The sequence below is a fragment of the Foetidibacter luteolus genome, assembly GCF_009650435.1.
In the GTDB taxonomy this organism is placed as follows: domain Bacteria; phylum Bacteroidota; class Bacteroidia; order Chitinophagales; family Chitinophagaceae; genus Foetidibacter; species Foetidibacter luteolus.
In genome coordinates this window covers 1-57,671 of record NZ_VVIP01000080.1, presented here as the reverse complement: position 1 = coordinate 57,671, position 57,671 = coordinate 1, and the positions used below count along the sequence as shown (strand labels likewise).

The 57,671-nt window shown below is 45.6% G+C and carries 39 protein-coding genes (1 of these 39 running past the window's edge); 26 read left to right on the top strand and 13 right to left on the bottom strand.

Annotated features, from left to right (window positions below):
- Positions 1–1,316 carry the final stretch of a VCBS repeat-containing protein gene (locus F0364_RS25225; protein WP_235921266.1) on the top strand. 2,104 nt of this gene lie to the left of the window's left edge, so 1,316 of the gene's 3,420 nt are visible here — the last part of the coding sequence; the start codon falls outside the window, past its left edge; it ends in the stop codon at positions 1,314–1,316.
- A gap of 234 nt (positions 1,317–1,550) precedes the next feature.
- Entirely contained in the window at positions 1,551–4,721 is a 3,171-nt protein-coding gene (locus tag F0364_RS25220; protein ID WP_235921263.1) for a VCBS repeat-containing protein, read from the top strand.
- Positions 4,722–4,741: 20 nt separating this feature from the next.
- Here F0364_RS25220 and F0364_RS25215 read toward each other — a convergent pair whose 3' ends face one another.
- The 3 genes from F0364_RS25215 to F0364_RS25205 form a co-directional block, all read right to left on the bottom strand.
- A complete protein-coding gene (locus F0364_RS25215; RefSeq protein ID WP_153800596.1) occupies positions 4,742–5,680 on the bottom strand; it encodes a GyrI-like domain-containing protein in 939 nt (312 codons plus the stop codon).
- A 90-nt stretch (positions 5,681–5,770) separates the two neighbouring features.
- Positions 5,771–5,917 carry a hypothetical protein gene (locus F0364_RS25210; protein WP_153800595.1) on the bottom strand — a complete coding sequence of 49 codons (147 nt, stop codon included), beginning with the start codon at positions 5,915–5,917 and terminating at the stop codon, positions 5,771–5,773.
- A gap of 174 nt (positions 5,918–6,091) precedes the next feature.
- Positions 6,092–7,957: a M61 family metallopeptidase gene (locus F0364_RS25205; RefSeq protein WP_153800594.1), complete on the bottom strand. Its 1,866-nt coding sequence runs from the start codon at positions 7,955–7,957 to the stop codon at positions 6,092–6,094.
- Between the two features lie 388 nt (positions 7,958–8,345).
- Here F0364_RS25205 and F0364_RS25200 point away from each other — a divergent pair, with 388 nt between their 5' ends.
- The 5 genes from F0364_RS25200 to F0364_RS25180 all read left to right on the top strand — a co-directional run bounded on the left by F0364_RS25200 (position 8,346) and on the right by F0364_RS25180 (position 11,763).
- Positions 8,346–8,639: a nucleotidyltransferase family protein gene (locus F0364_RS25200; protein ID WP_153800593.1), complete on the top strand. Its 294-nt coding sequence runs from the start codon at positions 8,346–8,348 to the stop codon at positions 8,637–8,639.
- Positions 8,640–8,999: 360 nt separating this feature from the next.
- Positions 9,000–9,479: a hypothetical protein gene (locus F0364_RS25195; RefSeq protein ID WP_153800592.1), complete on the top strand. Its 480-nt coding sequence runs from the start codon at positions 9,000–9,002 to the stop codon at positions 9,477–9,479.
- Between the two features lie 41 nt (positions 9,480–9,520).
- Positions 9,521–9,967: a nucleoside deaminase gene (locus F0364_RS25190; RefSeq protein ID WP_153800591.1), complete on the top strand. Its 447-nt coding sequence runs from the start codon at positions 9,521–9,523 to the stop codon at positions 9,965–9,967.
- Positions 9,968–10,423: 456 nt separating this feature from the next.
- Positions 10,424–11,029: a superoxide dismutase gene (locus F0364_RS25185; protein ID WP_153800590.1), complete on the top strand. Its 606-nt coding sequence runs from the start codon at positions 10,424–10,426 to the stop codon at positions 11,027–11,029.
- 113 nt (positions 11,030–11,142) lie between these two features.
- A complete protein-coding gene (locus tag F0364_RS25180) occupies positions 11,143–11,763 on the top strand; it encodes a hypothetical protein (protein WP_153800589.1) in 621 nt (206 codons plus the stop codon).
- 6 nt (positions 11,764–11,769) lie between these two features.
- Here the strand turns inward: F0364_RS25180 and yidD are convergent, their stop codons facing one another.
- The 3 genes from yidD to rpmH form a co-directional block, all read right to left on the bottom strand.
- Positions 11,770–12,027 (bottom strand): membrane protein insertion efficiency factor YidD, encoded by a 258-nt coding sequence (gene yidD, locus F0364_RS25175; RefSeq protein WP_207632876.1) that lies wholly within the window; start codon positions 12,025–12,027, stop codon positions 11,770–11,772.
- Positions 12,002–12,406 (bottom strand): ribonuclease P protein component, encoded by a 405-nt coding sequence (locus F0364_RS25170; protein ID WP_153800588.1) that lies wholly within the window; start codon positions 12,404–12,406, stop codon positions 12,002–12,004. The genes yidD and F0364_RS25170 overlap by 26 nt, the downstream gene beginning before the upstream one ends.
- 73 nt (positions 12,407–12,479) lie before the next feature.
- Positions 12,480–12,635, bottom strand: a complete 156-nt coding sequence (rpmH, locus tag F0364_RS25165; protein ID WP_153800587.1) for a 50S ribosomal protein L34 — start codon at positions 12,633–12,635, stop codon at positions 12,480–12,482.
- A 192-nt stretch (positions 12,636–12,827) separates the two neighbouring features.
- Between rpmH and F0364_RS25160 the strand changes: the two genes are divergently transcribed.
- Positions 12,828–13,940: a family 20 glycosylhydrolase gene (locus tag F0364_RS25160; RefSeq protein WP_153800586.1), complete on the top strand. Its 1,113-nt coding sequence runs from the start codon at positions 12,828–12,830 to the stop codon at positions 13,938–13,940.
- A gap of 491 nt (positions 13,941–14,431) precedes the next feature.
- Here F0364_RS25160 and F0364_RS25155 read toward each other — a convergent pair whose 3' ends face one another.
- A complete protein-coding gene (locus F0364_RS25155) occupies positions 14,432–15,544 on the bottom strand; it encodes a PQQ-dependent sugar dehydrogenase (RefSeq protein WP_153800585.1) in 1,113 nt (370 codons plus the stop codon).
- 105 nt (positions 15,545–15,649) lie between these two features.
- On the bottom strand, positions 15,650–15,976 hold the full coding sequence (locus F0364_RS25150) for a hypothetical protein (RefSeq protein ID WP_153800584.1): 327 nt from the start codon (positions 15,974–15,976) through the stop codon (positions 15,650–15,652).
- A 374-nt stretch (positions 15,977–16,350) separates the two neighbouring features.
- On the opposite strand from F0364_RS25150, the gene F0364_RS25145 reads away from it, so the two are divergent.
- The 18 genes from F0364_RS25145 (at position 16,351) to F0364_RS25060 (ending at position 51,873) form a co-directional block, all read left to right on the top strand.
- Positions 16,351–16,779, top strand: coding sequence for a CBS domain-containing protein (locus tag F0364_RS25145; RefSeq protein ID WP_153800583.1), 429 nt, complete (start codon positions 16,351–16,353; stop codon positions 16,777–16,779).
- A 98-nt stretch (positions 16,780–16,877) separates the two neighbouring features.
- Entirely contained in the window at positions 16,878–17,303 is a 426-nt protein-coding gene (locus F0364_RS25140) for an NADH-quinone oxidoreductase subunit A (protein ID WP_153800582.1), read from the top strand.
- A gap of 331 nt (positions 17,304–17,634) precedes the next feature.
- A complete protein-coding gene (locus tag F0364_RS25135) occupies positions 17,635–18,273 on the top strand; it encodes an NADH-quinone oxidoreductase subunit B (RefSeq protein ID WP_153800581.1) in 639 nt (212 codons plus the stop codon).
- 106 nt (positions 18,274–18,379) lie between these two features.
- Positions 18,380–20,128 (top strand): NADH-quinone oxidoreductase subunit C/D, encoded by a 1,749-nt coding sequence (gene nuoC, locus F0364_RS25130; RefSeq protein WP_153800580.1) that lies wholly within the window; start codon positions 18,380–18,382, stop codon positions 20,126–20,128.
- A 466-nt stretch (positions 20,129–20,594) separates the two neighbouring features.
- Positions 20,595–21,098: an NADH-quinone oxidoreductase subunit NuoE gene (gene nuoE / locus F0364_RS25125; protein WP_153800579.1), complete on the top strand. Its 504-nt coding sequence runs from the start codon at positions 20,595–20,597 to the stop codon at positions 21,096–21,098.
- 95 nt (positions 21,099–21,193) lie between these two features.
- Positions 21,194–22,501, top strand: a complete 1,308-nt coding sequence (gene nuoF / locus F0364_RS25120) for an NADH-quinone oxidoreductase subunit NuoF (RefSeq protein ID WP_153800578.1) — start codon at positions 21,194–21,196, stop codon at positions 22,499–22,501.
- 299 nt (positions 22,502–22,800) lie between these two features.
- Complete coding sequence (nuoG, locus tag F0364_RS25115) at positions 22,801–25,497, top strand: NADH-quinone oxidoreductase subunit NuoG (RefSeq protein WP_235921262.1); 2,697 nt, start codon at positions 22,801–22,803, stop codon at positions 25,495–25,497.
- 152 nt (positions 25,498–25,649) lie between these two features.
- A complete protein-coding gene (gene nuoH / locus F0364_RS25110; RefSeq protein ID WP_235921260.1) occupies positions 25,650–26,597 on the top strand; it encodes an NADH-quinone oxidoreductase subunit NuoH in 948 nt (315 codons plus the stop codon).
- Between the two features lie 86 nt (positions 26,598–26,683).
- A complete protein-coding gene (gene nuoI, locus F0364_RS25105; protein WP_153800576.1) occupies positions 26,684–27,199 on the top strand; it encodes an NADH-quinone oxidoreductase subunit NuoI in 516 nt (171 codons plus the stop codon).
- Between the two features lie 134 nt (positions 27,200–27,333).
- Positions 27,334–27,936, top strand: a complete 603-nt coding sequence (gene nuoJ, locus F0364_RS25100) for an NADH-quinone oxidoreductase subunit J (protein WP_153800575.1) — start codon at positions 27,334–27,336, stop codon at positions 27,934–27,936.
- A 10-nt stretch (positions 27,937–27,946) separates the two neighbouring features.
- On the top strand, positions 27,947–28,276 hold the full coding sequence (gene nuoK / locus F0364_RS25095; RefSeq protein WP_153800574.1) for an NADH-quinone oxidoreductase subunit NuoK: 330 nt from the start codon (positions 27,947–27,949) through the stop codon (positions 28,274–28,276).
- A gap of 15 nt (positions 28,277–28,291) precedes the next feature.
- A complete protein-coding gene (gene nuoL / locus F0364_RS25090) occupies positions 28,292–30,160 on the top strand; it encodes an NADH-quinone oxidoreductase subunit L (protein WP_153800573.1) in 1,869 nt (622 codons plus the stop codon).
- 11 nt (positions 30,161–30,171) lie between these two features.
- Entirely contained in the window at positions 30,172–31,617 is a 1,446-nt protein-coding gene (locus tag F0364_RS25085) for a complex I subunit 4 family protein (RefSeq protein ID WP_235921258.1), read from the top strand.
- Positions 31,618–31,698: 81 nt separating this feature from the next.
- On the top strand, positions 31,699–33,159 hold the full coding sequence (locus F0364_RS25080; RefSeq protein ID WP_153800572.1) for an NADH-quinone oxidoreductase subunit N: 1,461 nt from the start codon (positions 31,699–31,701) through the stop codon (positions 33,157–33,159).
- A gap of 738 nt (positions 33,160–33,897) precedes the next feature.
- Positions 33,898–34,959: a right-handed parallel beta-helix repeat-containing protein gene (locus F0364_RS25075; RefSeq protein ID WP_153800571.1), complete on the top strand. Its 1,062-nt coding sequence runs from the start codon at positions 33,898–33,900 to the stop codon at positions 34,957–34,959.
- 280 nt (positions 34,960–35,239) lie between these two features.
- A complete protein-coding gene (locus tag F0364_RS25070) occupies positions 35,240–45,712 on the top strand; it encodes a CARDB domain-containing protein (protein ID WP_207632875.1) in 10,473 nt (3,490 codons plus the stop codon).
- A 759-nt stretch (positions 45,713–46,471) separates the two neighbouring features.
- Positions 46,472–49,570, top strand: coding sequence for a SusC/RagA family TonB-linked outer membrane protein (locus F0364_RS25065; protein WP_153800569.1), 3,099 nt, complete (start codon positions 46,472–46,474; stop codon positions 49,568–49,570).
- Positions 49,571–50,145: 575 nt separating this feature from the next.
- Positions 50,146–51,873, top strand: a complete 1,728-nt coding sequence (locus F0364_RS25060; RefSeq protein WP_153800568.1) for a RagB/SusD family nutrient uptake outer membrane protein — start codon at positions 50,146–50,148, stop codon at positions 51,871–51,873.
- A 565-nt stretch (positions 51,874–52,438) separates the two neighbouring features.
- Here F0364_RS25060 and F0364_RS25055 read toward each other — a convergent pair.
- The 5 genes from F0364_RS25055 to F0364_RS25035 form a co-directional block, all read right to left on the bottom strand.
- Complete coding sequence (locus F0364_RS25055; protein ID WP_153800567.1) at positions 52,439–53,491, bottom strand: hypothetical protein; 1,053 nt, start codon at positions 53,489–53,491, stop codon at positions 52,439–52,441.
- A complete protein-coding gene (locus F0364_RS25050) occupies positions 53,488–54,363 on the bottom strand; it encodes a DUF6602 domain-containing protein (protein WP_153800566.1) in 876 nt (291 codons plus the stop codon). Before F0364_RS25050 ends, F0364_RS25055 begins: the two co-directional genes overlap by 4 nt.
- Before the next feature lie 247 nt (positions 54,364–54,610).
- The gene (locus tag F0364_RS25045) at positions 54,611–55,396 is read right to left on the bottom strand and encodes a hypothetical protein (RefSeq protein WP_153800565.1); all 786 of its coding nucleotides are present in this window, start codon (positions 55,394–55,396) and stop codon (positions 54,611–54,613) included.
- Positions 55,397–55,647: 251 nt separating this feature from the next.
- On the bottom strand, positions 55,648–55,896 hold the full coding sequence (locus tag F0364_RS25040) for a hypothetical protein (RefSeq protein WP_153800564.1): 249 nt from the start codon (positions 55,894–55,896) through the stop codon (positions 55,648–55,650).
- A gap of 16 nt (positions 55,897–55,912) precedes the next feature.
- Positions 55,913–56,791 carry a trypsin-like peptidase domain-containing protein gene (locus F0364_RS25035; protein ID WP_153800563.1) on the bottom strand — a complete coding sequence of 293 codons (879 nt, stop codon included), beginning with the start codon at positions 56,789–56,791 and terminating at the stop codon, positions 55,913–55,915.
- Positions 56,792–57,671: the final 880 nt, after the last annotated feature.

Here is a 57,671-nt window from a genome sequence, read left to right as displayed (position 1 = left end):
TTGGAGGGGTGCTGTACCTACAAACTGCACAAGGGGAATTTTTGAAAAATAGCCAGTCGGTTTTTGACAGGTTTGCTTCTTTTGAAGATGTAGCTCTTTTGTTTTTTGATGCGGATAAAGACGGGGATAAGGATCTTTTAATTGGATCTGGCGGTAACAATGTAGCTATCGGCAGCATGCAATTGCAACACAGGTTATATAAAAATGATGGTAAGGGAAATTTTGACCTGGATACGAAAGCTTTTCCGCAAAATAATGACAATGTCGCCGTAATAAAGGCTTGGGACTTTGATAACGATGGCGACCTTGATTTATTTGTGGGTGCAAGAAATGTTCCCCAGCAGTATGGTATTAATCCTAAAAGCCATATATATATAAACGACGGCTTTGGCCACTTTAGTGATATGCCGTCTAAACTTTTGGATGGTATAGATTATGTAGGTATGGTTAGAGATGCAGAATGGGCTGATATAACCGGCGATGGGCAGTTGGATTTATTGGTGGTTGGAGACTGGATGCCCCCTAAGATTTATACTTATAAAAACGGGCAGTTTAAGCAGGTGGCGTCTACACTTAGTAATATGTTTGGCTGGTGGAGTGTGTTAAAAACTGCAGATTTTGATGGCGACGGAGACCTGGATTTGGTGCTTGGAAATATTGGTGAAAATTTTTACTTGCATGCAGGTGAGACCACACCTGTTAAACTATGGATTAATGATTTTGATAATAATGGCACCAAAGATCTTGTGTTGACTCAAACACTAAAGGGAAAAGATGTATCGGTGTTTTTAAAACGGGAACTTACCGAACAGTTACCGTCTTTGAAAAAAGAAAACCTGAGAAATGCGGAATTCGCCAAAAAAGCAATTGGGGACTTGTTTCCAAAAGAGCATGTGGATAAAAGCATAGTGAAAAAATGGAATTATTCAAGCTCATGTATTGCTATTAATAATGGAAAGGGAGAATTTACTGTAAAGAGACTGCCCGATATGGCCCAGCTTTCTTCAATTAACGCTGTTGTTTGTAAAGATTTAAATGAGGATGGCTTCGTTGATATAATCCTTGCAGGTAACGATTTTGGGTTCTTACCACAGTTTTGCAGGGTTGATGCGGGATATGGCCAGGTTTTTTTGAATGATGGAAAAGGTAATTTTTATTACCAGGATTTTGCAAAGTCCGGTCTTCAAATTAGCGGGGAAGTAAGGGATATAGCCGAAATAAAAACGAAGAACAAAAATTACCTGCTGTTTCTCCGCAACAATGATTATCCGGTTTTTTTCCAGTTGAGTTCTTTTGTACAAAAAACAAATAAATAATTTGCAGTTATGAGCGGTATTGTTTCAATCGTAGCTGCTGTTTCCGGATGCAACATGAGGCATGTTAAAAGCCAAAGGATATGTATAACTTATTTGCTCCTTGGATGGCTCCTGGTTGGATGCAAATCTGATGTGCAGGGGCCTCCATTGTTTCAGGTAGTAAATAGTGAACAAAGTGGCTTAAACTTCACCAATAAGTTATCTCCTACTGATAGTTTTAACGTTTTTCACTACATGTACTTCTACAACGGGGCTGGGGTAGCTGCAGGAGACTTTAACAATGACGGCTTGATTGATTTGTTTTTTGCTTCAAGCCAACAAGAGAACAAATTGTTTTTGAATACCGGGGAGTTGCATTTTAAGGATGTAACAAAGCAGGCTAAAATTCCTAATGATGGGGGATGGAGCACGGGCGTTTCAGTCGTGGATATTAATAATGATGGTCTTCTGGACATATACATTTGCCGGGTTGGTAACTATGAAGTTTTAAAAAGTAATAACCAGTTTTTAATCTGTAAAGGGATCGGTAAAGATGGCATTCCTTACTATCAGGATTCTGCAAAAGCGTATGGCCTTGATTTTTCAGGGTTTAGTACCCAGGCAGCTTTTTTTGATTACGATATGGATGGGGACCTGGATATGTACTTACTGAATCATTCCATACATCAAAACGGAACTTTCGGTCCGCGGCAGACATTAATTAAAAAAACCAACCCGTTATCCGGAGATCGTATATATAGAAATGATAATGGCAAGTTTACTGATGCAACCGTTCAAACAGGTATTAACAGCTCTGTGATTGGCTATGGATTGGGTATTGCTGTTTCTGACATAAATCTTGATGGTTATCCGGACATATATATTGGCAACGATTTCCATGAGAACGATTACCTCTACATTAACCAACGCAACGGAACTTTTAAGGAAGAGCTCAATACCCTTACCATGCATACAAGCATGTACTCTATGGGCGTGGATATTGCCGATGTAAATAATGACGCATTTCCTGAAGTGATTACCATGGATATGCTACCCCGTGACCCTTACATTTTGAAAAGATCTGAGGGTGATGACCAGTATGATATTTACTATTATAAAATTCAGAATGGATACGGTTTTCAATACACAAAGAATAATCTGCAGCTAAACCGGAGGAATGGAATGTTTAGTGAAACAGGTTTGTATTCGGGTATATCAGCAACAGACTGGAGTTGGGCCGCCCTTTGGTTTGATTTTGATAACGATGGACTAAAAGACCTGTTCATTTCTAATGGTATTCCCAAGCGATTAAATGACATTGATTATATTAACTATATTTCCAGCAATGAAATGCAGGATAAAATCAAAGCTAATAACCTGGATAAGAAGGACATGGCTTTGATTGATAAGTTTCCACAAATAAAAATTCCCGACCAGTTTTTTAAAAATAGCGGGAACATGATTTTTAATGATGCAGATAAAAAGATTAGCGGCATACAACCTACCTATTCTAATGGAGCTGTATATGCGGATTTTGATAATGATGGAGACCTTGATATAGTTACAAATAATATAGATGATCCGGCCGTACTCTACGAAAATAAGTCCGCTGTAAAAAAAGATTATTCTTTTATAGAGGTAAAGCTGCAAGGGGATACTTCCAATATTAATGCTATTGGGGCGAAAGTAATTGTGTTTGCTGCCGATAGTACAATACGCACATATGAAAAATTTCCGGTTCATGGTTTCTTGTCCAGTATGGAAACCCCTCTGCATATCGGATTAGGTAATACCAAAGTTGATTCGATGCTTTTGGTTTGGCCTGATAATACTTATGAACATATTAACTGGCAAAAAGATACTGGTTCGATAACGAAAATGGCATACAAGGCTGGCTTTCCTGCATTTGATTATTCCGTTGTTACAAAAAAAATTAAAACAGGGTTAAAACCAGTCGTAGATGTTACCAACCAGGTAAACTTGCTGTATAGGCATGAAGAAAATCCTTTTGTAGAGTTTGATAGGGAACCTCTTATTCCTCATATGGTGTCCAGGGAGGGGCCTGCAGTTGCTACCGGAGACATGAATGGGGATGGTAGGGAAGACGTGTTTTTTGGTGCAGCCAAAAGATTAAAACCGGCTGTATTCATGCAAACTGTTAGCGGGCAGTTTCAAAAATCTTCACAACCTGATTTGGATAAAGACAGTTTGTATGAAGATGTAGATGCTGCCTGGGCAGATGTAAATAATGACGGTTTTACGGACTTGATTGTAGCAAGTGGCGGTAATGAGTATTACGGTCGGGATATCAACATGCAGCCTCGTGTTTACCTGAATAATGCCAACGGCCTGCTTACACGTCTTCCTAATGCGTTTGATAATATTTTTCTTACGGCGGCAAGTGTATCTCCGTACGACTTCAATGGCGATGGATACATAGACTTATTTATAGGTTCTAGGGCCGTACCTTTCAACTATGGGGCCATGCCACGTTCGTACTTATTGCAAAACGATGGCACAGGGAAGTTTAAAGATGTTACTGCACAGTATTCTAAAGATTTGCAAAAACCAGGATTTGTAAGCAACAGCCTTTGGTACGATATTGATAGGGATGGTGATAAAGACCTCTTACTGGCACTTGAATGGGATGGTATTTGTGCTTTTGTGAATCATGGGGGACAGTTTGTTAAACAGTATCTTACAGATAAAAAAGGGTGGTGGAATTTTGTTCTACCTTATGATATTGATAATGACGGAGATGTTGACCTTATTGCTGGTAACCTTGGCCTGAATAACCGTTTCAAGGTTTCTCCTGAAAAGCCTTTGAGGATGTATTACAATGATTTTGACAACAATGGTATAAAGGAACAGGTACTTACTTATTATCTTAATGACCGGGAAATTCCATTTGCCAATAAGGACGAGTTGCAAAAAAGAATGCCTGGGCTAAAGAAAAAGTTTTTATATGCTGAGGATTTTGCAAAAGCAACTCTTTACGACATTTTTCCTGAAGAAAAATTAAAGGCCGCATCTGTTTTTTCCGCAGATTACTTTTCCAACACCGTATTTATTAACCACGGAAATCTCAAATTTTCGGCCGTTCCTATGCCTTGGCAGGCCCAGCTTTCACCATTCAGGGATGCTGCTATCGTAAACGCGAATGGTGACTCACTTCCGGATGTATTTCTTGTTGGGAACTTTTATGAAAATAACATACAAATGGGCAGGTACGATGCTGACTTTGGAACTATACTTGTGAACAAAGGTGGTGGAAGATTTGATGCGGAATCACTTAATGGTCTTGTAATAAAAGGCCAGTCAAGGCATATTCGGACAATTGATATCGCTGGTAAACAATCTTTTATTATTGCAAGGAATAATGATAGTGCAATGGTAATTCAGTTGCACGATAAAGGTAAAAAATAGCCATTGGCATAGTATCTCCATTATACAATCGGCGCATAAATGCGGGTGATCCATTTTGAAGAATCAGGTTGCAGGCTCCTGTTTGTTTCAAGTGATTCAAACGGTATAACAGGCTGGGTTAATTGGTAGTCCTGCATAAAAATGCTCAATTGTTTATAAGCTTTCTGAATTTCGTTCTGACCACCTTTTACCTCAAGAATAAGTGTCTTGTCCTTTATGTTTGCCAATCTACTTGGAAATATTGTAGCATTACCTGGCAATTCTTTGTTTAATGGGATAGCAACAATTGTTTCATATCCTTGTTTGCTGCTTCTTACATTCATCATAGGATGATTGGTAATCTGTGCATCATTCGCTTTAGCATAGGTTTCTAAAAGGCTTATCATTCCATAGATAGTTTTTGTATCAGGATAATTAGTTGTTATCTTTTTTGTTGCTGCAAGGGTTGAATCTTTCAGGGTAGTGTATTCGATCGTATAACCATAAACGTTTTTTGTATTCTCCGTAAATACTTGCAAACTCAGAAACACTTTACTAAACTCTTTCTTCAACTTTTTTGCTTCGTTAAATTGAGACCATCTTTTAAAAGGGTTATTGCTACCTTTTACCGAGCACTTCCATTGAAGTTTAATAGTATGGTCAGGTAATGGAAGAATGTTAATAGACGATGAATATTTCACGGATCCTGTACTAATAATTACCGGGGCAGCATTGTAGAGTTTTCCCGAAACATTGTAGGTATAATTCCCATGGGTTATACAATTGTTATACACTAGTGAAGAACCTGGCAACCATTCTTGCCATACTTTGGTTTCGCTAATATGCCTGAATACTGCCGGGGCACTGCATTTAATGTTGCGTGCTTCAACAACTAAAATTTCTGACGGAATAAAAACGTACACACACACCACTACCGCAATCACCCCCACCCCCAATATTCCTGCAATCCATTTCTTCATATAGCCATTAATTATAAGCAGGCAAATTTGCAGATATTAAGGCATAAAAAAATGAGTGGCTGCAAATCTTAAGAGATTTTAAGGTAACCCTTATTGGTCAAGGCACCTCACCATCAGGTAAAAGGTGGTAAATACAAAACCCAGTAATAAAATGCCAACTGTTATAGCCCTTTTCTTACTAAAGTTCTCCTGGTGGGTATCGTAAGTGTCGCCCAGTTTTTTCACAATTGTCTTCATAAAATATACTGTTAGGTATATCAAAATCATCCCAAAAAAATGCCAAACCCCGTACCGGTAATAACAACAGACTTTCGGTTGTATTTGTGTGGAAATCGTGCAACAGACGTAACCAAAACAAAAAAGCCGTGGAGGCCGCAGCCAAACACAGCTTTTTAATCCTTAAACAAAAACCTACATTTTTAGCCAGGCGTTCCTAACCAGTAACTGTTCGGCGGTAGGGTTCGGCGTAAACGTTAATACATTTTGCTTAATTACAGGCACTTTGGTCATTGGCGCTTTAAGTATAACCTGTTCTTCTTTATCGCCATTCTTGCGGACAACGGTAATAGCCAGTTCATCACCGGCTTTGGCTGTGGCGTATAGTTGCTGCACTGTGTTGCCAAAGGTCGAAAATCCAGCCTCTTTACCATTCAGTGCAACAATTTCATCATTTGGGTGGTAGCCAAGCGTTCTGCCCACAATATTCATCCCGGTAGTGTCCTGTATCTTCAGCCTGGCCGTAGCAGGGTTAAAGCCCATACCCACATTGCCCATGCTAAAGGCGCTGTCTTTGGTTTCCATTTCAGCTTTGTAATCTACACCAACCAGTTGCAGCACCTCCTGTAGCGGCAAAGGCCTATTGCCGGCCACATAGGTATCCAGGAACTGCCTTATTTCAGGATAAGTAAACTTTTCAATATCATCGAAAAAAGCACTGTCTTTAAAGCCCTTGTTAATGCCGTATTTGCCGGACAGGTCTCGCACAAGGTTCATAATGCCGTACTTGCCTTGCGACAATTGCAGCAGTTTAATATCCAGGCAAAGGTTAATCAGTGCCCCTTTTTGGTATACGTTGCCAAACTGCCGCTTGTGTTTGCCCAGTACCTCGCTGCTCATAACTGTAAAAGGCAGTGTATCGTTATAAGCCTTGCGGGAATTGGTTATTTTTTTGCTGAATGAGTTCAGCAGGTCTTCATGCGAAAAAATGCCATACTTACCCTGCACCATTTGGGCATGGTATTCTGTAGAGCCCTCATAAAACCACAGGTGCTCACTCATTTTGGGTGCATTAAAATCAAAGTATTGAATCTCGTCAGAGTGTATGGTCAAAGGTGTTATGATATGAAAAAATTCATGGGCCGAAGCGTCTTTAAAAAATGGCAGTACTTTTTCTGGCTCGGCTTCAACAAAATAGTAAAGAGAAGAGTAGGAGTGTTCCAGTGCACCCTGGCCGCCGGAGTAACCCGGTTTATCGTCAAAGTACATAATAAAGGCATATTTGTCAACCGGAAGTTTGCCTCCAAAATATTTACCCTGTGCCTGTAGCAGCGTGTCCAGCTTTTGTGCAAGAAATTTAGAATTCAGTTTTTTATTCGGCGAGTACACCGATATCAGTACATCCGTATTAGCCACTTTAATAACAGTGGTGTCCGGTATGCTGTACATCACCGGGTTGTCAACAATCCTGTTATAAGTTTCGGTAACAAACCTGTCGCTCACAGGGCTGTTGTCAACATCGGTAAGCGCCGTGCTGCCATATATGTTGGCGGGGTGCAAAACAGTTACTTCATAAGGCACCTGTTTCATATCGTCAAAATAACCCAAAAAGCAATGGTTGTTTATTACATAGTTGGTGTCTTTCTGAATGTTGCTGCCCGCCGGTTCAAAAATCACCTGTTTGGTAACGCTGTCATCAAAAGAGTCGTTTACAAAATAGCTAAGTTTATACAGTTGGTTAGCGTTGCTTATCGTCCAGCTATTAACATCGCTTTTGTTCACGGCCAGTTCCTTGCCTTTTTTATCAAAAGCCTTAAACTGTTCAATGTAACGGCCATAGTCGTCTTCAGAGTAAGTGCCGGGTATTATTTTAGGCAGGTGGTAAGTAATGTTGGCTGTGGTAATTGATGGCGTAAGCAGTTCCACAAAAACTTTGTCATCCTTTACGTTGGTTAAGTTAATAGTAAACCTGTAAGGTTTCTGTTTGTTTGCTGTACGGGCTTGTACCTGGCACAGTAAAGCAAAAACCGCCAAGAGGGCCATACATGTTTTCTTAAGCATAAACTTTTTTTGATTTCTTATAATTGGCTATAGCCGCGCATATTACTTAATAAAAATCTTATAAAATTAATAAATGTACCAGCCGCGGTTATTAATTGATTAGTGGTATATAAGCAGGGCGCCTGCCGAAGGCACCGGGCTATCCGCTATTACTCCGCCACAAAGCCCCGGCTGCCAAGGCCTCAGCGGGGTAACCGCTTCTATCCCTGGCGCGATGGTGCAGCAGCGTAGTTTTCCTTCAATTTTCCTGTATGGCAGTAACAGGATGCAAAACCGGCTCCGGCAATGCTTTAATGGCATCAGCATAACAATATGTTACACATTTATCCTATTGGCTATGTAAACGCCCAGGTAGCTGCATATTGCAGCTATCTTTTATATTTGTATTATGTCTCAGGCCACACATATCAAAGACGCTTTAAAAAAGATTAAGCCTTTCCTGGTAAGCAAGTACCATATCAACTCAATTGGCTTGTTTGGATCTGTGGTACGCGACGACTATTCACCTGCTTCAAGCGATGTAGATATTGTAGTTGATTTTTCAAAACCTATTGGAATAGAATTTATAGACCTGGCCGATTATATTGAAAAAGCGCTTAACAAAAAAGTTGATCTTGTATCACGAAAAGGGATAAAAGCAAAATACCTGGCTCAAATAGAACCGGAAATCATTTATGTCTAAAAGACAACCTCGCCTTCTTGTTGAAGATATAGTCGAAAGTGGCAATAAAATATTGAGCTATACAGACGGCTTATCGTTCAACGAGTTTATAGAAAATAGTATAACATTTACAGTGTAAAATTGTGCAATAGCCCAAAGGGCTAAATGTGAATAGCCCCGGATAAAATCCGGGGTTAGCATTTGATGATAGCTCCAACCCTGAAGGGGTTGAACAATGCTTTTGCCTCTTTTTATCCTGCTTGCAGTATAAGCTACACAGCCGCCTTATCTTTTAAAGAGTTTATGGCAGATGCTAAAACCGTTGATGCAGTAAAGAAATAATGGAATAACTACAAGATGTAAGACTGTCAAAAAAATGTAATGATGAAGAGGTATCAGATTTTTAAACTGCTGTTTTTATTAAGCTTCATTCCTTTCGCCTGCCTGGCGCCTAAAGGGAGTAAAGAACTTACATTGGATGAATTAAATGAATTAAAGGTAATTAAGCTTCCACTGGGTGAGTTGCTGGAAAACAAAGCCCTTTATCATGGGCAATACATACAAACGGAAGGTTATTTTGAATCCTGCTTTGAACGGTCTGCACTTTACTACAACCATCAGGTGAAATTGGGTGACACGATAATTGAAGTGAAGGCCCGGCCTGAACTCTGGGTTAGGTTCAATTATCGTATTTCCCTTTCTTCTGCCGGGTTAGACAGTTTGCGAAACAGGTTGGTTGAAGTTAAAGGATTCTTTGACACAACTGGAAAAGGCCATTTGAATTACTACGAAGCAGAACTAAAAAACATATACTCAATTAGGCCGGTTGGTATGCACCCACAGGCTGATTCTTTATTATAGCACCTATTTGCCCCTTCCCCCACACCAACTATCTTAGCCCCATGTTACCATACAGCGATGAATATTTTATGCAGCAGGCTTTAAAGGAGGCCCGTTATGCTTTCGAAGAAGAAGAAGTGCCCATTGGCGCCGTGGTAGTCATCAACAACAAACTAATTGCCCGTGGCCATAACCAGGTAGAAAGGCTTAACGATAGTACCGCGCATGCCGAAATCATCGCACTTACTTCCGCATTTAACCACCTGGGCGCCAAGTACCTGCCCGATGCTACCTTGTATGTTACCGTGGAGCCATGCCTTATGTGCTGCGGGGCATTGTACTGGAGCAAGATTGGCCGCATTGTGTATGGCGCACCGGATGAAAAGAACGGCTACCGCCACATCACCAAAGAAAACTGGCCATTTCATCCCAAAACAGAATTGTCAGGCGGCGTAATGGCAGATGAATGCGCCGCGTTAATGAAGGAGTTTTTCAGGCTGCGCAGGTAGTGTTGCCACAGCAACACGGAAGTTTTTTTGGAGAACATTTTTGTGCCCCTCTTTTGGAGAACTTGTTTCCAATCTTTCAGGACGGTTGGGGTATGGTTGCGATGCACCTCAGCCTGCGTATAAATAACTACGTTGCGTCACCCCCGCGCCAGGGATTGAAGCGGATACCCCGCTGAGGCCTTTGCAGCCGGGGCTTTGTGGCGGAGTAATAGCAAAACCGAGAAAAAGCAACTAAATGTTGCTTTGACGAAGGTTGCGAACGTAGTTCTGCCCTTTGCCTTTGGCAGGCACCCTGAATTGTTTTCTTATTTTCTTCTAATCAATAAGCTGTACCCCCGCAAACACAAATTCTTTCGATTTAGGAAACAAATCATACAGACTTGTTGGCACTATTAGCGTTATGGCAATAAATTTGTGACCTTTCGGAACTAATACAAACAATTTAAACTTACAACTATGGCATTTACACTACCGGCGCTGCCTTATGCCCACGAGGCGCTTGAGCCTTACATAGACGCGCAGACCATGCAAATTCACCACGGAAAACACCACCAGGCGTATGTTGACAATTTGAATAAAGCTATTGCAGGTACCGATAACGAAGGCAAAAGCCTGGAAGAATTGGTTGCCAGTGCGGGCAAAATTTCCCCGGCCGTGCGTAACAATGGCGGTGGCCACTGGAACCATTCCTTTTTTTGGGAAATAATTGGCCCTGGCGCAGGCGGCGCCCCAACAGGCGAACTGGCTGAAGCCATCAACAGCGCTTTTGGCTCTTTTGATGAGTTTAAAACAAAATTCAATGCGGCAGGCACTACGCGTTTCGGCAGTGGCTGGGCATGGCTGATTGTAAAAGACGGTAAGCTGGAAGTTACTTCAACCCCCAACCAGGATAACCCGCTGATGGATGTTGCTGAAGTAAAAGGCACACCCATACTGGGGGTGGATGTTTGGGAACATGCTTACTACCTGAAGTACCAGAACAAAAGGCCTGATTACCTGGCCGCCATCTGGAATGTAATTAACTGGGCAAAAGTTGCTGAATTGTACGCTGCTGCTAAATAGTTGCCATAACCGGCTGAGGCAAAAATTTCAGTGCGGTTTTTCAGTAATGATATTTTACCTTCAATCCCGCCCCTTTATAAAGAGGGCGGGATTTCATTTTTTAAACCAGCAATATGAAAAGAATTATTTTCTCTGTTACCTGTGTTATTATGCTTGCCTCGTGCAGCACTAATATCAAGAAAGTTTTGATACTCTCAAGGGGTAAAGCTACCGTTGACCTGGAAGAGAAGACCATTAATGTAGATGCCAGTACCGGCCATGAAGAACAAACCATAGAGTTTAATACGGCCGAAAAAGTTAGCCTCAAGGTAAAATCCCAGGCAGGAGAAGCCACTATAGAAATACCTGAGAATGGTTTTTATGTAATTAACCTGAAGGCTGATACCACCCTGGGCAGCTACCAGAACTACGGCTCTGTGGAAGGCCGCAAAACATCGTTTACCCAGGAAGATGTTAAGCAGCAACTTGACTCGCTGAAGCAGTTTGTAGCCAACCAAAATGTAAGCACGGCTAAACGCAATTTTTACCTGCTGCCCAATACCGGTGTAAAGATTACAGATAATTTAGATGCATTTGTGGTAGGGCCCTATCACCAAATGACTTCCCTGGCTAAAGAAGAGGGAAAAACGCCTGAAGTGTACCGCTTTTACAGTATTAAAGAGGTGCGTGAAAAAATTGAAAAAGCTGAGGCGCTGACAGGGGCTAAAAAAGCGGAAGAAGAAAAGAAGAAGTAAGTTTTTCTATCCCTCCCCTGTGGGGAGGTTGGGAGGGGGCACCGGGTCGTACCCGCTGCCGCCGCCCGGCCGGCAACGGCTGATGCGTTTAACAGCCAGCCAGCCGCCTTTTAAAAGGCCATGCTTTTTTAAAGCCTCGGCGGCATAATGTGAGCAGGTGGGCGTAAACCGGCACTTAGGGCCCAATACCGGGGATACAATCAACTGGTAAATGCGTATCAGCAGTAAAAAAGGATAACTAAGTATTTTCAGCAGCCACTTCATGCAGTTCTTTTATTAAGCGTTGAATAACCAGTTGCATTTTGCTTTGCAGCAGCGCCTGTTGTGGCATAACCTTATCAATATACAAAATAAAAAAAGCCAATTGCAGGTTATTACCAGCCTGCACCTGGTGCAAAGGCTGCTTGTTAAGGCGGTATACCTCCCGCAGCAACCGCTTGATGCGGTTGCGCTCTACGGCTTTTTTAAAGCTGCGGGATGAAGCGCCTACCCCCGCTTTAACAGCATAACCCAGCGGCTGTTGGGCAACGGTATAAAAAACTTTCAAAGGAAAAACTACAAAACTTTTTCCGCTGCCAAATACCTGTTGTACCAGCTTGCGGCCCTTTAATTTTTCTTCCTTTGGGTAAGCATTTGCTTTCATTGTATTTCCAAAACTAAAAAGCCCCAATATTTGGGGCTTTGCTATTATTTCTCCTGCGGCATTAGCCGGAGTATTATTTTAATTTTCTTTCGTCAGAAACGGTAAGCTTGTGACGGCCTTTCGCCCTGCGGCTGGCTAAAACTTTGCGGCCATTGGCAGTCTCCATGCGTTTGCGGAAACCGTGAACGCTTTTGCGGCGGCGATTATGTGGCTGAAATGTACGTTTCATTGTATTGCTTTTTTACTAACCTAAATTTATTTTTCAACTTACAGGTTACAGTCACCATCACTGCCCCCCGGTGAAAGGACGGCAAAAGTAGGGTAAAAATTTTAAACAGCAGGCCTGCGCCGCAGTATTTTTTTAGGCAAAGTCTTTACTGCCGTATATTAGCGCTAACGTCAAATCTAAACATTTCTGCATATGAAAAACGGCCTCCGTGTATTTCTGCCGGCATTGGCAGTGTTGTTACTCAGTTGTTTACAAGGCAAAACCCAATCCACATTAGATAGCCTGCTGCCGGTAAGGGGCTTTTGTATAGCCGCCCCTTTGCCAAAAGATGTGGATGCTTTTGTAAAATTTATTAATGAAGAACTGGCCCCCCGCAAGGTAAATACATTGGTACTGCGTGTTGATTTTAACTACCAGTTTCAGCGCCATCCTGAGCTTAGGGACAGCATTGCCCTTAGCAGCGCGGATGTAAAAAAGCTGGTAACTGCCTGCCAAAGCCACCAGGTTGCCATTATCCCGCAAATAAACCTGCTGGGCCACCAGTCCTGGGCAAGTAAAACCAATAACCTGTTAAAGGTGTATCCCCAGTTTGATGAAACGCCACATGTAAAAATGCCGGAAAAATATGAATGGCCTAACGCCGATGGCCTGTATTGCAAAAGTTATTGCCCTTTACACCCGGAAGTGCATAAGCTGGTATTTGAACTGATGGATGAGATTTGCGACGCTTTTGAAGCCAAAGCCTTTCATGCCGGTATGGATGAGGTTTTTTACATAGGAGATGACAAATGCCCCCGTTGCGGCGGCAGGGATAAGGCAGAGCTGTTTGCCGGCGAAGTGCGTACCCTGCAATACCACCTGGCCCAAAACGGCCGCCGGTTGTGGATATGGGGCGACCGCCTGCTGGATGGTAAAACCACCGGGCTGGGCATGTGGGAAGCCAGCTTTAACAATACCCACCGGGCCGTAGACCTTATACCCAAAGAGGTGATGATTTGCGACTGGCATTATGAGCGTGCCGATAAAACGCCTGTTTACTTTGCCATGAAGGGCCTTAATGTGATAACCTGCCCCTGGCGGGTGCCCAACCTGGCTGTAACGCAAACTGAAGACATGGTTAACTTCAGGCAGCAGTCAACCAAAGAAATGAAAGGGAATTTTCAAGGGATGATGCAAACGGTATGGTCTGATGCCGGCTCTTTTTTAAGCGGGTTCTATGGCAATAAAAAAGACAACAAAGGCGGCGACAATACGCCCTGGGCATGCTTCAGGGCCATGTATGGCAAAATAGCTACGCTAAACTGATTTTTAATTATTGAAATAGTTTCTATTCTTTGGTGGCAGGGGTCTGGTTTTTCAATTGAGCATCGTTGCGTCGCACTACTTTCATCGTTCGGTTCATTGGGCGGCTTTTCAGACCCGTATAGCTGACCCGCTTCTGCCAGCTTTGCTGCCAGAAGCATTTTTGCAGAAGGTGAATGCTGATAAAGTTTCTGACACTATTGTGGCAGAAACAGGGCCATCAGCCTGTTGCACCCGCTTCTGCCAGCTTTGCTGCCAGAAGCATTTTTGGGTAGGGCGTCTGCGGATAAAGTCTCTGGCACTATCGTGGCAGAGACGGGGCAATCAGTAATATCAGCTTAAAATCCTGGTTCAGACAACCTGCCCAGGTCTGAAAAGATGCCATGAAAAATCAGGCGATGAACGGATTGCGACGCAACGATGCCGCCACAGGGATATGTCGCCGGTACCATAAAAAGAACAATGGTAAATGATAAAGCGTGAGTGGAAAAATGTTATGGCAGGCTGCTTATTTCGATAATCTTATCATCGCTGCCATTGCTGGTGCATACATATACACGGCCCTCCGGCGAAATACATACATCCCGCAGGCGGCCATATTCATCCTTTAAAAAAATGGCAGTTTCTGTAACGCTTTGGCCGTCGGCGCTAAGTTTTAACTGGCGCAGGCTGCTGTTCTTAAGCGTTGTCATCAACAGGCTGTTTTTCCATTGTGGAATTCTGTCGTGGTCATAATAATCAAGCCCGCAAACCGCTATGGTGCTGCCGCCACTGCTCCAGATAGGTTCTTTAACATTATTAGTGGTGCAAAAGCTTAATTCGCCACCATTGCATGGGCCTTTAACATCTGGCCAGCCATAGTTGCGCCCTTTTTCAATAATGTTCACTTCATCTTCTTCAGATGGCCCGTGCTCAGAGGCATACATGATATTGTTGGCCATAACAAGCCCTTGCGCATTGCGGTGGCCATAGCTCCATAATGGGTTGCCGGCTATAGGATTGTCTGGAGGTATGGTGCCATCAGGGTTTAGCCTTAGCACTTTGCCGTTAAGCGAAGCGGTTTGTTGTGCCGAAGGCTGGTTGGCTGCATCGCCGGTGGTAAGAAAAAGTTTGGGTTCGGCATCGTTGGTTATCCATATCCTGGCGCCATTGTGAATACCTGCCGCGGTAATACCATCGAGAATGGTAACGGCGCTGGTAAGGGTATTGCCGGAATAGGTATAGCGCACAAGTTTTTCGCGGTAGCTGCCACTATTATCGTAATTGTACACAACATACAGGTAGCCATTATTCATAAAATCAGGGTGCAGCGCCATGCCCAGCAAGCCACCTTCCCCATTAGCTTCCACTTCACTTATTGTAAAGGAGAAACTGCTGTTGCCGGTAGCCGGGTCAATGCGCTGCACCCTGCCGCTGCGTTCTGTTATCCATATAAAGTTGTCAGGCCCCCAGGTAATCTCCCATGGGTGGCTAAGCCCGCTTTTAACGATTCTTGTGGAATCAACAGGCAGGTTATTTCCGGTATCAGTTGTGCTTTTTTTGCAGGCTGAGCAAGACATCATAAACCATGCAGCAAACAAAGCCATAGCCATATACTTATACTTCATAAACATAAAAACGTTTGTTTTTAGCAGGTAGTATAAAGATAGCCGGGGTTTTAACTATGCTGCCTGTACTTTGACGAAATGCTGATGCGCCGTGCCGTAAACTTGTTACAGTAAAATAATCAGCAACAGTATAATAATTAAAATACCTGCCAGCGATATGTAAATACCCCCGCTGCCAATAGCTTTGGCCTCTTTTTTCATTTCCTTCATTTCTTTACGCAGTTCTTTTCTTTCCTCACGGGTAAGGGCAGATTTATCCATTGCTTTAATTTCAGCAACCCTTGTTTTTATTTCTTCTGCCCTGGCATTTTTTTGTTCTTCGCTCATGCCGGCCACTTTGGCTTGTAAGGCTTCTTTATCTAATGAGGACGCTTGTGCAACTGAAGTAAGAAGAAGGAATAGAATAGCTGCTGACAGGAATTTGTTTCTCATGATTATAATTTTAAGGTGATGAAATGTTAAAATCAAAAACTTATCCAAAGTTTTAACCACGAGGGGTTTTGGAGTATGTAATCGCTTTTTATGTAAATAAATCAAGCTTTCCCCATTACACAAAGGCATTTAAGAAATGTGCGGCGCTAAATTTTTCTTTGTAATAAAAGTTTTTTGTTGCATTTTTTCCACAATCACCATAGGCAGGTAAACGTTGCAGGAAAATAAAATTAAGTGTTGGCCGCTATTCCAAGACAACAACAAAGAATAGTTTGAAAGAAGGTAACGCTATTAAAAAAAATCATTTCGTTGTTTATTTCAAAAAATTAGTTATAACTTAATAGTCGCATTCAGTAACTGTAAAATTCCGTTTTATGGGCACTGTTAAAAACATACTGCAAACTAAAGGCAGTGCGGTTTTCAGCATAAGTCCAGACAGTTCTGTGTATGATGCTTTGGAAGAATTGGAAGATAAGAATCTTGGCTCTTTGGTTGTAACAGAAAAAGGAAAATTAGTCGGCGTCTTCACAGAACGCGATTATGCCCGCAAAGTAATTCTCAAGGGTAGGTCCTCAAAAGAAACCCTCGTTAGGGAGATTATGTCAAATGCTCCCATTTTCGTTCGTCCAGACAACACCATTGAAGATTGTATGCAACTGATGACAGTAAAACATATCCGTCATCTGCCTGTATTGGAAAATGATGAATTGATTGGTGTTATTTCCATTGGTGATATAGTTGGCTATATCATCCATGAAAAAGATTTCATTATCGAGAACCTTGAGCATTACATTATGGGCTGAGGCAGAACGGCTGTTGCCTTTATTTCACGATTGCTTTGTCACGCCGCGGGTTCATAAACCTGCGGGTACTATGATATTGTTTGCCAAATTGAAAAGATATGCCTGGTAATAACAACGATACTTTGTTATGGCCATTTATCCTCTACGGCGCACTGGTACTGGTATTGCTTGCTGCTATACTTACGCTCTCCTATATATTGGGACAGCACCATAAAGAACGGGCAACACACTTGCCTTACGAAGGTGGTATTCAGCAAACAGGGTCCGCCAGGATACGCTTCTCCTCTCAGTTTTATCTTGTTGCTATGTTGTTTGTGATTTTCGACGTGGAAGCTGTGTTTATTATGCTTTGGGCTTTGGGGTTTTATGAGCTTGGCTGGGCTGGTTATATTGCCATATGCATTTTTATATTTCAACTGATTGTTGTATTGGTATATGAATGGGGTATTGGTGCACTGGATTTTGGGCCTGATGGATTGAAGATACTGAAGGCCTACAAAAAGAAGATGAAGATGGAAATGTAGTAAATGTGGTACATGTTATAATGCGGATAGGAAGCACGAAACAATTCTCTCTTGCGTTTCATGAAATGAACAATGCAGCGCTGCAGATTATTTTTTAGATACCAGCAATGGTATTTCATGGCATCGGCTGTTGCGTCGCAATCACTTCATCGTTCGGAACATTGGGCGGCCTAAGGTTTCGGTGCAGACAGTACTTGAAGTATTTGGCATCATTGGGTAAAACAACAAAGGCAGTTTTTTGAGTTTTTTCAGGAAAAGAGTCTTTGATTTAAGGCACCCCACTCGCCATTTACTACTAACCACTTGCATTCACAACTAAGATTCACGAATTATGAAATGGTGGCTACATAAAGCGAATGGTGTAAACGGCAACGCCGCCGGTAACGGCAGCATGGAAGAGGCCGTAAGTAAAAGCATTATGCTTACCACCGTGCAGGATTTGCTGGCATGGGGCAGAAAGAATTCCATGTGGCCTTTTCATTTCGGTTTAAGCTGTTGCTTTGTAGAAATGGCTACCAGCATAACAAGTAAATATGACGTGGCCCGTTTTGGTGCGGAAGTAATACGGGGCACACCACGTGAAGCAGATGTGATGGTGATTGCAGGGACAGTGTTCATCAAAATGGTACCCATCATCAAGCGGCTGCATGAGCAGATGATGGAGCCACGCTGGGTAATATCTATGGGTAGCTGCGCCAACAGCGGCGGTATGTATGACATCTATAGTGTAGTGCAGGGCGTTGATAAATTTTTACCGGTAGATGTATATGTACCCGGCTGTCCGCCCAGGCCAGATGCGTTTATGCAGGGGCTTGTACTGTTAGCGGATGCTGTAGGTAAAGAACGAAGGCCTTTAAGCTGGATGATTGGCGAGCAGGGCGTTATTAAACCGCAGATGACACCCATGAAAGAGCAAAAAAGAAAAGAAAGAATGGCGATGGTTGACTTTAAAACCATCGATGAAATATAGTGCGTTTTTCTTAAGCCCCTCTCCGTGCGGAGAGGGGTTGGGGTGAGGCGCAAAACCAGGAAGCAACAGCCTTGGAAATGAGTGAGCAACAATTCAACTCATATCAATGCAGGATGCTGATGACATATTAAAACAGTTGCAGCAACGCTTCGGCGATACTGGTTTGCAACAGCAGCAAAGAAAAGATGATATACTCACCGTCTGGCTGCCGAAGGAGCAACTTATACCCGTTACACAATGGCTTAAAGCAGCAGTGGATAAACCTTATAAGTTGCTTTATGATGTTTGTGGCATTGATGAACGCGACCGTATGGGCAACGGCTACCTGCCTTTAAAAGACTTCACTGTTGTCTATCATCTTTTTTCTTTTGAACGTAATGATTTTATATGCCTTAAGGTAGCACTGGAAGGGGAATATCCTTCATTACCATCTATTACCTCTTTATATAAAAATGCCAACTGGTACGAGCGTGAAGTGTATGACATGTTCGGCATTCGCTTTGAGGGTCACCCGCATTTGCAACGCATCTTAATGCCGCTCACCTGGCCGGGCCATCCGCTACGTAAAGAGCACCCGGCAAGGGCTACAGAAAGCGGCCCATTCCGTTTGTTTACAGAGTATGAAGACCGTGAACAAAATGCACTGGAATTTAAGCCGGAGGAATGGGGTATGCAACGTCAAACAGATGATGCGGACTTTATGTTCCTCAACATCGGCCCGCAACACCCGGGCACACATGGCGTACTGCGCATCGTGCTGCAACTGGATGGTGAAGACATTGTAGATGCAGTTCCTGAGATTGGGTTCCATCACCGCGGTGCGGAAAAAATGGGTGAACGCCAGAGCTGGCATACATATATTCCTTATACAGACAGGGTAGATTATCTCGGCGGTGTAATGAACAACCTTGCTTACCTGCTGGCTGTTGAAAAGCTTGCTGGCATTGAGGTTCCCGACAGGGTAAAGGTTATACGTGTAATGCTTTGTGAATTGTTCCGCATCTCCAGTCATCTTGTTTGGTTCGGCACTTTTGCGCAGGATGTTGGCCAGTTATCTCCTGTCTTCTACATGTTCACCGACCGCGAAAAAGTATTCGACATCATTGAAGCAGTCTGCGGTGGGCGCATGCATCCCAACTGGTTCCGTATTGGTGGTGTAGCGCAGGATTTACCCAACGGCTGGGATGGCTTAGTTCGTCATTTTGTAAACTATTTTCCCAAACGCATTCGTGAATATACCAACATGGTGTTGCGCAACAGCCTGTTTAAAGGCCGCACCAAAGGTATCGGTATCTACACGCTTGAAGAGGCTATTGAGTGGGGTGTTACTGGCGCAGGGTTAAGGGCCTGTGGCTTTGAATGGGATTTCCGTAAGAAGCGGCCTTACTCTGGTTACGAAATGTTCGACTTCGATATTCCCATTGCGCAGAATGGTGATTGCTACGATCGCGCCATTGTGCGTGTGGAAGAGATGCGCCAAAGCCTACGCATTGTAGAGCAATGCCTCAACAACATGCCCGAAGGCAGCTACAAGGCAGACCATCCGCTCACCACGCCCCCCATTAAGAAGCATACAATGAAAGATATAGAAACGCTGATCACGCATTTCTTAAATGTAAGCTGGGGCCCGGTAATACCTGCAGGTGAAGCCATGAGTTGTATTGAAGCAACCAAGGGCGCCAACAGTTATTACCTCACCAGCGACGGCAACACATCACCCTACCGTGTCCGTATCCGCACCCCATCATTTCCGCACATGCAAATGGTACCATATATCAGCAAAGGTTATACAGTTGCAGATTTGCTTTCAATATTGGGTAGTGTTGATTTTGTGTTGGCGGACATTGATAGGTGAATGGTGAATGGTGAATAGTGAATGGTGAATGGTGAATAGTGAATAGTGAGTGGTGAATGGTGAGTGGTGAATGGTGAGTGGTGAATGGTGAGTGGTGAATAGTGATTAGGGTTTGAGCTGTTACTGATAATGAGGTTGTCAGCCTGAGCTTGTCGAAGGGGGGTCGGCTTGATACGAAAATTGATAGTCAGCTATGCATGGCTTATAGGTGCGAAACAAATTTTCGCTTCGGATAAACTGGCAACCAGCAACGGGTAACCGGTAAATTTTTTATGGTCCCGGCGACAGTACTGCTATTGATCGTTCCTTGCGCAATTTTGCGTGGCAAAGCAGCAAAATTGGAAACACTTGTACGGTAGGAACTATGCGCAGCAGTTAAGCGGAGACGGGCCAAGTACAATAAAAGTATTTACGCACCCAACAAACTGGTAACCGGTATCCGGAAACTGGTAACTAAAATCAGCAAATGGTAGCAGAACCACACATACAAACAACAGCAAAAAGCTTCCTTACACAACAAGAGAAGGATGCCATCAATCATGAAGTAAGCTTACTGCCCTACAAGAAAGCAGCAGTGATAGAAGCATTGAAGATTGTGCAGCAGCACCGCCGTTGGGTAAGTGATGACGCCGTTGCTGCTATTGCTGCATACCTCGATATGAGTACCGCGGAAGTAGATAGCGTAGCAACGTTTTATAACCTCATCTTCCGTAAGCCTGTGGGCAGGCATATTATTCTCTTGTGTGACAGTATCTCCTGCTATGTGATGGGCTATCAAAAATTATATGAAGCCATACAACACGAACTGAAAATAAAATTCGGCGAGACAACAAAAGATAAAAAGTTTACGCTGTTGCCTAATGCATGCCTCGGCTGCTGCGATCATGCGCCGGCATTAATGATTGATGAAGATTTATACAGGGATATAGAAGCAGAAGACGTTAGGAATATTTTGGAAACTTATACGTGAAAAGTGAAACGGTAAACGTGAAAAGTGTTTCGCTCATCTCACGGTTCACCTCTCACGTTTCACGAAAACAAACGGTACACATAACAAGATTTTACATGATTTACGAACGCCCATTAACACAGCACATCCACATCAACCGCCAGCCACTCAATTTAAAGGAGTATGAGGCAAAGGGTGGTTATGCGGCTGTTCGCAAAGCAGTGAAAGAAATGACGCCACAGGAAGTGCAGAAAGCGGTGCAGGATAGCAACCTGAAAGGCCGGGGTGGCGCCGGTTTTAATACAGGCATTAAATGGAGTTTCGTGCCAATGGGCAGTGATGCACCGCATCCCAAATACCTTATTTGCAATGCGGATGAAATGGAGCCGGGCACTTTTAAAGACAGGTTGCTGCTGGAAGGTAACCCGCACCAATTGCTGGAAGGAATGATACTGGCAGCTTATGCCATACAGGCCGATATTTCTTACGTATTCCTTCGGTGGGCATATAAAAAAGCAGCAGCATTAATAAAGCAGAGTATCGCCGAAGCATATGCCGCCGGCTACCTGGGACAGAATATTTTAAACAGCGGCTGGAGTTTGGATATGCATTTGCATACCGGCGTCGGCCGTTATATGTGTGGCGAGGAAACAGCCTTGCTGAATGCCTTGGAAGGCAAGCGTGCAACACCCAGGGCTAAGCCGCCTTTTCCGCAGGTAAGCGGCTTGTTTGGCAAGCCAAGTATCGTAAATAACGTAGAAACACTTTGCTGTATACCGCATATCATCAACAATGGTGCAGACTGGTTTAAGAAGCTAAGTTTTACTGAAGATGCGGGTACTAAACTGTATGGTGTTAGCGGCAAGGTAAAACGGCCAGGCGTGTGGGAGCTTCCGATGGGCACAACTATGCGTGAACTGCTGGAAGAGCATGCAGGCGGTATGCGTAATGGTTTGATGATGCGGGGTGTGTTGCCCGGTGGCGCATCTACCGATTTCTTAACGCCGGCCCATCTGGATACCAGGCTCGATTACCAGTCCGTAGCCATAGCAGGAAGCCGTTTAGGCACAGGCACTATGATCGTGATGGATGATGCTACCTGCCCGGTTGGTTTTGTACACAACCTGCAACACTTTTTTGCACAGGAGAGCTGCGGCTGGTGTACCCCTTGCCGGGAAGGGTTGCCATGGGTAGAAAAAATATTGTTGTCGCTAGAACATGGCGAAGGCACACAAGCGGATATTGATATGCTGCAGATGCACACACAACTGCTTGGGCCAGGTAATACTTTCTGTGCATTGGCACCCGGTGCGATGGAACCATTGCAAAGTGCGTTGAAATATTTCATGGAAGATTTTGAGAGGCATGCGCATGAGAAGGGTTGTCCGTATGTGCATGAAGCGGTGGCGAGTAGTGAATGGTGAGTGGTGAGTGGTGAGTAGGGAGTAGGGAGTGGTGAATAGTGAATGGTGAATAGTGAGTGGGAGACCATAGATATGGACAATAGACAATAGGTGCCTTAAACAACCTTGAACTTTGAACACGGAACTTTGAACCTGTCTGTCGCCCATTGAACCGAACGATGAAAGGATTGCGACGCAACGATGATGCTATGAAAATATGTCGCTGGTATTAAAAAAGTTCAAAGTTGAATTGTTGAAAGTTCAATGTTAGTATGTAGCTAATCTTGAACATTAAACCTTGAACAACCAAACAATACATCATGACCATCTACATTGATAACAAACCATACGAAGCGAAGGCCGGCAAGAACCTGCTGGAGGCTTGCCTTGCGGCGGGCATTAACCTGCCGTACTTCTGCTGGCATCCTTCGCTGGGCAGTGTAGGCGCATGCAGGCAATGCGCAGTAAAGGTGTTTAAAGATGAAAAAGATACACAGGGCAGGCTGGTGATGAGCTGTATGGAAGGAGTTCGTGATGGTGTGCGGATTGGTGTGGAAGAGGCAACGGCAAAGGCTTTTCGTGAACAGGTGATTGAATGGATGATGACCAATCACCCGCATGATTGCCCGGTATGTGATGAAGGAGGCAGTTGTCACTTACAGGATATGACCGTGATGACGGGCCATGATTACCGGCGTTACCATTATAAAAAGCGGACGTATAAAAATCAATATCTCGGGCCGCTGATTAATCATGAGATGAACCGCTGCATACAGTGTTACCGTTGTGTGCGCTATTATCATGACTATGCCGGTGGCGACGACCTGAATGTTTTCGCGGCACATAATCACGTTTATTTTGGCCGGGATAAGGATGGTGTGTTGCAAAGTCCGTTCAGTGGTAACCTGGCAGAAGTTTGTCCAACAGGTGTATTTACTGATAAAACGTTGAAAGAACATTATACACGTAAGTGGGATTTAACAATGGCGCCCTCTGTGTGTACGCATTGTAGTGTTGGGTGCAACATTACGGCCGGTGAGCGTTACGGCAAACTGCGATGCGTGGTGAACCGTTATAATGAGGAAGTGAATGGTTATTTCCTGTGTGACAGAGGGCGCTTTGGTTACGAGTTTGTAAACAGCGAGAACAGGGTTACGCAACCGTTGATACGCGGCCGCATGAGTGAAGCAGTAAGCGAGGAAGAGCTTATGCATGAACTATCGGTATTGTTGTCTCAGCAAAAGCTGGTGGGCATTGGGTCGGCAAGGGCATCGCTTGAAAGCAACTTTGCATTGCGGCAACTGGTTGGCGCCGGCAATTTTTATGCAGGTATCAGTGAAACAGAGGCATACTTAACAAGATTGATAGTACAGGTAATGCAGGAGGGTACCTTGCATAGCGCTTCGCTAAAAGATATAGAGCAGGCAGATGCGGTGATTGTGTTGGGTGAGGATGTTTGGAATACCGCACCCATGATGGCGTTGGCAGTAAGACAGGCTGCAATGAAAACGGCGGCAAACAATGCAGCAGCACAACTCTCTTTGCCTGCCTGGCATGATGCCGCTATTAAAGAGTTGGTGCAAACTGATAAAGGTTTTCTTGCAAACATAACGGTGGCAGGCTCTCCAATAGATAACATTGCACAGGTTACTGTACATGCCGTTCCTGATGATATAGCAAGACTTGGCTTTGCTGTTGCCCATGAGTTAAGTAACACTTTGCCCGCATTAGCTAATGCTGATGAAAAGTTGCTGCAAACTGCCAGGCAGATAGCTGCTGCATTGCAACAGTCAAAACATCCTGTAATAGTAAGCGGCTTAAGCTGTGTAAACAGTGCAGTAATAAGGGCCGCGTTTGATATAGCTGCAGCACTTAATAATACACACTGGAAAGCATCTGTTGCTTATGTATTGCCTGAATGCAACAGCATGGGGCTTGCTTTAATGCAGGCGCCTTCGGCAGAAAGGATTTTTGATAGCAGCAACGCTAACGATATGACGGCTTTGATACTGGAGAATGATTTATACCGTTACCTGCCGCAAGCCACTGCAGACGCCTTCTTCAGCCGTTGCAGCAACGTTATTGCGCTTGATTCAATACACAACAATACAACGGAAAAAGCGCAGGTGTTAATACCTGCTGCAACCTTTGCTGAAGCTGATGGAAGCATGGTGAACTATGAAGGGCGTACACAGCATTATTACAAAGTGTTCATCCCAAAAGAAGGCCATATCAAAGAAAGTTTTCATTGGCTTAACAGCATGCGTATTGCAAAGAATAACCGGAGTAACGGGCACGGCTTGTCGCTGGATGAATTATTGCATGAAGCAGAAATCGAAATGCCTGTATTTGAAGGTGTGCATGATGCAATGTTGTCGCCACATTACTCTATACATGGCGAGCATATACCCAGGGAGCCGCACCGTTACAGTGGCCGCACTGCTATGTATGCCAACCTTAATGTAAGTGAGCAAAAACCTTTGCAGGAAGAAGGTGAGTCTGCTTTTGGTTTTACCATGGAAGGCTTCAAAGGGCAACCACCTGCAGACGCAGCGCCTTTCTTTTGGTCGCCGGGGTGGAACTCAGGTCAATCAGTAACTAAATACCAGCAGGAGCCTGGTGGTGCATTCAAAGGTCATATACCTGCTGTTCAACTGTTTCATGATAAAGTGGATAAGGCTCCGGTGTTTTTTAAAGATATACCGGAGGCATTTGTAGCAAGGAAGCAAAAATGGCTGGTGCTGCCGCAGTACCATGTGCTGGCATCTGGTGAGTTGAGCAGCTATACAAAAGCGCTTGCCTCTTTGCTGCCTGAAGCTTGTGTGGTTTTGTCTGAAACGGATGCGGCGTTGCTTGGTGTGCGGGACGGCGACAAAATCAGGGTGCATCCGGGCACAACTGCGTTGCCTGTTAAAGTGCATCTGTCACTGGCCAATGGGGTTGTATTAATCAGCGCCGGGCTGCCGGGAACAGAAGTGTATAACTGGGGTGACTGGGTGAAAATAGAAAAAGAATAGAAGATGGTGGGACGAACTGAGTTGCTACTATCATCGCCTGTTGTGTCACTCACTTGTACGCTTTGTTCTTTATGCAGCATGGTGTAGCAGCTTTAGAATGAGCAACAGGTTTGGTTGGATCATGCTTCATTTTAATCATTCAAATCAGCGGTATGCAACATGTTTGGATTGTACTCGGTGTTTTGTTTGTACTGCTTAATGTAGCGGCAGGCCTTATATGGGTAGAGCGCCGTATGCTTGCTATGTGGCAGGACAGGCTGGGGCCCAATCGTGCCGGGCCATTGGGCTTGCTGATTGTATTGGCCGATACACTCAAGCTGTTTTTTAAAGAAGACTGGATTCCTTCTTTTGCCGATAAGAAAATATTTGTAATTGCACCTGCTATTGTAGTGGCAAGCGTGTTGATGAGTTTTGTAGTGATACCCTTTGCGCCGGGCATTGTAGTAGCTGATTTAAATATAGGCGTACTGTTCTTCCTCGCCATGTCTTCATTAGGTGTCTACAGCATCGTACTGGGTGGCTGGGCTTCCAATAACAAATATTCATTATTAGGGGCTATGCGCGGCGCTTCGCAAATGATAGCTTATGAAGTATTTATGGGCCTAAGCCTGATGGGTGTGGTAATGATGACCGGCTCTTTCAGGTTAACAGATATTGTAGAAGCCCAGCGAAGTGTATGGTTTTGTTTTACACAACCTCTTGGTTTGATACTGTTCTTTATAGCGGGCATTGCGGAAACACACCGCCTGCCATTTGATATACCCGAATCTGAAAGTGAACTGATAGCGGGCTTCCACTCTGAATATTCGGGAATGAAGTTCGGGATGTTCTTTATCGGTGAATACTTAGGAGTTACGCTTATTTCAGCCATGACAGTAACCATGTTCTTTGGCGGTTGGATGGGGCCTGAATTTTTGCCGGGCTGGGCCTGGTTCTTTATTAAAACATTCGCTTTCATCCTGTTCTTTATACTGCTCCGTGCATCGCTGCCAAGGCCGCGCTACGACCAGTTGATGGAATCAGGCTGGAAGGTGTTGCTACCGTTGGTGCTGGTAAACATACTGGTAACAGGAGCGGTATTGTTGTATTTAAAGGGATAGTTTAAAGTTCTCAGTTCAAGGTTCAAAAGTTTAAGTCTGCTCGTGAACATGTAATATGGAACAGCCAAACAATAAAACAATAAATTATGTTTAGTCATATCCGCACAATCTGGTTAACCTTTCTGCACCTCTTTCACAAAAAGGTGACGATAGAATACCCGGACGAAAAAGTAAAGTTGCATCCTCGTTGGCGCGGCCGCATCGTATTGACCAAAGATCCGGATGGTGGAGAAAGATGTGTAGGGTGCTATCTCTGCGCTGCAGCGTGCCCGGTGGACTGTATTGCCTTACAGGCAACTGAAGATGAGAATGGAAGAAGATACCCGGAATTCTTCCGCATCAATTTCTCAAGATGCATCTTCTGCGGCTTTTGTGAAGAAGCATGTCCTACCTATGCCATACAACTGATACCTGATTTTGAAATGGCTGAATACAAACGACAGAACCTCGTTTTTGAAAAGGAAGATTTACTCATTAATAGTGAAGGCAAATACCCCGGATACAATTTTTACAAGGTAGCCGGCATGAATGCAGGTGTAAAAGAAAAGGGCAAAGGTGAAGAGGAAGAAGAACCGGTGGATGTGTTTAGTTTATTGCCGTAGAAAAAAGTCATTAAGACAGTAAGTCAGGAAGTCACTGTAAGGCGGTGGATCAAGTGAGTAGTGAGTGGGATTTCCTCGTAGCTCACAGCTCATAACTCACAGCTCGTAACTCATAACTCAAAGCTAATACCAAAATGAGTTTGCTGTTCTACATATCATCTGTTGTGGCTATAGTGGCCACCCTGCTGGTGATAACCTGCCACAGGCCGATACATGCTTTGTTATACCTGGTGGTTTCTTTCCTGGCCGTGTCTATGATTTTCCTTTCACTGGGTGCGCCGTTCGTTGCGGTGTTAGAAGTGATATTATACGCAGGAGCCATCATTGTGTTGCTCATTTTCGTGGTAATGATGCTGAACCTTGGGCAGGAAGCAGCGCTGCAGGAGAAGCAATGGCTGCAACCTAAAGTGTGGGTTGGGCCTTCCATACTGGTGGCAGTGTTGCTGCTTGAAATGTCAATATTGTTACTGCGTGGCGAATCCGCTGCCATACAGCCTGCTGTTGATATGAAGCGGATATCGCTTGTGTTGTTTAAAGAATATGTGATTGCGGTTGAGCTGGTCGGCTTTCTGCTGATGGCTGGCATTGTTGGCGCTGCGCATATTGGTAAGCACAAGAAAAAACATCCACACCGCTTTTTGCAGAATGGAAAAGAAAACGGACATGCTGATAACAATGAGAACAATAAAGAAGTTAAGCCTGGCGAATTGCTGAAAGAAGAAATGATCCACAATTAAAATGATTGATATGCCATCCTTTCAAACACAGCCTGTTTTAATAGTTGCAGCCATTTTATTCGCTTTGGGTTTAACCGGCGTGCTGGTTAGAAGAAATATCATCTTTATGCTAATCTCTGTAGAGATAATGCTTAATGCAGCCGGCCTCGCATTTGTAGCTGCCGGTGCAAGATGGGGGCAGCCGGATGGCCAGGTGATGTTCCTGTTTATACTGGCGATGGCCGCTTCTGAAATATCGGTGGCGCTGGCGCTGGTAATGCAGGCTTACCATCAGCACAAAACGCTGGATGTAGAAGAATTGAATGCATTAAAAGACGGTACTGAACCAGGATTTGGATAGATTAAAAACTGAATCATGACCAACCTCATTGCCTATATTCCTGCATTGCCTTTAGCCGGATTTCTGCTACTGTTTTTTACCGGCAGAAGAATGTCAAAGAGCATGATTGCTTTTGTTGGCGCAGGTTCTGTATGTATAGCTGCATTGCTGACTATTGTAATTGGAATTACTTTCCTGCAATCGGGCAGCAGCGCCAATACGCAAACATTGTGGCAATGGATGAGGGTTGGAAATTTTTCATGCGATATCAGCCTGAGATTGGATGCCTTATCACTTGTGTTTGTTTTCATCATTAGTTTCGTCGGGGCACTGATACATATTTACTCCATTGCATTCATGCGGCAGGATGAAGACTATGCCCGCTTCTTTGCAAGCATGAACCTCTTTGTGTTTTCTATGTTGGTACTGGTGCTTGCAGACAACCTTGTGCTGCTATACCTCGGTTGGGAAGGTGTAGGGCTTTGCAGTTATTTACTGATTGGTTTTTGGTATAAAGTGCCGGCCAATTGTGCCGCTGCCAACAAAGCTTTTTTTATTACCAGGATCGGCGATACCGCTATGGCCATTGGTTTGTTTATGCTGTTTAAAACTTTGGGTACATTAAACATTGCTGATATACAACAACAAGCCGCCACTATACCCAATGTTACCACGATTGCCTTGCTGTTATTAATGGGGGGCATGGGTAAATCTGCACAGGTGCCGCTGCAAACATGGTTGCCCGATGCTATGGCGGGCCCTTCGCCGGTAAGCGCCTTAATACATGCAGCTACCATGGTTACAGCCGGTGTGTACCTGGTTGCAAGAATGAATGTGCTGTTTTTGTTATCGCCTGCTGCCATGAACGTGGTAGCGGTTGTGGGTGCAATTACTTTATTTGTTGCAGGCTGCAGTGCATTGGTGCAAACAGATATCAAACGCATACTCGCATACTCAACCATTAGCCAGGTAGGGTATATGTTTTTAGCGCTGGGCTGTGGCGCATGGTCTGCTGCAATCTTCCATTTTTTTACGCATGCCTTTTTTAAAGCGTTGCTCTTTCTTGCCGCTGGTGTGGTGATTGAATCGTTGCACCATGAGCACAATATTTTTAAAATGGGCGGACTGAAAAATAAAATGCCCCTGCTGTATTATACTTTTCTTGCAGGCGCCTCGGCATTGGCTGCATTGCCTTTCATCAGCGCCGGCTTCTACAGCAAAGATGCGATACTATGGTATTCGTGGAGTGCAGGAAATGGTAATGTTATGCTTTGGGCGGTAGCACTAACAGGCGCCTTTATTACCGCTTTGTATTCTGCAAGGCTGGTTATTGTTGTGTTTTGGGGTGATATGAAAACACCTATTGCACAACAGCCCGGTAAGCTGATGACGATGCCCTTGGTTACACTGGCAATCCTCAGCATTATTGCAGGTTTTGTGCAATGGCCGCATAATTTGTTGCATGTTACTTTGTTTGCAGACCTGGTTGAAAAAGTATTGCCTGCAACCGTTTTGAAACAAGGCATTCCTCCGGAACTGTTGTTGCAGTTAATAGCTGCAGTGGTAACACTTGGTGGTGCTTATACCGGTTACCTGCTGTATTATAAGTCGCCGCACATTATTGAGCAATGGAAGACTGCGGAACCCAACCTTAATCTACGCGAATTCTTTGTAAAAGGGTGGCGCTTTGATGAGTTGTATCAAACACTATTTGTAAAACCGTTTCTGTTTATCACCCGCTCTAACAAGGCAGATGTGTTCGATAAAATTCACCAGTGGCTTGTTACTGCATGCAGTCGTTTGAATGGCTGGTTATCATTATCGCAGAATGGTTCGTTGCGCTGGTATATAGGCAGCATGCTGGTGGGCATTATTTTCATATTGGCACTTCAATTTTTTTTATGATACTGGTATGGATGATAGTAATCTTACTCATCGGCGGCCTGCTTTGCTGGCTGACAGCACGTGCAAATGAGCATGCCGCAAAATGGGTTGCGTTGGTAACTATGTTGATAGATGCTGCATTGATATGCGGCGTATGTTTTACACAGCGGGTTTCATCAATAAATACCTGGATTGTTGATATTAAAACACAGTGGATACCCGCTTACGGCATTGGCTTTCACCTGGCCATGGATGGCTTAAGTATGGTGATGCTGTTGCTTACTTTTTTTCTCGGCACACTGGCTGTATTGTGTTCATGGAATGAGATTAAACAGCGGACAGGTTTTTATTATTTCAACCTGCTTTGTACGCTTGCAGGTATAGCTGGTGTGTTTGTTGCAATGGACCTCTTCCTGTTTTATTTCTTTTGGGAGGTAATGCTGGTGCCCATGTATTTTCTTATTGCTATATGGGGCGATACCAACAGGCGTTATGCCGCGTATAAATTTTTCATCTTTACACAGGCCGGTGGCTTGTTAATGCTTATTGCCATTCTTTCACTGTATTTTATTCATGCTGCTCAAAGTGGTGTTTACAGCTATGATTATTTTGACCTCTTAAATACCACACTTCAGCCATCTGCGGCAAGGTGGATCATGATGGGCTTTCTCGTTGCATTTGTTATTAAGTTACCAATGGTGCCGTTACATAACTGGCTGCCCGATGCGCATAGCGAAGCGCCCACTGCGGGCAGTTTAATACTGGCAGGGTTGTTACTCAAAACAGGTGCTTATGGTATCATGCGTTTTGTATTGCCTTTGTTTCCACAGGCTGCTGAAGCGATTGCCTGGTGGGCCATGTTGTTGGCAGTAATTGGTATTGTATATGGTGCCATGCTTGCCTTTGCACAAACAGATATTAAGCGGCTGATAGCCTATACTTCCGTTAGCCACATGGGTTTTGTATTGCTGGGTATATTTTCTTTCAACGCAGTGGCAATGCAGGGCGTGGTTATGCAAATGATCACACACGGCATCAGCACAGGTGCTTTGTTTGTGCTGGCAGGCATGTTGAAAGAAAGATTGCACACCAGGGACATTGAAAGCATGGGTGGCCTTTGGTCTTCCTTGCCTGCTATGGGTGCGGTTGGTATGTTATTTACCATGGCTTCATTGGGCTTACCGATGCTGGGTAATTTTATAGCAGAGTTCCTGGTCTTAATGGGCGCATTTACAGCAAATGTTCCTCTAACCGTTATTGCCACTTTTGGGTTAGTGTTCTCAGCCATCTATTCATTGCGGTTTGTGCAAAAGGTTTTCCTGGGGCCATCCACTTTCCAAAAACCTTTGCCCGATTTCAGTGCCAGGGAATTTGTAATGATGGCTGCATTAAGTATCGCAATTGTATGGCTTGGCGTATACCCGCAACCTGTATTGGATATGGTGCAACATGCAGTTCAGGCGGTAGTAACGAAATAGTGAATGGTGCATAGTGAGTGGTGAGTGGGTACAGCACGTGAGTATAAATGTTGAATATTCCGACTAAAATTCAAATTCATCATGGATAGTCTGCAATTACAAGCGCTGCTTCCATTCATCGTGCTGGCATCCGCGTCAGTGGTCATCATATTGCTTATTGCCGCAAGGCAAAGCCATACTGTAATTCAAATAACCGGTTTCCTCATGATGTGCCTGGTAGTATTAGCAATGTGGTATGTACGTGATGTACTGCCCAGGGCCATTATGCCTTTGCTGGTAGTAGATGGCATGGCAGCAGTATTTACGGGGCTTATTGTTTTCTGTGTATTGATCATTGGGTTATTCTCTTTCATCTACTTCGAAGAGCGGGAAGAAAACCCCAAAGAATATTATATTCTCATCTTTCTTGGCACGCTTGGTGCAGCGGTTTTAACCATCAGCAGGCATTTTATTTCAGTGTTCATCGGGCTGGAGTTGTTAAGTATAAGCCTCTATGCATTGATTGCTTATCTGCGTAACCGTAATAACGCCGTTGAAGCCGGTATGAAGTACCTGGTGCTTGCTGCTATGTCGTCTGCTTTCCTTTTATTCGGTATGGCGCTTATTTATATGGATACCGGCAGCATGGATTTTGACGGCATTGCAAAGCAATTACAAACGCAAGGCCATTCGCCGGCGCTTTTTGTAACAGGTATCGGCCTAATGATGGTGGCTGTTTGTTTCAAGCTGGCATTAGTCCCCTTTCATTTGTGGGCGGCGGATGTATACCAGGGGGCGCCTGTACCCGTAACCAATTTCATTGCTACCGTCTCCAAGATTGGCGTGTTTGCAGTGCTGGTGCGTTTTGCACAGGCAGTTCAGTTGCAATCATACCATTTCGCCGTTATCATCATTTCGTTTGTGGCCATTGTTTCTATGGTTGGCGGTAACCTGCTGGCCATTAAGCAGCAAAATATCAAGCGCCTGCTGGCCTATTCGTCTATAGCGCATCTCGGCTATTTGCTAGTGGCATTTTTACCGGGTAATGCGGCAGGCATAGAAGCCGGTATGTTTTACTTGTTTGCTTATTCCATCACCTTGCTTGCTGCCTTTGGTATTGTTACCATGCTTTCCGGCCGGCAGGCCGATGCAGACCAGCTTGAGGCGTATCGTGGCCTTTACTGGCGTAACCCATTGATGGGGGCGATACTTACTGTTGCTTTGCTGTCATTGGCAGGCATACCGCTTACTGCAGGTTTCATAGGCAAGTTCGCTGTGCTGAACGCTGGTGTACAGCAGCAGTTATGGTTGCCTGTTATTGTATTGGTAATTACAAGCGTTATAGGATTGTACTATTACCTGCGCATCATTAGTACGCTTTTCGCAGAAACACAGGTAATATTTCCAAAAGAAAAGTCCTTGCACCCCTTATTTGTGGCAGGTACTTATGGCGCTTTGCTGGTTCTGCTGATATTACTGCTTGGCGCAGGTATTTTTCCTTCTGCGGTAATTGATGGTATCAAAAACTTCCTGTGCCAGGGCTTTCGGATAATAAACTTTTAGCTATGGTGTTGTAATGCTGATAAATAGTGATGTTATATCAACATAATGGTATAAACTATTTTCTATCCTGCGGGAAAAGCCGGGATATATCCTGCCGCTGAAGGGCTGCCGGATGGAAGCGTAAACCCCGCTGAAGCCTTGCGGGGCGGCTCATGCGGCGGAGTTGCAGCGCACAGCCGGAACCCGGGCCGGGCTGTCCGTCCTGCCGTTGAAAGCCCCAATTATTTGTTGTCAGAATTCATTGGTATAAAATGAATTATTAAACCGCAACGTACAATTATTCAAAAAATCTTTTCACATATTATTTGCATATCCAAAAAAATCGCTCTACTTTTAGCCCGCCCTTAGTAATTGCTTATCATAAGACGTGTAGAGAGAAAAGAACTAAGCATTCACGGCGTCAGATATATAACTCACATCATACCAATAGAAAACTTATCCTGTATCCGCAGCTAAAACCTGCTTGTATCGCTTTACTCTTTAATCGCAGCAACGTATAACTCCAGTTTGTAAAAATGTAACCAGGTAATGCATTTGTATTATGCTGTCCCTTTGTACAGCAAGTTAATGCAGCCGGCCTGTGGCTAACCCTTCGGGGAAACATTGAAAATGGCATGAATGATAACCGTGGCAGCATTGCGGTAATGCTGCACCTGTGCATACTATGCGCAAGTGCGGTTAGTGCTGTTAAATAAAAAAGCAGGATCAAAATACCTTAACTATATAAACCATAAACAAATGAAAGCCCTTGTTTCTACTTTGCTGGCAGTTTTAGTAATCAACTGTACTTATGCCAAAATATGGCGTGTTAACAACAATGCAGGCATTGCTGCGGATTTTACAACCCTTGCCGCTGCACAGGAGGGCGCATCTGCGGGAGATACCCTGCATATAGAGCCATCTGCCACCAATTATGGCAGCATTACGTTAACGAAAAGGCTGGTAATTATAGGCACGGGTTATTATCTTAACGAAAACCCCAATACGCAGGCCATTAAGCAGTCATCGCTCGTTAATTCTATTACGCTGTATTCGGGTGCTTCAGGTTCTGTTATCATGGGCCTTGATTTTACCAGTAATGATTGCAACGTATATGCCAACGATGTGGTAATACGCCGCAATAAATTCGCTACTGCAACAAATAATTCCTCAGACTACTATACAGGTGCAGTTAACCTTTATTACAACTACCAGGGCGATAATACACCTGCCCGCAACGTAATCATTTCGCAAAACTATGGTTGCAGGGTATCGGTAAATTATCCTTCAACAGGTGTACTCATCAGCAACAACTACATTTCTTATTACAGCTATGCCGGCGATGCCACTACTGGCGATGTGTTAAGGGTACATACAGATGCCATAGTTATTATTCAGAACAACATCATCCGCCGCGGAAAAGTTTCTGTGTACAACAGCAACATTACCAACAATATTATGGTGAATGGTACTTTTGAAGGCACGGGTAACCTGGTATCTCATAACCTTGCCAACGCAACACAGTTTGGTACAACAGACGGTAACAAGGCCAACATAGATATGGGCACCGTTTTCCTGGGTACCGGCACCGGCGTTTCATCAGATGGTCAGTGGAAACTGGCAGCGGGTTCCCCGGCCATAGGCGCGGGTTATGGCAGTACGCCGCAAAAGCCCGTTGATACAGGTATTTACAGCGGCCAAACACCTTATGTGCTTTCGGGCATGCCTCCTGTACCTGCCATTTACTTTTTTGAAAACAAACCAATAGGCAGCAATACCGACCCCATTTCGGTAACCATCAAGGTTAAGTCAAACAATTAATTTACCCCGGTAACCGCCAGTCTTGCACAGCCACGTGGTGTGTTGTGCTGCGCCGGTTTCCGCTCATATCCCTTTTATGCTGCAATTTTTACGCTTTCAAAAACCTCCGGGTACTGCAACGGGTAAAGCAGGATCGGGCCTTTTCTCACCGGGTAGTATGTTTATGGGCCCGGCTGGCGAAGCCTTGATGAAGCTTCCGTTGCGTCGCACTCTTGTACGCCTTGTCCGCTATTGGGCAGCATCGCGTACTTCCCTGGTTTATGTATACGCCCTGTGCGTTATGGCATCATTGCTGGCCCCGCCGCTGGCCCATGCGCAGAATGTAACACGGGCCGAGTATTTTATTGACGCTGACCCCGGTATTGGCAATGCCACCGCTATCAGCATTACACCGGGTACAGATGTAACTGCCACCTTCCAGTTTAACCTAAACGCTTATACAACCGGTTTTCACCAGTTGTATGTAAGGGCCTTTGTGCCGCCTACCGGTACCGGCGCGGAAGCAAGGGGCGGTTGGTCGCTGGTGCAGCGGAGGACTTTCTTTAAAGAAACCTTTCCAACCGATGTGCCCAACCTTCCAAACATAGTTAAAGGCGAATACTTTGTTGATGAAGACCCCGGCTTTGGAAAGGCAACCAACATTTCGTTTACGCAGGCAAAAGATGTAACCAACGTTGCATTCTCTGTTAACATCAATTCCCTCGCTAACGGCTTCCACAACATTTTTGTGCGCTTCAGGGATGCGGATGGCAAGTGGAGCCTTTCTCAAAAACGAACATTTTATAAAGAGGGCGTACCTGTGGATTTAGGGAACCCGCCCAATATTGTAAAGGGCGAGTATTTTGTGGACAAAGACCCCGGTTTTGGTAAAGCCACCAACATACCGCTTACTGCCGGCGCGGATTTAACCAATATTGCATTCTCCGTTAATGTAACGTCTCTTTCAACCGGCTTCCACCAATTGTTCAGCCGTTACCGTGATGCGAATGGCAACTGGGGCCTTACCAGCACCCGTGCTTTTTACAGGGATTCCATATCTGCGGAATCGCCGTTGGCAAAAGTATCTGCATTGGAATATTTTGTAGATACAGACCCCGGCTTTGGCAAAGGCACTAAAGTAAACATCACGCCTTCTACAGATATCACTAACCTGGTGTTTCAACTGGATATGAGCAAGATATCCATTGGCAACCACCAGGTGTTTGTGCGTGCAAAAGATGAAAGGGGCAACTGGAGCATTACCAATGTGGGCAGCTTTAAGATAGATGCGCCTACTGATGTACGTGTGGTTATCGGTACCGTTGGCGCCAGCTTCTGCGCCGGTGCACCGGTATCAGTTCCGTTTACTGTAACGGCGCCGTTCGGCACCAATAATGTGTTTACCGCCCAGCTATCTAACAGCAGCGGCAGCTTTAATAACCCTGTTAACATCGGCACCCTTAATGCCAATGAAGACAGCACCATCAGCGCCACCATACCAGCTAATACAGCGGCGGGTACAGGTTACCGCATACGCATTGTAGCCAGCTCTCCGTTCGATACCAGCGCGGCCAACAGTGCCAACATTACCATTACCAGAAAACCAGAACAATATTTCTATATATCCGGCAAGAGTGCCGTGTGTACTTCTACAGAAGAATACACGGTTACCGGTTCAGCCGGCCCGGGTGCTAAATACACCTGGCTGCTCAGCGGCGGCGGCAACCTGCAGGATACCGCAGGTGGTTCAACCACCGCGAAAGTTACCTGGACAACCACCGGCGTCTTTAACCTGAAGGCCACCGCGTCTAACGGTTGTGGCACCGGCTACGAGAACTCCATCCAGGTTAGGGTGTACAACAATACGCCTACGCAAATTCCGGTTATTACAGAAAGCGGCTCTTATCTCTACGCGTCTGCGCCTTCCGGCTCAGAAGCTGTGGCTGCCTACCAGTGGTATAAGGATGGCAGCGCCATTTCAGGCGCTACCAACAGCTACTATTACCCGGGTACCAACTACGGCAATTACACGGTAAGCTATACCACGCCCTGTGGTACCGGGCCTAAATCAGCCGCGTACAATTACAGCTTCAGAAAGAACCAGACCATTACCTTCCCCGCACAGCCAGCGCTTACTTATGGGGATGCGTACTATTTGCTTAAGGCAACAGCTTCATCATCGCTGCCTGTTACTTACAGTCTGTGGTATGGCCCCGGCACAGTAAAGGATGATACTGTGTTTATCAATGGTGCGGGTATAATAGCAGTACGTGCGTTCCAGGCAGGTAATGAAGAATTTTATGAAGCATCTGCGGTATCTTATATTGAAGTGGGTAAAGCCGCTGCTACCGTTACGTTCAGCAACCTGCAGCAGGCTTACACGGGTACACAGAAAGCGCCAACAGTAACCACCAACCCGGGTGGGCTTTCTTATACGCTTACCTACAATGGCAGCAGCCAGCCGCCTGTTAATGCCGGCAAGTACGAAGTAATTGCCACCATCAGTAACAGCAACTATGGCGGCACGGCCAAGGATACGTTTACTATTACGCGTATAAGCCAAACGGTTACCATGGAAGCCATACCGGATAAAACCGCCGGCGACCCATCCTTTGGGGTAACTGCTTCCGCTTCTTCAGGGCTGCCCGTTACTTACAGCATTGGTACAGTGCCGGCAACTGGTGTAGCCACCATCAGCGGTAATATTATTACACTTACCGGTGTAGGGCAGGTAACCGTTACGGCCAGGCAGGCAGGTAACCAGAACTATAGCCCGGCCAGCACTTCGCAAAGCTTTGAAGTAAAATCGCCTGTAGCCAAAGACATACAGGTAACACAACTGGTAAACCCCGAAAATGGCTGCGGCCTTTCTGCTGCCAGTGTTGTAAAAGTAAGGCTGTTCAATGCCGGTACTGATGCTGCCGCTAATTTTGATGTGGTGTACGCTGTGGATGGCGGTACAAAAGTTACCCGCAAATACACAGCTACCATACAGCCCGGCGCTACTGCGGATTACACCTTCAATACCACTGTTGACCTTTCCGCATACAGGGCTTACCAATTTGAAGTGTATGCTTCTCTTGCTGGTGATGAGCGCCGTATCAACGATACCATCAGAACAGCAGTTACACATTATACACCAACAGCAAAAGGCGCATCAGCCGGTGTTACTATATGCAGCGGCACGCAGGTTAACCTCAGCGCTTACGGTGGTGTAAATTATCAATGGAACACGGGTGCCACCACGGCTGTAATACAGGTATCGCCTACAGATACCACTACTTATACCGTGGAGATAACAGATGCCAACGGTTGTTCATCAACGGCTTCCGTTAAAGTTAATGTGCTGCCGGCCCTAACCACCCCGGTTATCAGCGCAGTGAAGAATGATGTGTGTAGTGCTGAAACCGTTTCGCTTAAAACCAATCTCACCGGCAAAGTGCAATGGTTCAGGCTGGAAGGCAACGACGCCATCAAGCTTGATTCAGCGGTTACTTATACGGCATCTGTAGCAGGCAGTTATTTTGTGCGCTATGCCAACAGCAATGGCTGTATAGCCCAGTCGGCCCTGTTTGAAGTGAAAATATCGGGCCTTCCTGTTGTTAAGGCCGCACCTGCCGCTTCGCTTTGCCTTGGCGATACCATAACATTGTCTGTAACAGGCGCCAAAACATTTAACTGGAGCAATGGCAGCAATAAAGATACGGCCAGGGCGCACCCAACCGTTAATACGGTGTACTATGTTACCGGTACTTATGGCAACGGCTGCAGCTATAGCGACAGCATTGCTGTAAGCGTTAACGCCGCGGTAGCGCCAGCCATTGTAACCAACATGCTGCCGATTGACAGTACCCTTAACCTTGACCCGCCGGTACGCCTGTCATGGGCGCCGTCTGCCAATGCGGCTTTCTACGATGTGTATGTTTGGGTTGCAGGAGAAGCAAGGCCTTCGTCCCCGTCAGCCAACAACATTGAGGATATCAGTTATCAATATCCATCCGCTCAATTGGGTAACAGCTACAACTGGCAGGTAATAGCCCAAAATACCTGTTTCTCAACCGATGGGCCTGTGCAGACTTTCTCTACAGGTTCATTGCCGGATTTGATTGTGAACAGCTACGAAATGCCGGATAACGCGGTGGCCAATGGTAAAATAACCGTTAGCTGGGAAACCAAAAACATCGGCGAAGGTGGAACCAAAGATAAAAAGTGGAAGGACTATATCTGGTTGTCGCAAGACCTGGATTTAAGGGTGGCCGACGATATATTGCTGGGTGAATTTGATAACCAGTCTTACCTGAACCCCGGGCAGAGCTACCTGCAGACAAAACAGATACAACTGCCGCAGGGCATTACGGGTACTTACTACATATTCATCATCACCAATGCCAACGATGCTTATTGCTGGCAGTTGATAGGGGATGTGTGCGCCACCAGCAGGGGGCACCACTCCATATCTTTCCGTGAGTCTGATGACCAGAACAACTTTATTTACAAACCGGTTACGCTCACACTGCCGCCATTGCCTGATCTTTCTGTTGAGTCGCTGGGTGTACCTACCGATGTATTCTCAGGCGACAGTATCACTGTTCAATACCAGGCACGCAATATTGGCGTAGCACCTGCCGTGGGTGAGTTAACCTACAACCGTAGCTGCACACCGTCAGGTACTGCCAAAGAGCATTACTGGAAAGACAACATTTACATCTCTAAAGAACCTGAGTTCAGCTATGCTACTGCAAGGCTGCTAACAGAAACAGATATCCGCCTGGGCACGCTGGGTGGCGGTTGCACCGTTACCGGCGATACGTTAAAGGTTGACAGTACTTACCGCCACGCGGTTAAGGTGAAGATACCTTACGAGTACCAGGGTACTTACTACATTTATGTGGTAGCCAACATGAAAGGGTTCTTTGAAGCCTTTACCCAAAACAACTATTACCGCAGCGATTCCCTGGTAGTGCTTCTTACACCGCCAGCCGACCTTGTTCCATCCATCGTTACCGCGCCGGCAACTGCCAATGCCAACGAGAACATGCAGGTTACCTGGACGGTTGCCAACGAGGGTGCTAACCCGCCACGTGAATCACAATGGACAGACAGGGTTTACCTTTCAAAGAGCAGCACTTTTGATGCGCAGGCTATTTTGTTAGGCAGCAGGGCTTATAACCATAACCTGTCTAACCCGCTGCTTAATGGAGAGGAATACACCGAAACAGGCTCCTTTGCCATACCAAGAACATTCAGCGGCAATTACTATGTGTATGTTTATACAGACGCGTTGGGCAATGTGTTTGAATTCAATAAAGACAGCAACAATGTTAAGCGCAGTGCTAACCCGGTTAATATCGTAGTGGGCGACAGGCCGGACCTGGTGGTGGCCAGCATTAAGTTGCCGGATTCCATCACACGTACCAAACCATTCGTTATCACATGGTCTGTAACCAATACAGGCGATAAAGCCACCGGGCCGGTTTCGTTTAATGATTGGGTGTTCTGGTCAGCCAGCAAAACCTTCGACCCCGGCACGGCTAAACAACTGGGTTCATACAGCCATGTTGTTAATATAGACAAAGGCGCATCCAGCGCCGGAACAGCGGTGGTAACACTGCCTGCAACCGCGCCGGATTCTGTTACCTTCTTTGTGGTAACAGATTATGGGGATAATGTTTTTGAAAAATCCGAAGCCAATAACGTCCGTGCTTCATCGGCAAGCGGTAAGCCGCCGGTAATTGGCGAGCCGCCTGTGACTACCATACCAATTGTTGAGAAGAACTACATTGATCTACAGGCGCAGGATATCAGCTTCACCGGCGATTTCAACTCCGGCGATCAAAAAACCGTGCAGATAAGGGTGAAGAACAATACTAGTAAGGCAACCACCGCCAACTGGTACGACCAGGTATTCCTAAGCCAGGACAGCCTGCTGGATGTAAACGATAAGTTCCTTGCATCCGTATCCAAATCCGGCGCCAGTGCAGGTCAAACCTATACGCAGAGCATCACCCTGCCTATCCCGAACGGCGTATCAGGTAAATACTTCCTGGTGCTGGCTGCAGATGGTAACAATGCCGCGCTGGATACCATACGTGGCAATAACTTCTTCTACAGAAGTATCACTATTAAGCTTACGCCTCCGCCTGATTTGATCGTTAACAGTGTAAGCGCACCGGCTAAATTGTATGCAGGCCAGCAGGTTAAAATACCGTATGCGGTAACCAACCTGGGCCCCGGTAACATCAGGGATGTGCAGAGCTGGAACGATGCGGTGTATGTAAGCTCATCTCCATCAGGCGGCAGCGGCAGTGTATTGTTGGGCAGCACCGCTAAGAAAGGGCCTTTGGCCGCGGGTGCAGGCTATAAAGACAGCATACTGGCAACCATTCCGCCAAACCTTTCCGGTAATTATTACATAGTGGTGGTGGCCGATGCCAGTAACGGCATATTTGAGAACGACAAGGAGAACAACAACGCTAAGAATGCTGTTACAGAAATTGTGCTTGCAGAACCGGCAGACCTTATTGTAAGCAACATCAACATGCCGGGTACAACACAATTGGGCGATACTATTACCGCTTCTTATACCATCAGGAATATTGGCTCAAGACCGGCCGTAGGTTCGCTAAGTGATGCGGTGTACTTCTCAAAGAACACTTCGTTTAACGCGTTGCAATCAACGTTGTTTGGTACTGCTCAGAAGAACATCCTGCTGGAGCCTGGCAAAGACAGTTCCTTCTCTATCGTCAACAGCGTAGAATCAGTCTTCCCTGGTGATTATTATGGTATCGGACGTACCAATATCCTCGGTACAGTGCCGGAAGTGGATCTTACCAACAATACTAAGGCCACTGATGCACAGATAGGGGTAGGCATTCGTGAACTGGTACTCAATACCCCATCCAAAACCATCCTGCGTACCGGCGCCAACAGGTACTACAAAATACAGGTAGGGGCCGGGCTGGATATGGTGGTTGACCTTACCAGCAACAAAACAGCGGCGCACAACGAGTTCTACATAGCGTACAACCGCATACCTACGCCTAATGATTACGACGCCAAAGGCAACCTGCCGCAGCAGGCTGCGCAAAGGCTGATAGTGCCCGAAACGCAAAACGGCAGCTATTACCTGCTGGTAACATCCACTTACGATGCAGGCTCGCAGGAAGCCACCTTGCTGGCAAGGGCATTAAGCTTCTCGCTTACCTCATCCACTCCTAAAAATGTAGGGCAGGGTGTGGTCACTACCAACGTGGAAGGCGCGGGCCTGAGGCCGGGTGTACAGTTTAAACTGATGAAAGGCGCAACTGTTGTGGCAGGGGCCCAGGTGGTTGGCCTTACACTTATCAACAGCATGCAGGCCAAGGTTGTATGGGATTTAACTTCCGTTGCCATAGGCACTTACGACCTTGTAGCGGTTAACCCTGATGCCAAAGAGGCCAAGCTGGCCGCCGCGGTTAATGTACAGAAATCAACAGGTTACCGCATTGATTATTATGTAGCAGCGCCTGAAGTGCTGCGCATCGGCAGGAACGCGTTCTATACCATCAACTTCCGCAACACGGGCAATGTGGATATTCCGTTCGTGCAGTCGCAGGTGGTTATCCCGGCAGCGTCTAATGTTGCAAAAATATCCACAGAGGGCAATGTGAAGACACGCCAGCAGATGAACCCGTATGGCGACACCCTGAAGTTTGAAGATTACGCGGTGCTGGGCAAATTCAAGCTGATACCGTTCTTTACCCGTAACCTGCTGAGTGGTGAACAATACAGTGTAACCCTGCTGCTGGATAAGTTTACTTCCGGTACTTACTCGGTGGGTGCGGGGGCCGAAGGTTATTCTGTGAAAGAATTTGTGCAGAAGCAATACGGTACCATCGAACAGATGCGTACGGTAGAGCTGAATAACCCAGGCAAGTTTGCCAACAGCCCTGAATTTACAGCATTGGCTAAAAACAAAGTGCCGTTCAGGAATGTGCTGCTGGCTGAGTACTTCAAGATGGGCCTGCTTACCCCTGCCGATACCATCGGTGTGGATGGCGAGTGTGCCGCCTGCGGTGCGCCGGACAGCGACGGAACGAATACGGCGACCTTTAACCCCGGCAACAGCCCCGGCCTGCTGAATGTGGCATCGGCTACCTTTGGCCCGGGCCTGTCTTACCGCTGGGAAATCAACAGCTACAGCGGCGCTGCCGGGCAGGATCCCGGTTGGGACCTTATACATGCCGCAGGCACAATAGATGTTTCCGCTACACCGGCTAACCGTTTTGTAGTTCAACTGGCATCGCTTTCACTGTCCAATACCCCGGGTTACCTGGGCGGCTGGTACCCTGGTGTGGATACCTGCTGGCCAATAGCCATAGCAGATGGCGGCTTTACCAATTTTAATGTAAACAAGTTCAGTATAGATGCTACGGATTTTGTAGCGCACAACAGCCTCTATGGTGGTTCATTCTCCATATCGTTAAGGGGAACGGATACACTTATGTTATGTTTCACCGCCTTTGTTCCGGGTGTTGGGCAGCCGGGTGTTCCCGGTGGTACAGGCCATCCCGGCCAGCCGGGTAGCCCTGGCGGCCCTGGTGGCCCAGGCGATGGCACAACGCCTCCCGGTCCCGGTGGCCCTGGTGGCCCAGGCGGCCCCGGCGATGGTGTGAACGATCCCGGTCCCGGCGGCCCTGGTGGTCCTGGCGGCCCAGGCGGCCCCGGCCAGCCCGGTGGTGATGGTGGTGATGGCGGCCCCGGTGGTACTGGCGGTCCTGGTGGCCCAGGCGGCCCCGGTGGTCCGGGTGGCCCCGGCGGTCCTGGTGGTCCGGGTAGCGGCCCGGGTGGCCCTGGTGGTCCGGGCGGTCCCGGTGGTCCTGGTGGCCCGGGCGGCGGTCCGGGTGGCCCAGGCGGTCCCGGTGGCCCCGGCGGCGGTGGCCCCGGTGGTCCTGGTTCTCCGGGTAGTCCAGGCGGTCCTGGCTCTCCGGGCGGTCCCGGTGGCCCCGGTGGTCCTGGTGGTGGCCCGGGCGGCGGTCCCGGTGGTGGTGGCTCCGGCATGCCTTGTACGCCTCCTCAGCCAGACTTCCTTACCTGCCAGGGTATTCCATGGCTGGTGGGTTGCGGCATAACCGGTTACGGTTGCTATAGCCTGTTTGTTTCAGGCGGTACGGCCGTCGGTGCTGTGGGTGGCGCGGCAGCCTTTGGCGTGGGTGCCTTCTTTGGCGCCGGCGCCGGTGCGGCAGCAGGCGCCTTCGTAGCAGGCTTTGTTTGCGGTTCCGGTGCGGTCACCTGTTTGTCCGGTAACCTTACCCTGCCGGGCAAGGCGGTCAAATGGCTTATCTGTAAACCGGTGGTGGCCTCCTGCGACCCGAATGAGATACAGGGCCCCGCAGGTTATGGCCCAACCAAGATGGTGGCTAAAAATGAAACACTTACTTATACCATACTGTATGAAAATGACCCGGATTTTGCTACCACAGCGGCACAAAGGGTTAGGATACGCCAGCCGTTGGATGAGCATGTAAACGCCGGCAGCATCACGCTGGGCAGCTTCGGCTTCCGCAACTATGTGTTTAACGTGCCTGCAGGGTTGTCAAGCTATACCACAACGCTTAACCTGGCCGATTCACTGGGCTTCAACGTGCAGGTTACTGCCGGTCTTGATATCGTAAACCGGGAAATATTCTGGGTGTTCCAGTCAATTGACCCTGCAACCGGCCTGCCGCCTACCGACCCGTATGCCGGCTACCTGGCCATCAACGATTCTATCGGCAGCGGCGAAGGCTTCGTAAGCTACTCTGTAAGGCCATCGGCCAGCACAGTTACGGGCGACAGCATCGTGGCTAAAGCAGGTATCGTATTCGATATTAATGCGCCTATCGAAACCAATACGCATGTAAACATTGTAGATGCCGTGGCGCCGGTATCTTCCGTAATAGCTTCTTCGCTGGAAGTTGAGCAGAACTCGGTTATCACCTTGTCTGTACAGGCTGCCGATGATGCAGGCGGCAGCGGCCTCAAATCCGCTTACGAACTGTACTACTCCGAAAATGATGGTGAGTTCCAGCGCTACGACAGCGTGTTCAGCACCAACACTTTCAACTTTGCCGGCAAACCGGGCAGCAAGTATTGCTTCTTTACCATTGCCACGGATAACGTAGGCAACCGCGAAGCCCTGAAAGATGCCTGCGATGTAAGTGTTGAGCTGGATGGCTCTCCGTTACCGGTAAGCTGGTTGTTCTTTACCGGCCAGCAGAAAAACAAAGATGTGTTGCTCAACTGGGGTACTGCAACAGAAATAAATACCAAGCAGTTTGTGGTACAGCGTTCCATAGATGGCCGCGACTTCACAGATATCGGTACGGTTAAAGCCGCAGGCAACAGCAGCAGTACCCGCTACTACCAGTTTACGGACCGCGACGCGGCTGTGCTTAACACCGGCAGGATATTCTACCGCCTGCGCCAGGAAGACTGGGATGGCAAACCGTTGCTGAGTAACATAGTGCCAATTGATTTGAATGGCGGCGGTGGCCAGTTGCATGTGTCCGCTTCGCCCAATCCGTTCACCAGCACCCTGTCGCTGCTCATCAACGGCACAGGCACAAGTGCGGCCACAGACAAGGCAGAAATATTCTCGCTGGATGGCAAGTTGTTGTACCGCAACACAATAGCCGGCTGGCGCAGCAATGTACGCATGCCGTTAAACAATGTGCCCGTATTACCCCAGGGCGTGTATGTACTTAAAGTACATATCAACGGCGAAGTGTTTAATGTAAAACTGGTAAAACAGTAGGAGAAGTTGGGTTTTATCATAAGCAGGGCGGGCCGGAGGGCTCGCCCTGCTGCGTTAAGGCAGGCCCGTTTCTGCCGGAATAAAGCAACCCGTTTCCGCCGAAACAAAGCGACCCGTTTCTGCCGCCTTTGGCGCCAGAAACTTACACGATATCACCCCGGCGCAGCCGCCGTGTGTTATCATGCTGTCAGCCTGGGTTCCGAAACTTCGGAATTGAAGGCGCTGCATAAAAAGCACGGACATAAAACGCAATCACTATTCACCATTCACAATTGACCATTGACCATTCACGATTCACCATTCACGATCATGGTACCAGCGACATAGCCCTGTGGCATCTTCGTTGCGTCGCAATCACTTCATCGGTTGGTTCTTTGGGCGGCTTTGCAGCCCGGGTAGGGAATGATTACATCATGCTGCCCATCCCTGCCGCAAAGTCCCGTACCAGAGACTATTGCAGAGAGGGCTTCGGGTGCACACTTTGTGCCGAAGAAACACTGCCTACGTAAATTCTATTTAATTCTATTTCTCACTATTCACCAGTCACCATCCGCCAACCTTTTTCCTCAATTGCCAATCTTGGCACAATAAGTGTGAACTAAACCTTAATTATATAAAAACCAATATTTCATTGAAAGCCGGTAACGCCACTTAGGCGGGCTCCTTATTGCCTGCTGTAATCATCCTTCATAGTGTAGCGCTTCAAACAAATCACCTGTTCAGTTTCAACCATCATCATTCTTTTAAACAAAGAAAGAAATGACTAACACTGTATGCGCATTATGGAACGGCTGCCTGAAAAGTATTCAACATTGCTGCCTCTGTTTATGTACGTTTTGCCTTTTTGCCGGCGCCGTAAATGCGCAGGCGGATACGTTACGCAAAAAAGCCGATACAACTTCAATAAAAGGAGATTCTGCCGTATCCGTGAAGGACAGCGCCACACCAGCAGGTATTAAAGACACGGCTGTTATTACAGGTAAAATAACTGACTTTTCCGGCAAGGCGTTGGAAAATGTAACCATCATGGTAAAGAACGCCGGCCGCATTGCCACCTCAGCAGCGGATGGGAGTTACAAGATAACAGTACCCAATCCTGCCGGGGCCATATTGGTGTTTTCTTTAACCGGCTATCCTACCACTGAGCAACCCGTTGCAGGTAAAGCAACGGTGAACGTGTCTATGAAGCAAGATGTGGCCAATGTGCTGCCGGAAGTGGTAGCAATAGGTTACGGATCAGTGAAGAAATCTGACCTTACCGGTGCGGTAACGAGGGTGGGGGCAGACGCTGTTAAAAACCAGACAGGCCTGGTTGACCCATTGCAGGGCCTGCAGGGTAAGGTAGCCGGCGCAGACATCATTATCGGTAATAAACCGGGGGATGCAGGCACCGTAAATATCCGCGGGTTAAATTCAATTACGGGGCCTAATACCCCGCTAATCGTATTAGATGGCGCCCCTTACTCCGGCGCTTTAAGTGATATCAACGTGCATGACATAGCCAGCTTCGATGTGCTGAAAGATGCATCCGCCTCCGCTATCTATGGTTCACGGGGTTCTAATGGCGTTATCATTATCACAACAAAGCGTGGTGTTAAGGGAGACAGGTTTTCGGTTTCTTTTGACGGATATGTTGGCATTTCCAAAGTATTGAAAAGGCTGGACATGATGGATGGCCCAACCTACGCCAAGTACAAAAGGGCCGCGTACCCTGGCCGCACAGATCAGGAGATATTTGACCCCATTGCCCTGAATGCCATCCGCAATAACCAGTACACGGACTGGCAGGATGTAATGTTCAGCGGCAGCGGCATTCAAACGGATAATAACGTTAGTGTAGATATCAGCGGCGAAAAATCCAGTCACAAAATAAGCCTGGGCTATACCAATATCGGCAGCATTTTAAAGAACATGTCATTTGAAAGATATACGGCCCGTTTTAACGGCGATGTACGGCTGTCTGATAAGTTCTCCATCGCCTACACAGCCATGTACAATCACTCAATACGTGACCTGGGCGATAACAACACATTCAAATACGGCAATGTGCTTGACCCGCTAACCAAAGCGTATGACGATAACGGTAACCCGCTCTTTTATCCCAACGGTTGGTATGCTACCGTACTGCACTCCAACCCGTTGTTTGACCTGGAGGATATTAACCTGGAGCGTAAAAACTTCCGTGACCGCATCTTTATCAACGTCAACCTTAACTGGGAGATACTGCAGGGGCTTTCCTTTAAATCTTCCGTTACGCCAGACCTGCAGTTTATAGAACAGGGCGAATACTGGGGGCCGCAAAGCCAGGACAGGCAGGGAGCGCCGCGCCGTGCAGCATACAGTAAGGAAGACCAGAAATCTATTACGTTTACCAACCAGTTGAATTATAAAAACGAATTCGGCGACCACCGCCTGGACGTTTCTGCCGTGCAGGATGCACAAACCTTTAGCCGCACTTATTTGCAGTTAACCGGTGTGGATATGCCTTATTACGGCAAATGGTACAATGTAAATGAAGCGCCTACAGACTTTTCAAGAGCATCGGATTATTACCGCTGGCGTTTACTTTCTTATATGGGGCGTGTTAATTACGCATTTAAAGACAGGTACCTGCTAACGCTTACGGGGCGGTACGATGGTTCTTCAAGGTTGTCGCGCAGCAACCAGTGGGGTTTCTTTCCTTCCGCGGCGTTTGCCTGGCGCATTATACAGGAACCATTCATGAAGAATCAAAAGTTGTTCTCTGATTTAAAGCTGCGCATCAGTTGGGGTAATACGGGTAACACCGCTACCAGTCCTTACCAAACGTTAGGGGAACTGGGCCGCTACCAGTATATTTTTGGCGATGATGCATCCGCTATCGGCTACCTGCCTACCAGTATACCCAATCCTGACCTGAAATGGGAGCGCCTGGAAGAATACAATGTAGGTTTTGATTTCGGCTTCCTCAATGGCCGCATCAATGGTGAGGTAAACTTTTACGAACGCAATACCCACGACCTTATCTTTTTCCGCCTGCTACCCTATACGTCAGGCTATGAAGGTACTTTACAGAATATCGGTAAAACACGCAACAAGGGTATAGAGGTATCGTTGAACACGACACCCGTACGCAGCAAAGATTTTGAGTGGAACCTGAACCTAACCTTCGCCAAAAACAAGAATGAGATTATTGATATCTACGGCAACAAGCAGGATGATCCCGGTAACAAATGGTTCATCGGCCAGCCGATAAATGTGGATTGGCTGTACCAGTATGATGGTGTATGGCAGGAAAAAGACCGGGCCGAAGCTGAAAAATATGGCCGTGAGCCGGGCAACCCCAAGGTAAAAGACATTAACGGCAACGGCACTTACGACCAGGGCGACCTGATGATACTTAACCGTGTGCCTAAATGGACGGGCGGCCTCAGCAGCACGATACGGTACAAAAATTTCGATTTCAATTTTTATATGTACACCCGGCAGGGTTATGGCGAAGTGCTGGGCCTGTTAACGGATGAAGCCGGCTCTACGCGGTACGGCCACCTGAACGTAAACTTCTGGACGCCGGAAAACCAGTCCAACAGTTTCCCCAAACCACAGGTAACCAACCCGCAGGATTTGCTCGTCAGCAGTACCTATGCTTTTCGCGACCTGTCTTTTATAAGGCTGAAAACGTTGAACCTGGGTTATCGTTTTTCCAATAAACTAAGTGAAAGGGTGGGCCTGAAAAGCCTGCGTGCCTATGTAACGGTGGACAACCCTTTCCTCTGGACAATGAATAAACTGGAAGTGCTGGACCCGGAGAACAGCCGCAGCTACCCGGAACATCCGCCGATGACGACGTTCATCTTTGGCGTGAATGTGCAGTTTTAGGAAGAAGGTTGCCGGTTACCAGTTGCAGGTTGCCGGTTTGATGATGGGTAAGCGGTTGTAAGTTCTTTAAGATGATGATGGGAGAGAGGTGGTGAATGGTGAATGGTGAATGGTGAATCGTGAGTGGGGGGCTTTCATTCTTCCTTCAGCATTCCTTGTTCCTTGTTCGATATTCTTATCGTGAATGGTGAATGGTGAGTGGTGAGTGGGGGGCTTTTCATTCTTCCTTCATTATTCCTTGTTCCTTGTTCGATATTCTTATCGTGAATGGTGAATGGTGAGTGGGGGGCTTTCATTCTTCCTTCATTATTCCTTGTTCCTTGTTCGATATTCTTATCGTGAATGGTGAATGGTGAATGGGGGGCTTTCATTCTTCATTCATTATTCCTTGTTCCTTGTTCGATATTCCTACGCCCTGGTGCGTGTCTCCACGCACCAACATAACCGGGCTGAAAAGCTGCATAGCGGACAAAACGTACAAGAGTGCGACGCAACGGCGGCCTCATGGTTGTTCCTGAAGTCTGGCTCATAAAAAAATTAATGCAATGCAAAGCATTGCGGTAAAAAGATTGAGTATGAAAAAACATCTTCGCATGGCGTTAGCCTGTATGGCACTGGCAATGCTGGTTACATCCTGCAAAAAATACCTGGAAGAAACACCGTACAACAGTATAACGCCGGGTAACCTGTACAATACCAAAGAAGGTATTACCAATGGCATTAACGGTTTGTATGCCAAGCTAAGGGCCATTTATGCGCCGGAGAATATGTTTTACCTGTGCGAAGGCCCGTCTGACCTGTGGCTGGCAGGCGTGGGCGCCGCGCCGGCTTTTCTGCAATGGAACATAGATGCCAATACCAATGATATACGCCAGCTATGGAACAGTTCTTACGAAAGCATCAACCAGGCCAACAGCGTAATTGATGCGCTGGAAAATGTGGAGATAACCAACCTGGATGACAGCCTGAAGAACCGCTACCTGGCCGAGGCAAGATTTATAAGGGCACATTTTTATTATCATGTGGTGCAGCAGTATGGCGACCCTTACTTTACCACCACCCCGGCAGAAGGTGTGCAAACTACCGCTACCCGTACACCTGCCGCCCAGGTATGGCAGTTTGTTATTGATGAACTGGAGTTTGCCGCTGCCAACCTGCCCGAACAGTACGATGCTGCAGAATATGGCCACGCCACAAAATATGCGGCGCTGCATCACCTGGCACGGGTGTACCTGACTGTAAAGCGGGATAACAACGACCTGCAGAAAGCCAGGGCTGCTGCGGACCAGGTAATCAACTCCGGCAGGTATTCGCTCATGCCTTCTCATGCGGATCTGTTCAGGCTGTCTAACGAGCGCAACAGCGAAGTGCTTTTTAGCGTGCTGTACAGTAAAACGCCGGAGCTGAATGGCAACGGCAACGAAAGCCACCTGTTCTTTACCTGCGCTTATTCCGAAGAGCACCCCGGCGTGCAACGCGTTACGGAGTATGGCCGCCCGTATAGCAGGCTGCGCCCGAGCTGGTATTATCAAAACCTGTTTAATGGCGATATTGACCAGCGCTGGGATGACGATTTTCGCACCAGCTGGAATATTACGGTAGATGAAACCACCACCGATATGTACAACCCCAACACCAATGCAGCCGAAACCGTTGCCTGGAAAAAGGGGCAGCGGGCCATGTTTATACCCAAAACGCTTATTGACATAGACTCGGTAAAAGCCCTGTGGCCGGTGTACGTTTTTTTGCCGGATAGTATGCGCAACGAGATTAACCCGGAAACGGACATACAGCCCAACGGGCCCTGGCCTTCCAATACCAGGTTCCAGAACCCAAAGCTGTTTGCCAACCTCATCAAGTTTCAGGACCAGGAGCGGCCTGATGTAAATACCACGCAGGGCTCCCGCGACTATTTTATTTTCCGCCTGGCAGATACTTACCTGCTGGCGGGTGAAGCGGCTTTTTTGCTGGGCGATCCTTCCGCCGCTGCCGGTTATATTAACAAAGTGCGGGAAAGGGCAGCCAAAGAAGGCAGCCAGGGTGCCATGGATATAACGCCGGAACAGGTAAGCATCAACTTTATACTGGATGAAAGGGCCCGTGAGCTGGGCGGCGAAATGTTCCGCTGGTACGACCTGCTGCGCACCGGCAAACTGATGGAACAGATGACCAACCCCAACATTAACCCCGTAGTGGCGCCCAAGTTTAAAGACTACATGAAGCTGCGCCCCATACCCCGCGACCAGTTAACAAGAATGAGCAACCCGGCCGACTTTCCGCAGAACCCGGGCTATGGGAATTAGGGGTAGTGAGTGGTGAATGGTGAGTGGTGAATGGTGAGTAGGCTGTCAGCCTGAGTTTGTCGAAGGTGGGGTAAAAGCGGTTGAAGGCGGATTGTATGGATGCTCCGCTTCCCGCTCCTTATTTCCCACTCGCCATTTCCCACTCCCCACTTGCCTTTGCATGATACCAGCGACATAGCCCTGTAGCATCTTCGTTGCGTCGCAAGCACTTCATCGGTTGGTTTTTTGGGCGGCTTTGCAGCCCGGGTAGGGGGTGATTGTATCATTCTGCCCATCCCTGCCACAAAGTGCCGTACCGGAGACTGTTGCGGAGAAGGGCTTCGGGTGGATACTTTGCGGGGAAGAAAAGATTTAGTTCGCTATTGTGCATGAGAGCTTCGAATGAGCATTGTACATGCAGGTGACAACACCTGCATGGGCATTCCGGGCACATGAACACCAACGAGGGCAAGAGAATTCCGTCAAGCCCGGTTGATGCACAATAGCGATTTGCTGATGATTGATATTCCGTCCGCCCCGCTTTTGGCAATACTTTCGTTAGAGGCTGTTTTGTCCTCTCCGAAGTTTAAGTTGCTTGTTTTAAAACCACAAGCTTTCTAATTTGTCCATTGTTTATTTGTGGTTCTAAATCTCTTAAAGTTTGTCTACTTGGGTCGTCAATAATATCTAAGTCCTCAAGTTCGGCTGTACTGCCCACAATTGTCATTGTATATGAAAGAGGAATTGAAACTCTCTGCATTTCTAACTTGTGCTCAATAAGTGAAATGTCTTTAGTAAATGAAAGAGGATATTTCTCTGCAACAATCTTCTTTTCATATTTTGATTTTAAATCTCCCTCAAAATAATTGTCAGAAAATTCCTTAGCTGAAATCAAACCACTAGCGTCTTCCCGATATAAAACATTCAAAGCTTTTAGCAAGCCAAGTCTGTCATGAATTTCATCTACATTGCTTTCAATAAAGTTTTTTGTGTCATCGTAGAAATTTTTTGCTTTGAGCCTGTCGTTTTTATCAGTTGTCAAACCTAGAAATGCACTATAAAAGTATTCAGTTAAATCTTTCTTTTGCATGGAAAATTGGTCGTCATACATATAGGGGATGAATGAACTCCCACTTTCAATAAAAAAACCAATTTTGTAAAAGTCTTTTGCTGGTGAAAGGAATACATCCTTTATTAATGTTAGTTCATTATTATGAACATTGAAAACTTCCTGTAACTCCGCTTTAATTACAAAAAAGAAAAACTTTTTATTAGTAGTTAACCCGTTTCCTATCAAGCAATATCCGCCAGGTATTTTTGTTCTAAAATGTGCGTCTGCTAAATTACTTGCTAATGTTGCGGATGAGGTAATAAATTCTTTATCGTCAAGCTTCTTAATTTTAGTCATTAGGCTATATACACTGTCCGCAGATTTATCTTCGTAGTCTAATTGAAAGGTCTTTGTGCTGTTACTAAGAGCTTCAAGAATGCGCACAATTAAAATATCTTTTTCCGCTTGCTTAAATTTAAGTAATGCCTTATTTATTTTTGCATAAGCATCACTTTTTTCAGTTTTAGCATGTATTTCATGAGCAATTATTCTGTCAATACTTGCTATTTTAAGAGTTGCGAAATTCATATTTTATGAAAGTTTGAAAATGAAAAATCAAATATATTCCTCGTATAATCCCGAAGATTTGGAATTGATACTATTGAATTGTTTAAATGTTCTACGATTAATAGGTAATGGTAAGTCAGTACATTATTTTCACCTTGCAAATCCATTAGTACCCAAACACTTTCTTCTTTTTCAAACTCTGGATAGAGGTTTATCGTAATCTTTCCTTTTTCAAAATCTGCTTTATTAACATTGATGATAATTCCAGCATCTAAGAAGGTTATAAAATTCGGGCAGTTTTTATTTTCAATATCGTTCAACATTTCTGATAGTTTGGGAAAGGACACACCAGAACTATTTATAAAGAGCATAAAGCTTAATAATGGATTTCGATATGGAAGTGTTGTCAATGCTTCTTCAACGTGGAAGCCTGAATTTGCACACTCAATAAAATTACTTGGAATTTCATCTCTTACTAGTTCATGTTTGGTTCGTTTAATATTTTCGGCAAAATCAGTAAGAAGGTCTTTGTCATAGAATGACTTTTTAACCTCACCGAAGCAAAAGACTGTTTCATAAAAAATAATTTCCGATTTATCAGCCAGATTGAATAAAACTGGATTTTTAGAGTTTTCGCAAATAATAATATCGTATTGTGGGCTAGCTTTTAGATTGCGGTCAACTATGTGTCCATCACAAACATGATATTTAGGAAATAATTTGTCAATAAAGAATTGCTTAACCGCAAGCTCAACTTGGTCTCCAGCAGCACGGATATTTTTTAAGTCACCTCTGATGCTGTCAGAGAGCCTATAAGCCATCTTAATTTTTTCCAAGTCGTGCTGGAAATACTTAATGATTGGCAATTTATTGAAAGGCTTTATCTCGTCCATGTTATTACAAGGTATGCAAATTATTAGGGTGTTGTCTAAAATAGCCGCTAACGAACAGGGCTTTATGCAGGTTGGGAATTAGAATTCCGTCTGCCCGTAGCCGCTGCTGATTGAAAAAATGTTGTTGAATTTATGTACAAAAGTTAATTGTTATTCGTCTGACCGAACCACAGCATGGATATGCAATTAGCTGATGTTACAATGTCTTGCCCAACTTGCATAAAACCCAATGTTAGCCACAGTGCCTTCACGAAAGTAACCAACCCAAAAACAACATTATTATTGAAATAATCAAACTCCAAAGCCAATGGTCTTTAATTAGTTCATAAATTCCTTGTGGTGTCAACCCATAAATTTGCCGCATTGTAGCGTTTGTTTTTAAATCACCTTCTGCAGTCCGTTTTAAAATGCTGTCCATAACATCAACTTTACGAAGTGTCGACTGGTGTAATTTTACATACTCTTTATTGTCAAAAGCTTTTGCCTCTGCGTCACCTGAAAGAAGGTTTTTTGCAGAGATGTCGTTTTTTTCAATGAGCTGAGTTAGTCGAGGATGTCCTATGTATTGATTCCCATATTTGTCTATCAACACTCTCGCCATATCTATTTTATTGTCGTCATTTAATTGAAATGGTTGCCCACCCAAAACAATAAATCTATTCTCCAAAGCCTCGAAACCGTAATTGATATCTCTCATGTTCCAATGCACCCACTTATAATCTTTGTGTTCTTTTAAAAAGTCAAAATATTCGGTCAACATCTGTTTTTCAAGCGTATTATAATGTGCTTCTATTTCTGCTAATGTTAAATTTTGTATTTCAGCAACCTTATGTATTGAAAAACTTTTTGTCTGAGCACTTCTTAAGTAGCGAATGGCTATTGAGGTGATTCTTGGTGTCCGACCTTCTTTGATGTCATAGAAACTTTCACATGAATAGTGAATGATTAAAACATGTTGAGGATTGTCATGCAATTCTTCAAGAATACTTTTTGCTTTCTTGTATTTCTGAATTCGTCTTAATGTTATGCTCATTGGGGTCTGTTATGGCATTGTGGCTAACGAACAGGGCTTGCCGAAGTACGGGAATTAGTATTCCGTCCGCCCATGACCGCTGCTGATTGGAAATGTGTTGATGAAAATAATAACTAAAAGCCAAATAGTAAACGTCAAGCTGGATATGAAGCACAATAGAATTGCCGCAGATGAAGATAACTTCTGTCAGCCCGTATTTTGGCAAACCCCCTGTTATGCGTTCGCCCTTCTGAAAATAAAGCTCTTTGAAATTAACTGATTTTGGAACGTCTCTGTTTTCTACCAAATGACTTACGAGTAGTCAATTTGGGAGTTGGCTTTTTTGATGTAATAGGTCTACCCATTAAATCAAAACTTCCTTGAAATTGGAAGTGGTCTTTTTGTGAAACATAGGATTGTGTAAAGTAGTTGCTCCAAAAAGTCCTTGAAGCTGATGCGTCTTCAATAACAACAGTATTTGAGTTGCCGTTGTTGATTTGGAAATGTACGTCCTGTGTCATAGATGCAAATTTATGATTAAAAAATTTGGAAAGGAATGTTATTCTCTGTCAAAAATGAAGTAACGGTCAAAGAGTGAGTTCCCCAGCCTACATTTAAGTATTGATTTTTAAGGTGTTCTACTTCTTTTGAATTCTTCTGATTGTCACCAAACCCAAGTTTTAGATGATGAGTTTGGCTCTGAATAGCCCAAATAGCACCATTTACATCGAATGTAGGGCCTCCACTTTGTCCTCTAAGTCCGGGTGTTGAGGTTTCAATAAACATCAATGGATAAGGCTTTGCTCCATTGCTTTGAATATTTACAGTTCTTGTGTAAATACCGTCTATTGGGAAAATAGGGATTGGTAGAGAACCAGGTGGAAGAACAAAACCTTTATGGTCATCGAAAGTAGGTTCAATAGAATGAAATGGGAATCCAAGTTTACATAGGCTTGTCCCTTGCTCCATTGGGTCATTCGGATTTTTAAACTTAGGATAAGTTTTTACCATTTCCTTTTTGAAATTCTTCAACTTCCCGACTGCTATATCTGCTTGCGGTATTGCATGAATTTGTCCATCAATTGAAAGACCGTCCCATCCTAACCATACTGAGAAGTTTGTTATAGATGAAGGTTGAATTTTACAGTTGTTGAGCATTTGCATTTTGACATGCTTCTTTAAGTCTTCTTTATCCTCTATATCTTTTCGTTTAGATACAAGATTTGTATATTCAGTATTTGCAAGCCCAAGTTTATTTAGTTGCTCAATAATATGAAAGGCAGTTACGAACCATCCTTCCTCATTTATGATTACAAAAGTTCCAATTCCTGAACCACACTGCCCGTTATAGGAACGGTGTGAGATAATAATAGGAAATGTAAATTGTCTTGCAAGTGAACATGCGTTGGCAAACATTAATCAGTTAATTTTTATAGTTGTAAAAAAGGTTTCATCTTGTCTGCGGTCTGTCGCAGGGTGACGCATAACGTTTGCATTGACGCATTAGCCGCACATTCAAATATAAATAAACCCTTCATTCTCAGTACTATTCTATTGCGTTTTTTGTATAGCAGTATTGCGTCAATGAAACTGGGTTTTCATTTTCCTGTTTCCCCTCTCGAAGCAATTTCACAGAGATTATTGCGGGCTCCAGGGTTGTATGATAAAACAGCCACGTTTCAATATGCGAAAAAAAATTAAATATTGCAATAGTTGTTACGGGTTGCCGTAACGATTTTCAGTAGTCCTCCCGCTATCTAAAGAGTTAGCTTGCGGCTCTTTGGGGGGCTTATAATTGCCAGACTTTGTCTGGTTTCCAGCAGCCAAATGCTCATAAGAACTAGCCGGGCCCCCTACGCTTTAATAAAAGCTCCATAGCGAACAAGGCGTACAAGTGAGTGACACAACGATGCCTCATAGTTATTCTTCAGTCCGGCCCATAATTCTTCTTCTCTAACGAAAGATACTATTCCCTGGTTTGCGGATGAAGGGAAGCCCCCCCGGTGGCCCACCCGCCATCGGCAAAACTGGCTTTCCAGCTCACGCCAGCCCGCCGGAAACCGGGAAAAGCTGCCTTTACACCTGCGGAAGATAAAAATGCTAACAGGGAAGATAAAGGGAAGCATACGGAAGACTGCCAAACGGGCACGGAAGGGAGTGTAATTTAAACTGTGTCAAGGTTATTTTTCACGTTCCTTTTTCCGGCCATGGCCGGAAAAAGGAACGTGAAAAATTTTTAGAAAATTGCGGCCATCCTCCCCTCGAACATAATGCTCAGTTGCTGTATGGTTAAGCT

Excerpts from the sequence above, each read along its gene's own strand:
- F0364_RS25220 (WP_235921263.1), top strand. The coding sequence starts at position 1,551 with ATGTACTTCTACAACGGGGCTGGGGTAGCTGCAGGAGACTTTAACAAT.
- F0364_RS25215 (WP_153800596.1), bottom strand. The coding sequence starts at position 5,680 with ATGAAGAAATGGATTGCAGGAATATTGGGGGTGGGGGTGATTGCGGTA.
- F0364_RS25210 (WP_153800595.1), bottom strand. The coding sequence starts at position 5,917 with ATGAAGACAATTGTGAAAAAACTGGGCGACACTTACGATACCCACCAG.
- F0364_RS25205 (WP_153800594.1), bottom strand. The coding sequence starts at position 7,957 with ATGCTTAAGAAAACATGTATGGCCCTCTTGGCGGTTTTTGCTTTACTG.
- F0364_RS25200 (WP_153800593.1), top strand. The coding sequence starts at position 8,346 with ATGTCTCAGGCCACACATATCAAAGACGCTTTAAAAAAGATTAAGCCT.
- F0364_RS25195 (WP_153800592.1), top strand. The coding sequence starts at position 9,000 with ATGATGAAGAGGTATCAGATTTTTAAACTGCTGTTTTTATTAAGCTTC.
- F0364_RS25190 (WP_153800591.1), top strand. The coding sequence starts at position 9,521 with ATGTTACCATACAGCGATGAATATTTTATGCAGCAGGCTTTAAAGGAG.
- F0364_RS25185 (WP_153800590.1), top strand. The coding sequence starts at position 10,424 with ATGGCATTTACACTACCGGCGCTGCCTTATGCCCACGAGGCGCTTGAG.
- F0364_RS25180 (WP_153800589.1), top strand. The coding sequence starts at position 11,143 with ATGAAAAGAATTATTTTCTCTGTTACCTGTGTTATTATGCTTGCCTCG.
- yidD (WP_207632876.1), bottom strand. The coding sequence starts at position 12,027 with ATGAAGTGGCTGCTGAAAATACTTAGTTATCCTTTTTTACTGCTGATA.
- F0364_RS25170 (WP_153800588.1), bottom strand. The coding sequence starts at position 12,406 with ATGAAAGCAAATGCTTACCCAAAGGAAGAAAAATTAAAGGGCCGCAAG.
- rpmH (WP_153800587.1), bottom strand. The coding sequence starts at position 12,635 with ATGAAACGTACATTTCAGCCACATAATCGCCGCCGCAAAAGCGTTCAC.
- F0364_RS25160 (WP_153800586.1), top strand. The coding sequence starts at position 12,828 with ATGAAAAACGGCCTCCGTGTATTTCTGCCGGCATTGGCAGTGTTGTTA.
- F0364_RS25155 (WP_153800585.1), bottom strand. The coding sequence starts at position 15,544 with ATGAAGTATAAGTATATGGCTATGGCTTTGTTTGCTGCATGGTTTATG.
- F0364_RS25150 (WP_153800584.1), bottom strand. The coding sequence starts at position 15,976 with ATGAGAAACAAATTCCTGTCAGCAGCTATTCTATTCCTTCTTCTTACT.
- F0364_RS25145 (WP_153800583.1), top strand. The coding sequence starts at position 16,351 with ATGGGCACTGTTAAAAACATACTGCAAACTAAAGGCAGTGCGGTTTTC.
- F0364_RS25140 (WP_153800582.1), top strand. The coding sequence starts at position 16,878 with ATGCCTGGTAATAACAACGATACTTTGTTATGGCCATTTATCCTCTAC.
- F0364_RS25135 (WP_153800581.1), top strand. The coding sequence starts at position 17,635 with ATGAAATGGTGGCTACATAAAGCGAATGGTGTAAACGGCAACGCCGCC.
- nuoC (WP_153800580.1), top strand. The coding sequence starts at position 18,380 with ATGCAGGATGCTGATGACATATTAAAACAGTTGCAGCAACGCTTCGGC.
- nuoE (WP_153800579.1), top strand. The coding sequence starts at position 20,595 with ATGGTAGCAGAACCACACATACAAACAACAGCAAAAAGCTTCCTTACA.
- nuoF (WP_153800578.1), top strand. The coding sequence starts at position 21,194 with ATGATTTACGAACGCCCATTAACACAGCACATCCACATCAACCGCCAG.
- nuoG (WP_235921262.1), top strand. The coding sequence starts at position 22,801 with ATGACCATCTACATTGATAACAAACCATACGAAGCGAAGGCCGGCAAG.
- nuoH (WP_235921260.1), top strand. The coding sequence starts at position 25,650 with ATGCAACATGTTTGGATTGTACTCGGTGTTTTGTTTGTACTGCTTAAT.
- nuoI (WP_153800576.1), top strand. The coding sequence starts at position 26,684 with ATGTTTAGTCATATCCGCACAATCTGGTTAACCTTTCTGCACCTCTTT.
- nuoJ (WP_153800575.1), top strand. The coding sequence starts at position 27,334 with ATGAGTTTGCTGTTCTACATATCATCTGTTGTGGCTATAGTGGCCACC.
- nuoK (WP_153800574.1), top strand. The coding sequence starts at position 27,947 with ATGCCATCCTTTCAAACACAGCCTGTTTTAATAGTTGCAGCCATTTTA.
- nuoL (WP_153800573.1), top strand. The coding sequence starts at position 28,292 with ATGACCAACCTCATTGCCTATATTCCTGCATTGCCTTTAGCCGGATTT.
- F0364_RS25085 (WP_235921258.1), top strand. The coding sequence starts at position 30,172 with ATGATAGTAATCTTACTCATCGGCGGCCTGCTTTGCTGGCTGACAGCA.
- F0364_RS25080 (WP_153800572.1), top strand. The coding sequence starts at position 31,699 with ATGGATAGTCTGCAATTACAAGCGCTGCTTCCATTCATCGTGCTGGCA.
- F0364_RS25075 (WP_153800571.1), top strand. The coding sequence starts at position 33,898 with ATGAAAGCCCTTGTTTCTACTTTGCTGGCAGTTTTAGTAATCAACTGT.
- F0364_RS25070 (WP_207632875.1), top strand. The coding sequence starts at position 35,240 with ATGGCATCATTGCTGGCCCCGCCGCTGGCCCATGCGCAGAATGTAACA.
- F0364_RS25065 (WP_153800569.1), top strand. The coding sequence starts at position 46,472 with ATGACTAACACTGTATGCGCATTATGGAACGGCTGCCTGAAAAGTATT.
- F0364_RS25060 (WP_153800568.1), top strand. The coding sequence starts at position 50,146 with ATGAAAAAACATCTTCGCATGGCGTTAGCCTGTATGGCACTGGCAATG.
- F0364_RS25055 (WP_153800567.1), bottom strand. The coding sequence starts at position 53,491 with ATGAATTTCGCAACTCTTAAAATAGCAAGTATTGACAGAATAATTGCT.
- F0364_RS25050 (WP_153800566.1), bottom strand. The coding sequence starts at position 54,363 with ATGGACGAGATAAAGCCTTTCAATAAATTGCCAATCATTAAGTATTTC.
- F0364_RS25045 (WP_153800565.1), bottom strand. The coding sequence starts at position 55,396 with ATGAGCATAACATTAAGACGAATTCAGAAATACAAGAAAGCAAAAAGT.
- F0364_RS25040 (WP_153800564.1), bottom strand. The coding sequence starts at position 55,896 with ATGACACAGGACGTACATTTCCAAATCAACAACGGCAACTCAAATACT.
- F0364_RS25035 (WP_153800563.1), bottom strand. The coding sequence starts at position 56,791 with ATGTTTGCCAACGCATGTTCACTTGCAAGACAATTTACATTTCCTATT.